The 57671-nt window shown below is 69.8% G+C and carries 52 protein-coding genes and 2 pseudogenes; 37 read left to right on the forward strand and 17 right to left on the reverse strand.

The features are described 5' to 3' along the window. Nucleotides 1-335 precede the first annotated feature (335 nt). The 16 genes from OTB20_RS03500 (at nt 336) to hypE (ending at nt 17010) form a co-directional block, all read left to right on the forward strand. Complete coding sequence (locus OTB20_RS03500; protein WP_267815110.1) at nt 336-1298, forward strand: hypothetical protein; 963 nt, start codon at nt 336-338, stop codon at nt 1296-1298. Nucleotides 1299-1842: 544 nt separating this feature from the next. Then, the gene (locus tag OTB20_RS03505) at nt 1843-3621 is read left to right on the forward strand and encodes an enoyl-CoA hydratase-related protein (protein WP_267815111.1); all 1779 of its coding nucleotides are present in this window, start codon (nt 1843-1845) and stop codon (nt 3619-3621) included. Between the two features lie 171 nt (nt 3622-3792). Beyond that, nucleotides 3793-4848, forward strand: coding sequence for a hydrogenase expression protein HypE (locus OTB20_RS03510; protein WP_215025821.1), 1056 nt, complete (start codon nt 3793-3795; stop codon nt 4846-4848). 122 nt (nt 4849-4970) lie between these two features. After that, the gene (locus OTB20_RS03515; protein WP_267815113.1) at nt 4971-6755 is read left to right on the forward strand and encodes a nickel-dependent hydrogenase large subunit; all 1785 of its coding nucleotides are present in this window, start codon (nt 4971-4973) and stop codon (nt 6753-6755) included. Further along, entirely contained in the window at nt 6752-7285 is a 534-nt protein-coding gene (locus OTB20_RS03520; protein ID WP_267815114.1) for a hypothetical protein, read from the forward strand. The genes OTB20_RS03515 and OTB20_RS03520 overlap by 4 nt, the downstream gene beginning before the upstream one ends. Before the next feature lie 48 nt (nt 7286-7333). After that, nucleotides 7334-7888, forward strand: coding sequence for a DUF5947 family protein (locus OTB20_RS03525; RefSeq protein WP_267815115.1), 555 nt, complete (start codon nt 7334-7336; stop codon nt 7886-7888). Next, the gene (locus OTB20_RS03530) at nt 7885-8595 is read left to right on the forward strand and encodes a DUF6084 family protein (protein ID WP_267815116.1); all 711 of its coding nucleotides are present in this window, start codon (nt 7885-7887) and stop codon (nt 8593-8595) included. Before OTB20_RS03525 ends, OTB20_RS03530 begins: the two co-directional genes overlap by 4 nt. Continuing rightward, nucleotides 8592-10016 carry a hypothetical protein gene (locus OTB20_RS03535; RefSeq protein WP_267815117.1) on the forward strand — a complete coding sequence of 475 codons (1425 nt, stop codon included), beginning with the start codon at nt 8592-8594 and terminating at the stop codon, nt 10014-10016. Before OTB20_RS03530 ends, OTB20_RS03535 begins: the two co-directional genes overlap by 4 nt. Further along, nucleotides 10013-10579 (forward strand): hydrogenase maturation protease, encoded by a 567-nt coding sequence (locus OTB20_RS03540; protein ID WP_267815119.1) that lies wholly within the window; start codon nt 10013-10015, stop codon nt 10577-10579. The genes OTB20_RS03535 and OTB20_RS03540 overlap by 4 nt, the downstream gene beginning before the upstream one ends. Then, a complete protein-coding gene (locus OTB20_RS42695) occupies nt 10576-10680 on the forward strand; it encodes a DUF6893 family small protein (RefSeq protein WP_420716317.1) in 105 nt (34 codons plus the stop codon). Before OTB20_RS03540 ends, OTB20_RS42695 begins: the two co-directional genes overlap by 4 nt. 103 nt (nt 10681-10783) lie before the next feature. Then, complete coding sequence (gene hypA, locus OTB20_RS03545) at nt 10784-11233, forward strand: hydrogenase maturation nickel metallochaperone HypA (RefSeq protein ID WP_267815120.1); 450 nt, start codon at nt 10784-10786, stop codon at nt 11231-11233. Then, entirely contained in the window at nt 11212-12039 is an 828-nt protein-coding gene (hypB, locus tag OTB20_RS03550; protein WP_267815121.1) for a hydrogenase nickel incorporation protein HypB, read from the forward strand. The genes hypA and hypB overlap by 22 nt, the downstream gene beginning before the upstream one ends. Then, nucleotides 12039-14450 carry a carbamoyltransferase HypF gene (gene hypF, locus OTB20_RS03555; RefSeq protein WP_267815122.1) on the forward strand — a complete coding sequence of 804 codons (2412 nt, stop codon included), beginning with the start codon at nt 12039-12041 and terminating at the stop codon, nt 14448-14450. The genes hypB and hypF overlap by 1 nt, the downstream gene beginning before the upstream one ends. Further along, nucleotides 14419-14793: a HypC/HybG/HupF family hydrogenase formation chaperone gene (locus tag OTB20_RS03560; protein WP_267815123.1), complete on the forward strand. Its 375-nt coding sequence runs from the start codon at nt 14419-14421 to the stop codon at nt 14791-14793. The genes hypF and OTB20_RS03560 overlap by 32 nt, the downstream gene beginning before the upstream one ends. Further along, the gene (gene hypD / locus OTB20_RS03565) at nt 14790-15956 is read left to right on the forward strand and encodes a hydrogenase formation protein HypD (protein WP_267815124.1); all 1167 of its coding nucleotides are present in this window, start codon (nt 14790-14792) and stop codon (nt 15954-15956) included. The genes OTB20_RS03560 and hypD overlap by 4 nt, the downstream gene beginning before the upstream one ends. Then, nucleotides 15949-17010, forward strand: coding sequence for a hydrogenase expression/formation protein HypE (gene hypE / locus OTB20_RS03570; RefSeq protein ID WP_324290329.1), 1062 nt, complete (start codon nt 15949-15951; stop codon nt 17008-17010). The genes hypD and hypE overlap by 8 nt, the downstream gene beginning before the upstream one ends. Nucleotides 17011-17209: 199 nt before the next feature. Here hypE and OTB20_RS03575 read toward each other — a convergent pair whose 3' ends face one another. Further along, nucleotides 17210-17602 (reverse strand): hypothetical protein, encoded by a 393-nt coding sequence (locus tag OTB20_RS03575; protein WP_267815126.1) that lies wholly within the window; start codon nt 17600-17602, stop codon nt 17210-17212. 209 nt (nt 17603-17811) lie between these two features. On the opposite strand from OTB20_RS03575, the gene OTB20_RS03580 reads away from it, so the two are divergent. Next, nucleotides 17812-18888: a hypothetical protein gene (locus OTB20_RS03580; RefSeq protein ID WP_267815127.1), complete on the forward strand. Its 1077-nt coding sequence runs from the start codon at nt 17812-17814 to the stop codon at nt 18886-18888. Nucleotides 18889-19059: 171 nt separating this feature from the next. On the opposite strand, the gene OTB20_RS03585 is transcribed toward OTB20_RS03580, so the two are convergent. The 3 genes from OTB20_RS03585 to OTB20_RS42700 all read right to left on the reverse strand — a co-directional run bounded on the left by OTB20_RS03585 (nt 19060) and on the right by OTB20_RS42700 (nt 21618). Further along, nucleotides 19060-20646, reverse strand: coding sequence for an MFS transporter (locus tag OTB20_RS03585; protein WP_267815129.1), 1587 nt, complete (start codon nt 20644-20646; stop codon nt 19060-19062). 78 nt (nt 20647-20724) lie between these two features. Beyond that, complete coding sequence (locus OTB20_RS03590) at nt 20725-21198, reverse strand: MarR family winged helix-turn-helix transcriptional regulator (RefSeq protein WP_267815130.1); 474 nt, start codon at nt 21196-21198, stop codon at nt 20725-20727. 162 nt (nt 21199-21360) lie between these two features. After that, nucleotides 21361-21618 (reverse strand): alpha/beta-hydrolase family protein, encoded by a 258-nt coding sequence (locus OTB20_RS42700; RefSeq protein ID WP_420716318.1) that lies wholly within the window; start codon nt 21616-21618, stop codon nt 21361-21363. Nucleotides 21619-22203: 585 nt separating this feature from the next. On the opposite strand from OTB20_RS42700, the gene OTB20_RS03595 reads away from it, so the two are divergent. The 6 genes from OTB20_RS03595 to OTB20_RS03620 all read left to right on the forward strand — a co-directional run bounded on the left by OTB20_RS03595 (nt 22204) and on the right by OTB20_RS03620 (nt 25919). Next, nucleotides 22204-22623: a phage holin family protein gene (locus OTB20_RS03595; protein WP_267815131.1), complete on the forward strand. Its 420-nt coding sequence runs from the start codon at nt 22204-22206 to the stop codon at nt 22621-22623. Continuing rightward, nucleotides 22620-22994 carry a DUF3618 domain-containing protein gene (locus OTB20_RS03600; RefSeq protein ID WP_267815132.1) on the forward strand — a complete coding sequence of 125 codons (375 nt, stop codon included), beginning with the start codon at nt 22620-22622 and terminating at the stop codon, nt 22992-22994. The genes OTB20_RS03595 and OTB20_RS03600 overlap by 4 nt, the downstream gene beginning before the upstream one ends. Next, complete coding sequence (locus OTB20_RS03605) at nt 22991-23257, forward strand: DUF4235 domain-containing protein (RefSeq protein WP_267815133.1); 267 nt, start codon at nt 22991-22993, stop codon at nt 23255-23257. The genes OTB20_RS03600 and OTB20_RS03605 overlap by 4 nt, the downstream gene beginning before the upstream one ends. Nucleotides 23258-23370: 113 nt before the next feature. Continuing rightward, on the forward strand, nt 23371-23871 hold the full coding sequence (locus tag OTB20_RS03610) for a hypothetical protein (RefSeq protein WP_267815134.1): 501 nt from the start codon (nt 23371-23373) through the stop codon (nt 23869-23871). Nucleotides 23872-24322: 451 nt separating this feature from the next. Further along, nucleotides 24323-25006, forward strand: coding sequence for a hypothetical protein (locus OTB20_RS03615; RefSeq protein ID WP_267815135.1), 684 nt, complete (start codon nt 24323-24325; stop codon nt 25004-25006). 361 nt (nt 25007-25367) lie between these two features. Further along, entirely contained in the window at nt 25368-25919 is a 552-nt protein-coding gene (locus OTB20_RS03620; RefSeq protein WP_267815136.1) for an SMI1/KNR4 family protein, read from the forward strand. Nucleotides 25920-26223: 304 nt separating this feature from the next. On the opposite strand, the gene OTB20_RS03625 is transcribed toward OTB20_RS03620, so the two are convergent. Next, complete coding sequence (locus OTB20_RS03625) at nt 26224-26415, reverse strand: hypothetical protein (protein WP_267815137.1); 192 nt, start codon at nt 26413-26415, stop codon at nt 26224-26226. Between the two features lie 785 nt (nt 26416-27200). On the opposite strand from OTB20_RS03625, the gene OTB20_RS03635 reads away from it, so the two are divergent. After that, the gene (locus OTB20_RS03635) at nt 27201-28388 is read left to right on the forward strand and encodes a glycoside hydrolase family 64 protein (protein WP_267815138.1); all 1188 of its coding nucleotides are present in this window, start codon (nt 27201-27203) and stop codon (nt 28386-28388) included. A 21-nt stretch (nt 28389-28409) separates the two neighbouring features. Here OTB20_RS03635 and OTB20_RS03640 read toward each other — a convergent pair. Then, nucleotides 28410-28670, reverse strand: a pseudogene (locus tag OTB20_RS03640) (IS5/IS1182 family transposase); the annotation flags it as partial. A gap of 2 nt (nt 28671-28672) precedes the next feature. Between OTB20_RS03640 and OTB20_RS03645 the strand changes: the two are divergent. Both OTB20_RS03645 and OTB20_RS03650 read left to right on the forward strand, forming a co-directional pair. Continuing rightward, a pseudogene (locus OTB20_RS03645) lies at nt 28673-29107 on the forward strand (transposase); the annotation flags it as partial. A gap of 67 nt (nt 29108-29174) precedes the next feature. Continuing rightward, entirely contained in the window at nt 29175-29300 is a 126-nt protein-coding gene (locus tag OTB20_RS03650; RefSeq protein WP_267815373.1) for a hypothetical protein, read from the forward strand. Between the two features lie 188 nt (nt 29301-29488). Here OTB20_RS03650 and OTB20_RS03655 read toward each other — a convergent pair whose 3' ends face one another. Together OTB20_RS03655 and OTB20_RS03660 are read right to left on the reverse strand one after the other, a co-directional pair. Next, a complete protein-coding gene (locus tag OTB20_RS03655; RefSeq protein WP_267815354.1) occupies nt 29489-29971 on the reverse strand; it encodes a MarR family transcriptional regulator in 483 nt (160 codons plus the stop codon). Then, nucleotides 29965-30459 (reverse strand): MarR family winged helix-turn-helix transcriptional regulator, encoded by a 495-nt coding sequence (locus OTB20_RS03660; protein ID WP_267815139.1) that lies wholly within the window; start codon nt 30457-30459, stop codon nt 29965-29967. Before OTB20_RS03660 ends, OTB20_RS03655 begins: the two co-directional genes overlap by 7 nt. A gap of 201 nt (nt 30460-30660) precedes the next feature. Between OTB20_RS03660 and OTB20_RS03665 the strand changes: the two genes are divergently transcribed. After that, nucleotides 30661-32226, forward strand: a complete 1566-nt coding sequence (locus OTB20_RS03665; RefSeq protein ID WP_324290330.1) for an NUDIX hydrolase — start codon at nt 30661-30663, stop codon at nt 32224-32226. Between the two features lie 92 nt (nt 32227-32318). Here OTB20_RS03665 and yjfF read toward each other — a convergent pair whose 3' ends face one another. The 4 genes from yjfF to OTB20_RS03685 form a co-directional block, all read right to left on the reverse strand. Next, on the reverse strand, nt 32319-33293 hold the full coding sequence (gene yjfF, locus OTB20_RS03670; RefSeq protein ID WP_267815140.1) for a galactofuranose ABC transporter, permease protein YjfF: 975 nt from the start codon (nt 33291-33293) through the stop codon (nt 32319-32321). After that, on the reverse strand, nt 33290-34297 hold the full coding sequence (locus tag OTB20_RS03675; RefSeq protein ID WP_267815142.1) for an ABC transporter permease: 1008 nt from the start codon (nt 34295-34297) through the stop codon (nt 33290-33292). Before OTB20_RS03675 ends, yjfF begins: the two co-directional genes overlap by 4 nt. Beyond that, nucleotides 34294-35844, reverse strand: a complete 1551-nt coding sequence (locus OTB20_RS03680; RefSeq protein WP_267815144.1) for a sugar ABC transporter ATP-binding protein — start codon at nt 35842-35844, stop codon at nt 34294-34296. The genes OTB20_RS03675 and OTB20_RS03680 overlap by 4 nt, the downstream gene beginning before the upstream one ends. Before the next feature lie 80 nt (nt 35845-35924). Next, nucleotides 35925-36878 (reverse strand): ABC transporter substrate-binding protein, encoded by a 954-nt coding sequence (locus OTB20_RS03685; RefSeq protein ID WP_420716320.1) that lies wholly within the window; start codon nt 36876-36878, stop codon nt 35925-35927. 438 nt (nt 36879-37316) lie between these two features. On the opposite strand from OTB20_RS03685, the gene OTB20_RS03690 reads away from it, so the two are divergent. The 4 genes from OTB20_RS03690 to araA all read left to right on the forward strand — a co-directional run bounded on the left by OTB20_RS03690 (nt 37317) and on the right by araA (nt 42354). Then, nucleotides 37317-38300: a LacI family DNA-binding transcriptional regulator gene (locus tag OTB20_RS03690; protein WP_267815357.1), complete on the forward strand. Its 984-nt coding sequence runs from the start codon at nt 37317-37319 to the stop codon at nt 38298-38300. Between the two features lie 147 nt (nt 38301-38447). Further along, nucleotides 38448-40187, forward strand: coding sequence for a ribulokinase (gene araB, locus OTB20_RS03695; protein ID WP_267815145.1), 1740 nt, complete (start codon nt 38448-38450; stop codon nt 40185-40187). After that, a complete protein-coding gene (locus tag OTB20_RS03700) occupies nt 40184-40846 on the forward strand; it encodes an L-ribulose-5-phosphate 4-epimerase (protein WP_267815146.1) in 663 nt (220 codons plus the stop codon). The genes araB and OTB20_RS03700 overlap by 4 nt, the downstream gene beginning before the upstream one ends. A 17-nt stretch (nt 40847-40863) precedes the next feature. Then, nucleotides 40864-42354 (forward strand): L-arabinose isomerase, encoded by a 1491-nt coding sequence (araA, locus tag OTB20_RS03705; protein ID WP_267815147.1) that lies wholly within the window; start codon nt 40864-40866, stop codon nt 42352-42354. A 212-nt stretch (nt 42355-42566) separates the two neighbouring features. Here the strand turns inward: araA and OTB20_RS03710 are convergent, their stop codons facing one another. Then, on the reverse strand, nt 42567-44036 hold the full coding sequence (locus OTB20_RS03710) for a family 43 glycosylhydrolase (protein ID WP_267815148.1): 1470 nt from the start codon (nt 44034-44036) through the stop codon (nt 42567-42569). A gap of 18 nt (nt 44037-44054) precedes the next feature. On the opposite strand from OTB20_RS03710, the gene OTB20_RS03715 reads away from it, so the two are divergent. Then, a complete protein-coding gene (locus OTB20_RS03715) occupies nt 44055-44177 on the forward strand; it encodes a hypothetical protein (protein ID WP_267815150.1) in 123 nt (40 codons plus the stop codon). Between the two features lie 67 nt (nt 44178-44244). Here OTB20_RS03715 and OTB20_RS03720 read toward each other — a convergent pair whose 3' ends face one another. Beyond that, nucleotides 44245-45669, reverse strand: coding sequence for a glycoside hydrolase family 43 protein (locus OTB20_RS03720; protein WP_267815151.1), 1425 nt, complete (start codon nt 45667-45669; stop codon nt 44245-44247). Between the two features lie 975 nt (nt 45670-46644). Here OTB20_RS03720 and OTB20_RS03725 point away from each other — a divergent pair. The 5 genes from OTB20_RS03725 to tal all read left to right on the forward strand — a co-directional run bounded on the left by OTB20_RS03725 (nt 46645) and on the right by tal (nt 53993). Then, a complete protein-coding gene (locus OTB20_RS03725) occupies nt 46645-48093 on the forward strand; it encodes a family 43 glycosylhydrolase (protein WP_420716321.1) in 1449 nt (482 codons plus the stop codon). Nucleotides 48094-48455: 362 nt separating this feature from the next. Then, entirely contained in the window at nt 48456-49409 is a 954-nt protein-coding gene (locus tag OTB20_RS03730; protein WP_420716320.1) for an ABC transporter substrate-binding protein, read from the forward strand. 107 nt (nt 49410-49516) lie between these two features. Continuing rightward, nucleotides 49517-50599, forward strand: a complete 1083-nt coding sequence (locus tag OTB20_RS03735; RefSeq protein ID WP_267815152.1) for an aldose epimerase family protein — start codon at nt 49517-49519, stop codon at nt 50597-50599. Nucleotides 50600-50755: 156 nt separating this feature from the next. After that, complete coding sequence (gene tkt, locus OTB20_RS03740; protein WP_267815153.1) at nt 50756-52837, forward strand: transketolase; 2082 nt, start codon at nt 50756-50758, stop codon at nt 52835-52837. Nucleotides 52838-52874: 37 nt separating this feature from the next. Beyond that, nucleotides 52875-53993 carry a transaldolase gene (gene tal / locus OTB20_RS03745; RefSeq protein ID WP_267815154.1) on the forward strand — a complete coding sequence of 373 codons (1119 nt, stop codon included), beginning with the start codon at nt 52875-52877 and terminating at the stop codon, nt 53991-53993. Between the two features lie 133 nt (nt 53994-54126). On the opposite strand, the gene OTB20_RS03750 is transcribed toward tal, so the two are convergent. The 3 genes from OTB20_RS03750 to OTB20_RS03760 form a co-directional block, all read right to left on the reverse strand. Further along, a complete protein-coding gene (locus OTB20_RS03750; protein ID WP_267815155.1) occupies nt 54127-55308 on the reverse strand; it encodes a cytochrome P450 in 1182 nt (393 codons plus the stop codon). Between the two features lie 292 nt (nt 55309-55600). Beyond that, nucleotides 55601-56008 (reverse strand): PPOX class F420-dependent oxidoreductase, encoded by a 408-nt coding sequence (locus OTB20_RS03755; protein WP_267815156.1) that lies wholly within the window; start codon nt 56006-56008, stop codon nt 55601-55603. A gap of 103 nt (nt 56009-56111) precedes the next feature. Further along, the gene (locus OTB20_RS03760; protein ID WP_267815157.1) at nt 56112-57476 is read right to left on the reverse strand and encodes an NAD(P)/FAD-dependent oxidoreductase; all 1365 of its coding nucleotides are present in this window, start codon (nt 57474-57476) and stop codon (nt 56112-56114) included. Nucleotides 57477-57671 lie beyond the last annotated feature (195 nt).

Raw genomic sequence — 57671 nt, forward strand, 5'->3', positions numbered from 1 at the left:
GGTCCTCCACGGTCACGGACGCCAAGTGCGGCAGGAACAGGTCGAGTATCTGATCACTTAACACCCGCACCATGATCGACCTGATGCACGGTCACGCTGGGCGATCCCGAAATGTTGATCAGAGCCGATCGGATTCCCCGCGGACGGCCCGTCGAATTGGCGCGCTCCGTAACGTCATACCTGAGTCTGGGAAGCGCTCACCCGGCAGGGGGAGGGGGATCGTTCAAGCGGCCGACGCTGTCGGCCGCCGTCGATGCGACGTTCAGAGCATGACCGGTTACGCACGGATGATGAGGACGTCTTGGCACACGTGGCATCAGCGATGCCCGCGCTGGGTGGGCTGGGCCACGATGCTCTGGGCGGTGGTGTACGCCGTCTTCGGTCTTGCCTGCGTGTGGAGCGGGGCCCCCTTGTTCCACCACGGCGACGTCCCAGGATCTTCCGCGCTGGGGTGGGCGGTCGTGGCGGTGGGGGCGCTGGCGGCGCTGTCCTGTGGGGCGGTGGCGCGGTACGGGCCGCGGCCGGCACTGCGGACGCTGCTCTGGGCGGTGTGCGGCCTGGCCGGGCTCGCCGCATTCAGCCTGCTGATGGACGTCATCACCCTGATGTTCGGCCAGAAAGTGGACAGTTGGGTGTCCGCCGCGAACCACGCCCTGGCGGCGGCCGGGGTTCTCCTGCTCGCGGCCACCGCCCGATCCGGTACCGGCGCGTCCGTCGCGACCCCGGTTGAGGCATCTTCCGCGGCTCCGCGACCGGTCCAGCTCGCCGCGGGCGCCGGCACTGCGGCATTCCTCCCGTACGTGGTGATGAAGTTGGTCTGGGCGTCTGGCGGCACCTTCGCCGGGATGTCCAGCGAGGAGATGAGCGCGCTCTCCGAGCGCAACGGCGCCTCGGGGATCTGGCTCACCCTGGAGTCCTGGGGCCTGGACGGCACCGCACTGCTGGCCGCACTCGGTGTCTTCCTGCTCTGGGGCTTGGTTCGCCCCTGGGGTCTGGTCTTCCCGCGCTGGACGCTCTTCCTTCGCGACCGCCGCGTCCCGCGTTGGCTCCCCCTGACCCCGGCCCTGATGGGTGCCGCCACCCTCGCACCGTACGGGGTGTTCGGTATCGGCTACTCGGCCCTGGCCACGGCGGGCGTGGTGACGATGCGCCGCGGCGACTTCCACTCCCCGGCCGACGCACTGCTGGTCACCTGGATCGGCATGGCCGCATTTGCCGTTTACGGGCTCGCGCTGACCGTGGCTGCCCGCTCGTACTGGATTCGGAGCAGTCGCCCAATGGATGAGCGCCAACACTGAGTGATCATCGGTGGCCGGCTGGATCCCCGCTGACTGGCCGCCCGTGGGGAGTTCCAACTGGCTACCAACAGCAGCCGGGTTCTCCGAGATCGCCGCCGGCACGGAGGGCGTCCACGTGATCGAGCACGCGCGCGGAGCCATGGTCGGCCGGCTGCCCGAGGAACTCGTGCCCGCCCCACACACCACCGGTGGGCTCGCGCCTCGGGACTGGCAGGGCTCAGGCACACCTCGGCCTCGCGATGGCGGCAGTCCTGCGCGCGGCTGGTCCGGCCGTGGAGGCCCACGTGCTGCCCGGCCCCGTACCGGCAGCGGAACCAGCCACCTGAGGGCGGACGGTGCCAGGCGACCGGCGGTGGTGGATGAGCGGGGTCGGGAACAGTTCCGTGTCCCGCCGCCCGTGCCGCCGCCGAGTGGCCCTCCGGGTCCGCGCTTTTGAGTGACACCACCGCTCGGCGCCGTGCGGGCCGTCGTCGTGGTCCCCGACGATCGCCGGTGGTCGTTCGTGTCACGGACATGATCCGTCGCCAGCCGCGGAGGAGATCTCGTGCAGGTCCTGCTCATCGCTAGTGCCTTCAACAGCCTCACGCAGCGCGTACACGCTGAGCTGCGCGACCACGGCCACCAGGTCGCGGTCGAACTTGCCGTACCCGGGAAATCGTTGACGCCGGCGGTGGACCGCCACCAGCCGGACCTGATCATCGCCCCCATGTTGCGCACGGCGATTCCGAAGGAGATCTGGTCCTCCCGAACGTGCCTGATCGTTCATCCCGGACCGGTCGGCGACCGCGGCCCGTCCTCGCTCGACCGGGCCGTCCAGGAACGGCAGCCCCGCTGGGGTGTCACCGTCCTCCAGGCCGTCGAGGAGATGGACGCCGGGGATGTCTGGGCCAGCGTCGAATGCGCCGTCCCGCCGGTCGCGAAGAGCGATCTGTACCGCGGGGAAATCGCAGACGCGGCACTCGAAGCGGTCCTGCAGGCGGTCGAACGCTTCGCCTCCGGCGCGTACACCCCACAGCCCCAGCTCACCGGTCACACACGCCCCTACCTGCGGCAGGAACACCGCCGCATCGACTGGCATTCGGACTCCACCGAGCGGGTGCTGCGCGTCCTTCGGGCGGCCGATTCCCAGCCCGGCGTACGGGATGAGCTGCTCGGCGGAGAGTGGTACCTGCACGGCGGCTACCCCGAAGGCCGGCTGCACGGGCGGCCGGGCGAGCTGTTGGCCACCCGCGCCGGGGCGATCTGCCGTGCGACGACCGACGGGGCCGTCTGGATCCCCGAACTGCGGGCCCTGCGCCTGCCCGGGGAACCGGTGCCCGTGAAGTTGCCGGCCACCGTGGCCCTCGGCGACCTGCTGCGTCCGCCGCATCTGCCGCGCCCGCTGCCCGAGGACGCCGCCCCGCCGCCCGGCGCGGGCGCGGGCGCGGGACGCGACAGGACCTGGTCCGAGATCGACTACCGGGAGGAGGGCGGAGCCGGCTTCCTCACGTTCTCCTTCCCCGGCGGCGCCATGAGCACCGAGCGGTGCCGCCGGCTGCTCGACGCCTACCGGACCGCCTGCTCCCGCCCCACCTCCGTACTCGTCCTCGGCGGCGGCCGTGACTTCTTCTCCAACGGCATCCACCTGGGCGTCATCGAGGCCGCGGCCGACCCGGCCGAGGAGTCCTGGGCGAACATCAACGCCATGGACGACCTCGTCGAGGCCGTCCTGACAACCACCGACCGCCTCGTCGTGGCGGCCCTCGGCGGCAACGCCGCCGCGGGCGGCGCCATGCTCGCCCTCGCCGCCGACGAGGTCTGGTGCCGCTCGGGCGTGGTGCTCAACCCCCACTACCGCCTGATGGGGCTGTACGGCTCGGAGTACTGGACGTACACGCTGCCGCGCCGGGTCGGGGCGGCAGCAGCCACCCGGCTGAGCGGAGAGGCCCTGCCCGTCAGCGCCGCCGCCGCGGTACGGCTCGGGCTGGCTGATCGTACGGTCGCCTGCCCGCCCGGGGCCTTCGCCGACGTCACGGTCCGTCTCGCCACGCGGCTGGCCGGCTCGCCGGCGGCACAGGCCAGGATCGCCGCGAAGAAGGCGAGGCGCGAGCTGGACGAGGCGACCCGGCCGCTGGCCGTGTACCGGGAGACCGAGCTGGCCCGGATGCGGGAGACCTTCTTTGACCCCGAGGCCCCCTACCACGCCCTGCGCAGGGCGTTCGTACGCAAGGAGAGCCCGGCGGCCACCCCGGCGCACCTGGCCCGCGTCCACGGAGGCGGCTCCCGGCACGGTGACGGCTCCCGGCAGGGTGGCGGCCCCGACGCCGGGCCGGTCCCAGGATGACGGCCGCGCGCCGGATCACCGGACCGGCCGGGCGTCACTGGACTGGGCGTACATGACCGCGCACCGGGACCTTCCGCCTGTTAGCAAGAAAGGTGACGCCGGCATGCCGGTCTTCCCCACCGTCCGCACTCTCCCCCCACCGCTCCCACCCCTCCCCTAGGAGGCATCCAGATGAACACGCAAACGCCGACCGAGGCCGAGGACCCCCCGATCCACATCCTCTGGATCAACGCGGGACTGAGCTGCGACGGCGACTCCGTGTCGCTGACCGCGGCCATGCAGCCCAGCATCGAAGAGATCGTGATGGGCGTGCTGCCCGGTCTGCCGAAGATCGCCGTGCACTGGCCCCTGATCGACTTCGAATGCGGTCCCGTGGGCGGCGCGGACACGTTCATCGAGTGGTTCTTCAAGGGGGAACGCGGCGAGATCGACCCCTTCGTGCTCGTCGTGGAGGGGTCCATCCCCAACGAGAGCATCAAGGCCGAGGGCTACTGGTCCGGTTTCGGCGACGATCCGGAGACCGGCCAGCCCATCACCACCAGCGAGTGGATCGACCGGCTGGCGCCCAAGGCCCTTGCCGTCGTCGCCATCGGCACGTGCGCCACGTACGGCGGAATCCACGCGATGGAAGGCAATCCGACCGGTGCCATGGGGCTGCCCGACTACCTCGGCTGGGACTGGAAGTCCAAGGCCGGCATCCCGATCGTGTGCGTGCCCGGCTGCCCGATCCAGCCGGACAACTTCTCCGAGACGCTCACCTACCTGCTCTACCAGGCGGCAGGTTCGGCCCCGATGATCCCGCTCGACGACAAGCTGCGCCCCACCTGGCTGTTCGGCGCGACCGTTCACGAGGGCTGCGACCGGGCCGGCTACTACGAGCAGGGGCAGTTCGCCCACACCTACGACTCCCCGAAATGCCTGGTCAAGCTCGGCTGTTGGGGCCCCGTCGTGAAGTGCAACGTGCCCAAGCGCGGCTGGATGAACGGCATCGGCGGCTGCCCGAACGTGGGTGGCATCTGCATCGCCTGCACCATGCCCGGCTTCCCGGACAAGTTCATGCCCTTCATGGACGAGCCGCCCGGCGGCAAGGTGTCCAGTGTCGCCAGCGGCGCCTACGGGGCGGTGATCCGCAAGCTCCGGGCGATCACGGCGCACACCGTGGACCAGGAGCCGAAGTGGCGCCACCGCGGGGACAAGCTCACCACGGGCTACCGACCGCCCTGGTGACGGGGCCGGGGCGATCCGACCCGTAGCAGCCGCACACCCGTAGCGCTCCACATCCGCGGCACCCCCACAACCGCACTCATGTGACAACCACCGATCCCGCACCGAAGGGTCACGGAGACACGATGGCACCGAAGACGAACGCAGCCGGCGACGGCAGCGGCCTGGTGGAGATGGCCTGGGATCCGATCACACGGATCGTGGGCAGTCTCGGCATCCACACGAAGATCGACTTCAAGCAGAAGCGGGTAGCCGAGTGCTACAGCACCTCGTCGGTCTTCCGCGGCTACAGCGTCTTCATGCGCGGAAAGGACCCGCGCGACGCGCACTTCATCACCAGCCGCATCTGCGGCATCTGCGGTGACAACCACGCGACGTGCTCCGTCTACGCGCAGAACATGGCCTACGGGGTGAAGCCGCCCCACCTCGCCGAGTGGATCATCAACCTGGGCGAGTCCGCGGAGTACATGTTCGACCACAACATCTTCCAGGAGAACCTGGTCGGGGTCGACTACTGCGAGAAGATGGTCCGCGAGACCAACCCCGGCGTCCTGGAACTGGCCGAGCGCACCCCGGCCCCGCACGCGGGCGAACACGGCTTCAAGACCATCGCCGACATCATGCGCTCGCTCAACCCCATCGAGGGGGAGTTCTACCGCGAGGCCCTCCAGGTCAGCCGCTACACCCGGGAAATGTTCTGTCTGATGGAGGGGCGCCACGTGCACCCCTCCACCCTCTACCCGGGCGGTGTGGGCACGATCGCCTCCGTCCAGCTCTTCACGGACTACATGAGCCGCCTCATGCGGTACTGCGAGTTCATGAAGCGCGTCGTCCCGCTCCACGACGACCTCTTCGACTTCTTCTACGAGGCCCTGCCCGGGTACGAGGAAGTCGGCCGCCGGCGCGTGCTGTTGGGCTGCTGGGGGGCGCTCAACGACCCCGAGCACTGCGACTTCACCTACGCCAACATGACCGACTGGGGACGGAAGATGTTCGTCACCCCGGGCATCGTGGTGGACGGCAAACTGGTCACCAACGACCTCACCGAGATCAACCTCGGCATCCGCATCCTGCTCGGCAGCTCGTACTACGACGACTGGCAGGGCCAGGAGAAGTTCGTCACCCACGACCCGCTCGGCAACCCGGTCGACGCCCGCCACCCCTGGAACCAGCACACCATCCCGGCCCCCCAGAAGCGAAACTTCGACGACAAGTACAGCTGGGTGATGTCCCCCCGCTGGTTCGACGGCAAGGACCACCTCGCCCTCGACACCGGAGGCGGCCCGCTCGCCCGCCTGTGGTCCACCGCCCTGTCCGGGCTGGTGCACACCGACTACGTGCAGGCCACCGGCCACAGCGTGGTGATCACCCTGCCGCGCACCATGACCAAGCCCGAGACCCGCTTCGAGTGGAAGATCCCGAAGTGGAGCAACGCGCTGGAGCGCAACCGCGCCCGCACGTACTTCCAGGCGTACGCCGCCGCCATCGCCCTGCACTGCGCCGAGAAGGGGCTGGCCGAAGTCCGCGCCGGCCGCACGCAGACCTGGGAGAAGTTCGAGGTCCCGGACGAGGGCCTCGGCGTCGGCTTCACCGAGGCCGTGCGCGGGGTGCTCTCGCACCACATGGTCATCCGCGACGGCAAGATCGCCAACTATCACCCCTATCCGCCGACCCCCTGGAACGCGAGCACCCGCGACACCTTCGGCACGCCCGGACCCTACGAGGACGCGGTGCAGAACACCCCGATCTTCGAGGAGAACACCCCGGAGAACTTCAAGGGCATCGACATCATGCGGGCCGTGCGCAGCTTCGACCCCTGTCTGCCGTGCGGGGTCCACATGTACGTGGGCAAGGGGCAGACCGTGAAGCAGATGCACGTCCCCACCGGACTGAGCGGACTGGGCGGATGAGCGCGCGCGAGAGGGTGAGGGCCGACGCCCGCCAAGCGGGCGTCCACGTCGAGGAGGTGCTCGACCGGCTCGCCGCCACCGGGGACCGGGAGGTGTGCGCGGCCGCCGAGGAGCTGGTACGCGTCCTCATGGACTTCTACGGCGCCGGGCTCGCCCGCATCGTCGACCGCCTGGGGGAGGACCGGCTCGCCGCCCTCCTCGACGACGAACTGGTGGCGAGCCTGCTCGCCCTGCACGACCTGCACCCCGAGGACGTGGACACCCGGATCGCCCGCGCCCTGGCGAGCGTACGGGAGGACGTGGAGCTCCTCGGCTTCGACGGGTCGACCGGGACACTTCGGCTGAGGTCCGCGCCGAGCACCGGCTGCGGCTGTTCCGGTGCGGCCGAGGGCCCCTCGCAGGCCGTCGAAGACGCGCTCGCCTGCTTCGCCCCCGAGGTGACCGCGGTGGAGATGGCACCCGCCGAGGCACCGCAGCCGGCCCTGCTCCAGATCGGCACCCGCCCGCAGCCTCCGGCGCGGGTGCTGTGAGCGGCGCCCCGGGGTGGTCCCCGCCCGGAGACCTGCGAGCTGTGCGGAGTGGCCGTCGCCGAAGGTGCGCACCGGCACGTCGTGGAGACCGAGAAGCGGTCGCTGGTCTGCGCCTGCACCGCCTGCGCCCTGCTGTTCGACCGGCCCAGCGTGGCCACCGGCCGCTTTCGCGCCGTCCCGACCCGGTACCTCGCCGACCCCTCCCACCCGCTCGACGCCGGTGCTTGGGAGCTGCTCCAGATCCCGGTGGGCGTCGCCTTCTTCTTCCGCAACGCCGCCCTCGACCGCCTCGTCGCGCTCTACCCGAGCCCGGCCGGCGCCACCGAGAGCGAACTCGACCCCGAGACCTGGCAGGCCGTACTCGGCGCCGGGCGCCTCGCCGCGCTCCTGGAGCCCGACGTGGAGGCCCTGCTGCTGCGCCGCGAGCAGGGCCGGACCGACTGCTATCTGGTACCGATCGACATCTGCTACGAACTCGTCGGGCGGATGCGCCTGTTGTGGACGGGCTTCGACGGCGGGGCCGAGGCGCGAGCCGCGCTCGAAGCCTTCTTCGCCGAGGTCGGGCGACGAGCCAGGATCCCGGCGGAGGCACCCGCGCCATGACGGACTTCGAGTTCACCTGCACCGGGGTCCGCGCCGACCCGTACGCCGCCGGGCCCACCCTGGTGTTCCGGCTGCGCGTCACGGCCGGCGGTACCCCCGCGCCCACCCGGGTGCACGCCCTGGCCCTGCGCTGTCAGCTGCGCATCGAACCGGCCCGGCGCGGCTACGGACCGGCCGAGGAGGCCGGCCTGGCCGACCTGTTCGGCGAACGCTCCCGGTGGGGCACCACCCTGCAACCCGTGCAGTTCGCGCAGGTCGCCCTGATGGTGTCCAGCTTCACCGGGGAGACCGAGGTCGACGTGGTCGTGCCGTGCACGTACGACATGGACATCGCGGCGAGCCGCTACTTCAGCGCCCTGGAGGACGGAGAAGCGCCGCTGCTGATGCTGTTCTCCGGCACCGCCTTCACCGGGGCCGGCGGCTTCCACGTCGAGCCCGTGCCCTGGGACCGCGAGGCCTCGTACCGGATGCCGGTGGCGGTCTGGCGCGAGATGGTCGAGCAGCACTTCCCGGGCTGCGGCTGGCTGCGGCTGCCCCGCGACCTCATGGACGAACTGCTCGCCTTCCGTTCGCGGCACGCCCTCGCCTCCTGGGAGGCGACCGTACGGACCCTCCTGGACGCGGCGGCCGAACCCCTGCCGGAGCCCGCGCCGCCCTTCCGGCTGGGCGCCGTCCTGCCGCGTGTCACGGAGAGGACGGCCCAGTGACGACGGCCACCGCACTGGAGTCCCGCTTCGCCCACGCCCGGCAGGTGGCCGACGCGGTGCTCTTCGAGGGGTACGTGCTGTACCCCTACCGGGCCTCGGCGGCCAAGAACCGGCTGCGCTGGCAGTTCGGGGTGCTCGTGCCGCCGGCATGGGGCCGGGTGCAGGGCGAACACGCTTTCCAGCAGACCGAGATCCTGATGGAGCCCAAGGGCGACGCCACCCTCGCCGTGGAGCTGCGCTTCCTGCACGCGCGGCGCCGGACCGTCGAGCGGGCGCTTCCTGACGGCTCCTTCGAAGGGGTCGCCGAACTGCACCTCGACGACCGGGTCCTGGTGCCCTGGGACGAGGGGGCGGAGGAGCGGGTCGAATTGAGTCCGACTCTGGGGGAGCTGACCGCAGAGGGGGCCGTGTTTCCCTTCGAGCGCCCTGCCCGGGAGGACATCGAGACGGTCGCCGGCGCCGACGGGGAAGCCGTCGGCCGCTTGGTGCTGCGTACCGAACCCATTGAGGGGTGCGTACGGCTTCGCGCCGTCGAACTTGACGGACCCTACCGGGTGTTGAAGCTCACGGCCGTGGTGGAGAACACGAACCCGTGGACCCCCGCGGCCGAGAGCGACGACCGGGAGGCGGCGCTGCCCCGCTCACTCGTCGCGGCCCACCTCCTGCTGGGTCTGAGCGGCGGCTCCTTCCTGTCGATGACAGACCCGCCGGAGTGGGCCAAGGGGGCCGTCGCCGCCTGCGCCAACCGGCACACCTGGCCCGTCCTCGCGGGCGAGCCGGGCCGGGCGGACGTGGTGCTGTCCTCGCCGATCATCCTGGAGGACCATCCCGCCATCGCCCCCGAGAGCATCGGCGCGATGTACGACGCCACCGAGATCGACGAGATCCTCGCCCTGCGCACCGCGGCCCTGACCGATCAGGAGAAGCGCGAAGCGCGAGGCACGGACCCGCGGGCCGCCGCGGTGATCGACTTGGCGGAGTCGATGCCCCCCGAAGTGCTGGAGCGGCTGCACGGTGCCGTACGCGCCCTGCGCGAGATCACCGGCCCGGACGGGACGGACGAGCCGGAGAGACCGCTGGAAGTCTTCGACGAGCAATCCGTGTTCAGACCCGAGACCCCGTGGTGGGACCCGGCGCACAGGGATACCGCCGATCCCGCGCGGGACCGGGTCCTCGTCGACGGCGTAGCGGTGGGCGTCGGCAGCCGGGTTCTCCTACGTCCGGGCCTGCGGCGCTCCGATGCCCAGGACCTGTTCCTCCAGGGCCGCGCGGCCCTGGTCGAGGCCGTACTGCACGACGTGGACGGCGGCGTGCACCTCGCCGTCACCGTGGAGGGCGACCCCGGCGCGGACATCCGCCGGGAGCAGGGCCGGTTCCTCTACTTCCAGCCCGACGAACTCAGCCCCCTGGAGGACGCGTGAGCGGCTCCCGCACCCTCGTCGCGGGCATCGGCAACGTCTTCCTCGGCGACGACGGCTTCGGGGTGGAGACCCTGCGGCAGCTGTCCGCGTACGAACTACCCGGACATGTCGAAGCGGTGGACTTCGGAGTCCGCGGGGTGCACCTCGCCTACCAGCTCCTCGACGGCTACGACACCCTCGTCCTGGTGGACGCCACGGCCCGCGGCGGGCCCCCCGGCACGCTCTACCTCATCGAGCCCGACGGACCGGACGAGTCCGGCCGCGTCACGCGGGGAGCTCCCGTGCTCGACGGCCACCAGATGTCCCCCGACGCGGTCCTGGCGCTCCTGGGCTCGCTGTGCGAGGGCACTGGCTCCACCCCGCCCCGGCGGACCGTCGTGGTGGGGTGCGAGCCCGCCTCCGTCGAGGAGGGCATCGGGCTGAGCGAGCCGGTGGCCGCCGCGGTGCCGGAGGCCGTACGGATGATCCTGGAGCTGTTGCGGAACGGGCACGCCGATCACGCTGATGACACCGATCACGACATCGTGGCGGCCCCGGTCGCCGAGTTGAGGAGGACCCCGTGAAGAAGGCCGTCATCGGCGGCGCGGCCGCGGCCGCGCTCATCGCCGTTCTGAAGCAGATCCTCCCCGACGTCAAGCGCTACCTGCGGATGCGCCGCATGTGACGCACGACGGCCGAACGGCGTACGCGGCGCACGGCACGTCGGCGTGCCCGACCGCACCGTCCCCGTCCTGCCGGTGTAATGAGCCCCGGCAGGACGGAGTCCGATGCACGAGATGTCGATCGCCATGGCCGTCGTGGGCCAGGTGGAGGAAGCGGCCGAGGCCGCCGGCGCGAGTGGCGTGAGCGTAGTACGCCTCCAAGTGGGGGAATTGGCCGGCGTCGTCCCCGACGCCTTGGCCTTCTGCTTCGAACTGGCCTGCGCGGGCACGGTCCTCGAAGGCGCCGAACTCGTCGTGGAGCCGGTGGTGGCCCGCGCGCACTGCTCCTCCTGTACGGACGAGTGGGCGGTCGGCATTCCGCCCGAGCTGTGCTGTCCCGGATGCGGGAGCGCGGCACACGTTGAACTGCTCTCAGGCCGGGAGTTGCAGATCCTCAGCGTGACCTGGGAGGACGGTGACGGCACCGGCGCCGCCCAGGACCCGGCCGAGGCCCCGTACCGACCCGCGAACCCAACCCCGAGGAGCGCCGAGCCATGTGCCGAGTGGTCGACCTGAAGCAGGCGGTACTCGCCAAGAACGACGCCGCCGCGCACGCCCTGCGCCGCGAACTCGCCGCTCGCGGCACGGTGACCGTCAACCTGCTCTCCAGCCCGGGCAGCGGGAAGACGGCCTTGCTGGAGCGCGAGTTGCTCCTCGCCCGGGAGCGCGGACTGTCCGTCGCCGCCCTCACGGCCGACCTGGCCACGGAGAACGACGCGGTACGGCTGGCGCGTTCGGGCGTACCCGTCAAGCAGGTGCTCACCGACGGCCTCTGCCATCTGGAGGCCTCGATGCTCGGCCGGCACCTGGACGGCTGGCTGCCGGAGTCCACCCGGCTGCTCTTCGTGGAGAACGTGGGCAACCTCGTCTGCCCGGCCTCCTACGACCTGGGGGAGTCCTTGCGCGTCGTCCTGGCCTCGGTGACCGAGGGCGAGGACAAGCCGCTGAAGTACCCGACCGCCTTCGGGCTCGCCCAGCTCGTGGTGGTGACCAAGACCGACATCGCCGAAGCCGTCGAGTTCGACGAGGACGCCTTCCGCGCGCACGTCCAGCAGGTCAACCCCGGTGTGGAGGTGATCCTGACCTCCGCACGCTCCGGTGAGGGGGTGGGGATCCTGCTCGACCGGGCGAACGCGGTCGCGGACGGCGCGACCACGCACGTGCCGGTCATGGCCGGGCAGGGGGCGGGCGGGAACGCGCACACCCACGGGCCCGCGGACGGCCACCATCACGCAGACGGCGACACCCACCCGCACGCGCACACCCATCCCGACTCCGGTCCCCAGGCGCAGGCCCGCCCCGCCGCGGTGCAGACACACTGATGGAGGCGGTCCAGCGCCGCCGGGTCACCGTCCGCGGCGTGGTGCAGGGCGTGGGCTTCCGGCCCTACGTGTACACCCGCGCGACCGGGCTCGGACTGGCCGGCCACGTCACCAACACTGCCGAGGGAGTCGTCGCCGAGGTGGAGGGCGCACCGGCGGCGGTCGCCGAGTTCTGCGACCGGCTCGCGGTCGACGCGCCCCCGCTCGCCGTCGTCGACACCGTCGACCACCACCAGGTCCCGGCCGCGGGAGGCGCCGGTTTCCGCATCATCGCCTCCCGTGCCGGCGGAGCCGTCCGTACGCTGGTCTCCCCGGACACGGCCACCTGCGCCGACTGCCTCGCCGAGCTCGCGGACCCGGCCGACCGGCGCCACCGCCACCCCTTCATCACCTGCACGCACTGCGGGCCGCGCTTCACCATCGTCACCGCACTGCCCTACGACCGGCCGAACACCACGATGGCCGGCTTCCCGATGTGCCCCGCGTGCGCCCGCGAGTACGCCGACCCGGCCGACCGCCGGTTCCATGCCCAGCCCGTCGCCTGCCCGGACTGCGGGCCCCGGCTGCGGTTGCTCACCGGTACCCCGCCGCGCGAGACGGACGACGCCGACCCGGTGGCCGGGGCCCGGCGGCTGCTAGGTTCCGGGGCGATCCTCGCCGTGAAGGGGATCGGCGGATACCACCTCGCCTGCGACGCCTCCGATGCGCGCGCCGTCCGGGAACTGCGCCGGCGCAAGGCCCGCGGTGACAAACCGTTCGCCCTGATGGCGCGTGACCCGGCCGCCGTCGAGGACCTCGTCCACCTCGGGTCCGAGGAGCGGAGCCTGCTCACAGGGCGGGAGCGGCCCATCGTCCTCCTGCGGCGCCGCGCGGGCGCCGCCGGTCCCGCCGACGAGGTCGCCCCGGGCAGCCCCGACCTTGGGCTGATGCTCCCGTACAGCCCCGTGCACCATCTGCTGCTCGGCCTGCCCGGTGACCCGCCCGGACCCCGGCTCCTGGTCATGACCAGCGGAAACCTCTCCGGTGAACCCATCGTCACCGACGACGCGGAGGCCCTGGAGCGGCTGGCCGGGCTGGCCGACGCCTGGCTGACGCATGACCGCCCGATCCACGTCCCCTGCGACGACTCGGTGGTGCGCGTCTGCGACGGAGCCCCGCTGACCGTGCGCCGCTCCCGGGGCTACGCCCCACTGCCGCTCGCGCTCCCGCTGCCCGTCCCCGCGACCCTCGCGGTCGGAGGGGACCTGAAGAACGCCTTCTGCCTCGGCCAGGAGCGCCGGGCCTGGCTCTCCGCCCACATCGGCGACATGGACGATCTGGCCACGCAGGACGCCTTCGAACGCGCAGAGCGGCAGCTGGAATCCGTCACCGGGGTCCGGCCCCGGCTGATCGCCGCCGACCGCCACCCCGGCTACCGCTCCGTGCGGTGGGCTGGGCGCCACGCGCGCGACCGGCCGGTGGTGCACGTACAGCACCATCACGCGCACATCGCGTCCGCGATGACGGAACACGGCCTGGACGGCAGTCGGCGCGTCATCGGCATCGCATTCGACGGAACCGGCTACGGGGACGACGGAGCCGTGTGGGGAGGCGAGTTCCTCCTCACCGACTACCGCGGATACACCCGCTTCGCGCACCTCGCGTACGTCCCGCTTCCGGGCGGCGACGCCGCGGTGCGGCGACCGTACCGGATGGCCCTGTCGCACCTGTGGGCAGCGAACCTCGACTGGTCGCCGGAGCTGCCCTGCACGGCGGTGTGCCCGCCCGATGAACTGCGCGTGCTGAGAACCCAGTTGGACCGGAACCTCAACTGTGCTCCCACGTCCAGCATGGGGCGGCTCTTCGACGCGGTCTCCTCGCTGACCGGAATCCGTCACCACGCGGGGTACGAGGCCCAGGCCGCGATCGAGCTGGAGTACGCCGCCCGTGCCGCGGGGGCGGATCACGAGGACGGTGACGGTGACGGGCGGGGATACCGGTTCGCCCTGCGGTTCCCCGCCCCCGGCAGCGGGGATCCCGTCGTCGCCGATCCCGCGCCCCTCCTGGCCGCTGTCGTGGCCGACGTGCGTGCGGGCGCCGCACCCCCGCTGATCGCGGCCCGCTTCCACTCCGGCGTCGCGGGGCTCGTCGCCGACCTGTGCGTCTTGGCGCGCGAACGGTACGGCCTGGAGTCCGCGGCGCTGACCGGCGGGGTCTTCGCCAACACCCTGCTGTCCTCGGCCTGCGCCCGGCGCCTGCGCGCACACGGTTTCACCGTGCTGCGGCACCACCTGGTGCCCCCGAACGACGGCGGCCTGGCACTCGGCCAGCTCATGGTCGCGGCAGCCACCACGGCCGCGGCCCGTACGACGGTAGAACACCCACAGCGAGGAGAAGCCCATGTGCCTGGCAGTGCCCGGAAAGGTGATTGACATCGGAGAGCGGGACGGCACGCGCATGGCCACCGTCGACTTCGGCGGGGTGGTCAAGGAGGTGTGTCTGGAGTACCTGCCCGACCTTCAAGTCGGCGAGTACGCGATCGTCCACGTCGGCTTCGCGCTGCAGCGGCTGGACGAGGAGTCGGCGAAGCAGACCCTCGCGCTCTTTGCGGAACTCGGGATGCTCCAGGAGGAGTTCGGCGATCCGTGGGAGCAGGCCGCGGAAGCCGGCGGGGCGCCCTGGCCGTTCACCGACGACCCGGAGGAGAGCCCCGATCCGGCCCCCGCAGCGGAGGCCACCCTCGAGATCGCGGCGCAGGAGGCGGCTCAGCAGTGAAGTACATCGACGAATTCCAGGACCCGGACCTCGCACGCCGGCTCCTCGACGACATCCACTCCACGGTGACCCGGCCCTGGGCGCTCATGGAGGTCTGCGGCGGCCAGACCCACACCATCATCCGGCACGGAATCGATCAACTCCTTCCGGACATGGTCGAATTGATTCATGGGCCCGGTTGTCCGGTCTGTGTCACCCCGCTGGAGGTCATCGACAAGGCCCTGGAGATCGCCTCCCGCCCCGATGTCATCTTCTGCTCCTTCGGTGACATGCTGCGCGTCCCCGGTACCGGCCGCGACCTATTCCAGGTGCGCAGCGAGGGCGGCGACGTACGAGTGGTCTACTCCCCGCTCGACGCCCTCAAGGTCGCGCAGCAGAATCCGCAGCGCGAGGTGGTGTTCTTCGGCATCGGCTTCGAAACCACCGCCCCGCCCAATGCCATGACGGTGTACCAGGCCAAGAAGCTCGGCATCCGCAACTTCAGCCTGCTGGTCTCCCACGTCCGTGTCCCCCCGGCCATCGAGGCGATCATGCAGTCGCCGAGCTGCCGGGTCCAGGCGTTCCTGGCCGCCGGGCACGTGTGCAGCGTGATGGGGACGGGGGAGTACCCGGACCTGGCCGCGCGCCACCGGGTCCCGATCGTGGTCACCGGCTTCGAGCCCCTGGACATCCTGGAGGGTGTACGCCGGGCGGTGCGCCAGCTCGAGCGCGGCGAGCACACCGTGGACAACGCCTACGCCCGCGCGGTGCGGCCGGAGGGGAACCCGGCCGCGCTCGCCATGCTGAGGGACGTCTTCGAGGTCACCGACCGCGCCTGGCGCGGTATCGGAGTGATCCCCGACAGCGGCTGGCGCCTGTCGCCCCGCTACCGGGACTACGACGCCGAGCACCGCTTCTCGGTAACCGGAATCAACACCTGCGAACCAGCCGAGTGCCGCAGCGGCGAGGTGCTCCAGGGGCTGCTGAAGCCACACGAGTGCGAGGCCTTCGGGACCACCTGCACCCCGCGCAACCCGCTCGGCGCCACCATGGTCTCCAGCGAGGGCGCCTGCGCCGCCTACTACCTCTACCGGCGCCTGGAGATCACCCCGGCCCGTACTGCCGCCCCCGCGAAGCGGGCCTGCACCACCGACGCGCCCCTGGAGGCGAGCCCCGTTGTCTGACACGACCCTGGACGTCACCGGCTGGACCTGCCCCGCGCCCCTGCGCGACCGACCCCGCGTGGTGATGGGCCACGGCGGAGGCGGGGCGCTCTCCGCCGAACTGGTCGAGCACCTCTTCGCGCCCGCCTTCGGCGGTGAAGTGCTCTCCCAGCTCGGAGACTCCGCGGCCGTCACCCTGGGCGGGGTCCGACTCGCCTTCTCCACCGACTCCTACGTGGTCCGCCCGCTGTTCTTTCCCGGCGGCAGCATCGGCGGCCTCGCCGTCAACGGCACCGTCAACGACCTCGCCATGAGCGGAGCCCAAGCCGCCTACCTGTCCTGCGGGTTCATCCTCGAAGAGGGTGTGGAAATGTCCGTGGTGGCCCGGGTCGCACAGGACCTGGGCGACGCGGCCCGCAAGGCCGGGGTCGAAGTGGCCACCGGCGACACCAAAGTCGTCGAGGCGGGCCACGGCGACGGGATCTACATCAACACCGCGGGCATCGGGATCATCCCGCAGGGCGTGGATCTGCGGCCCCAGCGGGTCGTCCCCGGCGACGTGGTGATCGTCAGCGGGGAGATCGGGCTCCACGGGGTGGCGATCATGAGCGTCCGCGAAGGCCTCGAATTCGGCGTGGACATCGAGAGCGACTGCGCACCGCTCGGCGGCCTCGTACGGGCCATGCTCGCTGTCACCCCCGACCTGCACGTCCTGCGCGACCCCACCCGGGGCGGACTGGCGGCCTCGCTCAACGAGATCGCGGCCGCGTCCGGCGCGGGCGTCGTCATCCAGGAGGGCCGGGTCCCGGTTCCCGTGCCAGTCGCCAACGCCTGCGCGATCCTCGGCCTCGACCCGCTCTACGTGGCCAACGAGGGCAAGCTCGTCGCGTTCGTACCCCGCGAGCACGCCGAGGCCGTACTCGCCGCGATGCGCGCCCACCCCCTGGGCCGGCGCGCGGCGGTTATCGGCGAGGCGGTCGAGTCCCACCCGGGTCTGGTAGTGGCCCGCACCGGGCTCGGCGGCACCCGGGTGGTCGACCTGCCGATCGGGGAGCAACTACCGCGCATCTGCTGAGTGGCGTTTTTCGGAATGCGTGAGGAAGAGGCACCTCTGACCCCCAGCCCGTCCGGTGGCGGCTCCGCAGCACGGTCGAAGCCGACATGCAGGTGGAGAATGGGTGGCGGCGCCACAGGCTGAGATCGCGTCCGCAGCGATCCAGTCGGCGCGGGCCGTGGCCATTCCCGGACGCTGCTCCCGCATGGTGGGCGGGGGCCTACCTGCCCTTGCGGTGCTTACTGTGAGGTTCCTGCGGGTCCACTCCCGTCACGGCGGAGGCATCCCGGGTGCCGCTGGGTCGCCGGGAGCGGCCTTTGGGGCCGAGATCGTGCATGCCCTCGGCCTCGCCCTTCTTCGCGAGATCCTCGCCGCTGCGGCTGATGCTCTCGCCGGTACGCGCGCCGGTTCCCTTCGTCTCCTCCTTCGAGACCGTCCGGCCCGGCCCGGCGTCCGGGGCATGCTCGTCCGGATGGAAGGAACGGCGTGCGCTGGGGTTGTCCTGCGTATGCGTGCTGTCGACGTCCGGCGACCAGCCGTGCTGCTCGGTGCCTGGGTGTCGGCTCGGCCCCTCGCCGTGTGAGGGCTGGGACGGCTTCGGTTTCCTGGACATGCGGTGTCCTTCGGTCAACATTCCCCGAGCATCCTCATACTGCCCCCTCCCGCGCGACCAGCCAACATTTCAGCCGTCTTCCGGCGCAACCCCGACCCGCTCCGCACGGCCGACGACGAGCTCCCGCGCGCCGCGGCCCCGGCACCAGGTGTCGGTCCGGTTAGCCTCCGTGGTGGTCGGTAGTGGGCCGGTTGGTGGAGGGGTGGATCGTGACTGACGGGCAGGGGTGGGAGCGGCGCAATGAGGCCGCGTACGGGATGGTGGCGTGGCGGCGGGCGGTGATGACCTGCGGTTCGCTGGTGGCGTGGCACACCGGATACGACACCCGGGCTGTTCCGGGCCCGTCCGGTCCGCGTCCGGGCCGGCCGGATGTGCCCGACGGCGCGCGGTACACGTCGGTGTGGATGCCGGTGGTGGGGCTGCTGGCGCTGGCGGCGTGCCGCGCGGCACGGGAGGCGGACGTCCTGGTCGACGACGTCGAGCTGTCCGCGCTGTTCGGCTGGGTCGACGGTGCCCACACCGGGACCCTTCAGGAAGGGCTGCTGGAGACCGGTGAGCTTCGGGGGCGGACCGTAGAGGGCTGGCTCAAGCTGATCGGGGACGGGAAGCGCCAGCGCCTGGCCCGCCAGGTCCTCGACGGCCACGTCATGGCGCACATCGCAGACGAGCGGGAACTGGAAGAAACCCGCGACGGAACGCCGGCGCCAGTGCTGCTGCTCGGTGACCGGGCCCGCGCCGTGCGCGCTGCCGGGATCCCGGACCTGGAACCCGAATGGGCAGTCGATGTCGCGTACGCCCGCGCCCAGGTCGACCGGCTCGACGTTGCCCTGCGCGGGGGACTTTGGACTCCCACTTCCCGGCACCGCGAGTACGCCGGACTCCTGCATCGCACCCTGATCGCCGCCCCGGATTTCCCGAGTCTGCCCGAAGGGGTGGCGGGCCCGGCCTGGGTGCAGCGGGTCCTGAGGATGCCTCACCTCGACTCGACCGTCCTGACCCTCACCGAGCTGCCGGCCTTCGTGGCGTTCGGTCCGAGAGGGGCAGCCGGAGACCCGCTGGGCGCCGCGGTCGGCTCCGTCGTACACAACGCGGCGGGCACGCTGGTGAAAACGGCAGCCGACCTCGAGCGGCTGTGGGCGGCCCGGCCCGCAGACCAGACGGTGGCGCTGTGGGAGAGGACACACCTGCCGACACCGGTGCGTACCCAGGTCCTCGCCGTCGAGAAGGTGACAGCCGAACTGGGCACGGTGCTCTTCGACATTGCTGGACCTGATAGCGAGCAGTAATCGGCCCGGCCGGGTGCGGGGCGGTGACGCCTTCGGCCGGGCCGGGCCCTCATCACGTCCTTCTGCTTGTCCTTGTGGATGAGGCGGCGCGCTTGGTTGGAACGGTGAGTCGGCGGCCCCGGGTTCCCAGGTGGTCCCCTGCCCGCCGACCGGGCCGTGGCCCGCTGGTTGTCAGTGGCGGGCCGCTTCGGGGTTGCGCCGTACGCCGACCACGGCGACGGCTGCGCCGAGGAGGCACAGCACGCCGGTGACCAGGGCGGCCGTGTGTACGCCGTTCATGAAGGCCTGTCCACTGCCTTCGACCACGGCGGACTTCAGCTGCGACGGCATGGTGCTGGAGACCGGGGAGATGCCCATGGTCACCGCGTCCTTGGCCGCGTCCAGGCCGTGTGCCATGGGTGCGGGTACGCCTGCGGAGGTGAGTTCACCGGTCAGAGTGGAGCTCACCCGGCTGCTGATCAGGGAGATCAGTACCGAGGTGCCGAGTGCGCCGCCGATCTGCAGCGCGGTGGCCTGCAGGCCACCGGCCACCCCGGCGTCCTGGACCGGGGCGTTGCCCACGATCGCTTCGGAGGAAGCGGCCATCACCATGCCCACGCCCAGGCCGAGCGCGATGAATGGCGGCCACATTGCTGTGTAGGAGGAGTGCACGCCCCAGCCGAGCATCCCGAAGGCCGCGCCGGCCTGCAGCAGCATGCCGAGGGGCATGGTCAGGCGGGCGCCGAACCGCTCGGTGAGCTTGGCACCCAGTGGTGAGGCGACCACGGAGGCCAGGCTCAGCGGCAGGGTGCGCACCCCGGCCTGAACCGGTGTCATGCCGCGAACGTTCTGCAGGTAGAGCATGACGAAGAAGATCACGCCGAGCAGCGCGAAGAAGTTGATCGCGGTGATGACGGCGCCGATGGTCAGGGCCGGGCTGCGGAACAGCCGCATCGGCAGCAGGGGGTGCTCGATGCGGGTCTCGCACCAGCAGAACAGTGCCAGGACGACCAGGCCGGCGGCGAGGGTGCCCAGGGTCGTGCCGGAGGCCCAGCCCCAGCCCTCGCCCTTGACCACGCCGAAGACGAGGATCAGCATGCCGACCGCCAGCAGGAGGACACCGGGGATGTCGAAGCGGTGGTGGCCGGTGGAGTTCTTGCTCTGCGGCAGCACGAAGGCGCTGAAGGCCAGAGCGATGATGCCTATGGGGGCGTTGATGTAGAACACCGACTCCCAGTTGACGTGCTCGACCAGCAGGCCGCCGACGATGGGGCCCAGTGCGGTGGACACCGAGGAGACCATGGCCCAGATGCCGACCGCCATGCCGAACTTCCTGGGCGGGAAGACCGCGCGCAGCAGTCCCAGGGTGTTGGGCATCAGCAGGGCGCCGAAGAAGCCCTGCAGGGCGCGGAAGGCGATGACGCCTTCGATGGATCCGCTCAGGCCGATGGCTACCGAGGCGGCGGTGAAGCCGGCCACGCCGATCATGTAGAAAGTGCGCCGTCCGAAGCGGTCGCCGAGCTTGCCGCCGAGGATCAGCGCGGCGGCCAGTGCCAGCAGGTAGGCGTTGGTGACCCACTGCAGGTCGGCGGTGGATGCGTGCAGGTCCCGGCCGATCTCGGGGTTGGCGATGGCGACCACGCTGCCGTCCAGACCGACCATGAACAGGCCGAAGGCCACGGCTATCAGCGTCAGCCAAGGTTTGGCGCGACGGTCCCGTGGGGCGTCCGTCGGGGAGTGTGCGGGCAGGGCGGAGCGGTCCACACGGGTGGAGGACATGAAAGTGCCTTGTTTCTCAAAGGGGACGGCGAAAGCGGCGGCCACGCGCATACGGGTGGCCCGGCCGCAGGATCCGGCTCAGTGGGTGACGGGGGTGATCCGGCCCGGGATTGACGCGAGCGCGGACAGGACCGAGCCGATGGCCGCCACGTCCCCGTCCGACAGGGTGCGCAGGGCCTCGGTGACATAGCCCTGGACCAGTTGCTCGATCGCCGCGACCCGGCGCAGCGCCTCGGTCGTCAGGTACAGGTGCGCGATGCGCTTGTCAGCCGTGTCCTGCCGTCGTTCCAGCAGGCCCTCGGCGACCAGCTGTGAGACCAGGGCGCTGACGTTGTTCGGCTTGATGAGCAGTACCTCGGCAGCCTCGCGCACGGTGATGCCGGCGCGCTCGCCGACCAGCCGGAGCAGGGCCAGCTGGTTCTTGGGGGGCTCCGCGTGCGGAAAGTCCTGGGCGAGGCGCCGGTCCAGTGCCCGGTTCAGCGCGGGCAGGACAGCAGCGAGCCCGGAGGCTACGGAGCTGATGTCCTGCGCGGACGCACTGGTGGGAGGCATGCACCCATTATGAATATGACTCTATACCTATGTCAACATACCCAATATGTGCCCGGGCCCCGGTCGGGCGCGCCGCCCGGGAACCGGGCTTTCCCGCCCGCCAGGCGGTCATCCGGTCCGGGGGTGTGAGCGCGGGCGGCGCGCCGTGCCGGCGGCGTACGGTCAGGGGGTGGCGTAGGTGGGGCCGACGAAGAGTGCACCGTCGGTTTTGTCGTGAGGCCGGTCAGGGTCCCGCCGAGGGCGGTCTCCATGGAGTAGGAACCCAGACTCTCCCCGTAGGCGAGCAGGCGAGCAGGCGAGCAGGCGAGGACGCGTACCGGCCGGCAGTGTCCGCCACTTGTCGTACACCGCGCCGAACAGGGCCCGGCTCGCCGCCGCTGCTTCATCCTCCGTCAGGACGGACACCCCTAGCGACCCCATGCCCCCGGCGTGGCCGCAGCGAGGGGGTACGCGTCCTGCGAGGCCCGCACGGCCAGCTGTTCAGTCTCTTCCTCCCAGGCGCCTGACCGGCCAAGCAGGCGGGGCGAGGCCGATCACTGTCGTGAGAAGCGCCGGTGGACACGACATGACTACGAGGTCTCGACAGGATGCGTGCTCGCCGGGTGCGACGGGCGTCGGACATCAGTTCATCTCGGTGGGCGGTGCAATCTGGCACGGGCGCAGGTACACCATCCGGGTATGTCTGCTACTGAATCTGCTGGCCTGCCATCCACGCCCCGAGCCTTCAATGAGTTCCGGTTCTTCGTCTAGGTCACGACCGGGGCCACCGTAGCTGTGCAGGAATCGGGTGGGGTCGCCCGTCCCATGAGCGGTAGGGCGCTGGTACCGCTGGTAGGGAGCCTGCTGTAGCCATGCGCCTCGCCCCCCATGCTCCGTTTACGGGGCCGCGCGAATGAGCCGCAGGGCGCGGGGCAGGTGGAGTTCAGGCGGAACGAGCAGTCCGCTGGCTCTCGCCCGGCGTGCCATCCGACCTGAACAGTACGAAGCAGGAGGGAAGGAAAGATCATGAGTACGGCTGAGGCTGAGAGGAGTTCGCGCACCGAGGACGAATCGGTGGGCGTGCTGGTATCGCGCGCATCGGAGCAGGTCTCCGAACTGGTTCGCGACGAGATGCGGCTCGCCCGGACGGAGCTGGGCCAGAAGGGCAAGCGGTTCGGAGCGGGTGGAGGTCTGCTCGGCGGGGCCGCGCTGGTCGGCGTCCTGGTGGCACAAGCCGCGGTGGCGGCGGGCATAGCCGCTCTGTCGCTGGTACTTCCGGTATGGGCCGCGGCCCTGATCGTCGCCGTAGTGCTCGCGGTGATCGCCGCGGTGCTGGCCGCGGCGGGGAAGAAGCAGATCGCGCGGGCCGTCCCACCCGTTCCCGAGCAGGCGGTCGACAGTGTCAAGGCTGATGTGGCCGAGATCAAGGAGAGGGCACACCGATGACGAACCAGCCCCACAGCAACGATTCCAGTCCCTCTGCCGAGGAGCTGCGCGATCGGATCGAGCACACCCGCGACGACCTCGGCCGGACCGTCGAGGCGCTCGCGTCCAAAGTCGACGTCAAGGCGCAGGCCAAGGAGAAGGCGGCCGAGGTGAAGGCGCAGGCCGAGGACGTCACGGCTCGAGCCCTGGAGAAGGCCGCCGCCTTGAAGGAGCAGGCCGCGGAGCTGTTGAAGGAGAAGACTCCCGAACCGGTTCTCGAGGAAGCGAGCCGGATGGCGACCGCGGTGCGGGCCAACCGGAAGCCGCTGATCGCCGTCGGAGCTGCCCTGGCCGTCGTCCTGCTGGTGAAGCGCGGTCGGAGGCGCAAGTGAAAGCCTCGACGATCGCGTACAAACCGGTGGGGCTGGCTCTGGGCGCCGCCAGCGGCATGATCGCCGCGATGGCCTTCAAACAGGCCTGGAAACTGGTCGAAGGCGAGGGTGACGCGCCCGGCGCCACCGATGAGGACCGCTCATGGAAGGAGATCCTCATCGCCGCAGGCCTCCAAGGCGCCATCTTCGCCGTCGTCAAAGCCACCGTCGACCGGGCTGGAGCCGTCGCGATGCGCCGGGTCACCGGCACATGGCCGGGGTGAAACCACCACGGCGCCGGCACATCCCGACGGGACCGGCGCCGTGCGGCCCCGCATCCGCCTCGCATCGGCCCGCGCGCGGGCATGAGCGCACGACCCGCGGGTACACGCGCAGAATGCACGGACATCATGCGCGTCCCACGAGCACCTTGTTCCGTACGACCCCGCACCCCGAGGCGCCTCCGGCCACCACGGGCCGCCACGCGGGCGGGGGAGGAGCACTCCGCCGGCTACGCCGCAGGATCCTCGCCTACCAGCACATCGACCTGCTCTCCTCGCGTGTCCCCGGCGACACCGCTGCCGGCGAGGAGGTCCTGCTCCTCGTCCACGTCCGCAAGGTCGTCGGCGAGGTTCACTACCGGATGTGCCTCACGTGTGCCGAGGCGGTGATCACCGCGGTCGACATCGAGGCACACTTCCTCGGAACGGGCCTGGACACCAGGGCGCTGTTCCACCTCCGGGCACGCCATCCGGGCCTCGTCTGGCACAGCACCCTGAATCTCCGCGCCACACGCGACCTGCTGCGCCGGTCGCGCATTCTCGACGGCGACGGAGTGTGTACGCACCTGGGGCAACCGCGTGCAGGGCAAACGGGGCCGGCCTCCACCCGGGCCTGAGGACCGAGGTGGCGGGTGAGGACCTGGTCGGCGATGACGGCGGCGTCCTGGCGTCGGTCCTTCCTTCGCCGCGGTAGCCCTCGCAGGCGCGGCGAAGGCCGACTGCGCAACAAGCGGGTGCTGTTGCCGGGGGGAGCGTGCTGGCCCCGGGAGGTCGCAGAGGTCCGCAGGATCGAGGAGGAACGGCTGCATGCCACGGTCGCCAAGGAAGTCCGGCGGGCGGATGCGGCGCTGCGCGGGCCACGTGGACGGCGCCCGCACCGGCGCCTCCCCCTGCCCCCCCAAGCGGGAACATGTCGCCGAATCCTCGCCATTGTGCGCGATCGGTAACGGTCGGGCAGGGCGGCAGCTGACCGTCCGACTCCGTGGGCACACTCACATCAAGTGCCGATCAATTGATCGTGCGCATGGCGACGTGCGCACGACTACGGGGGATCCGACCATGCGTGCGATGCGTAGAAGCATGAAGCTGTACGTCGTGGGGGCAGCCGTCGCGGCGGCTGCTCTGACCACCACGGCCTGCGGGCCGACCGGGGACAAGGCCGACAGCAAGACAAGTCCGTCGGCGAGTGCGCCGAGCGCCTCGGCGGGTGCACCGAGCCCGTCGACAAGTGCGCCGAGCACGTCGGGCGGCGCCACCGTCTCCCCCAGCGCGAGCGCGGGAGGCTCGGGCGGCTGGGCCTACGCGAACCGGCAGACCCCGCCCAAGGGCTCGATCTGCGACCACGGCGGTCAGGGTCCGTACGGGAAGGTCCAGTCCGTCAACTTCGGCGGTGAGAGCCCCCACACGGTGGTGAGCATCGTCCTCGGCTCCTACGAGTGCGCCCAGCCGGGCGAAGCGAGCCCCGTATTCACGCCGAACAGCGCGACCGGGGCGGCGACGGACGTACTCCTGGACGACAGCCATCTCAAGGTGGTCGTGGGTGGCAAGATCGCGAGCCAGCTGGGCACCAGGACGCCGAGTGCCAACACCTTCGTCAAGCATCTTGCGGACATGCAGGACCGCGGCGAGCTCAACGGCCGCAAGGCCCCCGAGTTCTACTTCCGGTTGGACAGCTCCTCCGACGACGTGAACGTGACGCCGGACGACAAGACCAAGATCATCTACCTGTACCAGATCGTCGACGGCAGCTGACGCCTGGGCTCGGGCTCTGCATCCCACGCAGGCAGGGCCCATCGAGGATCACATCGCGGTCAGGGGCCCGGCGCGGACAGCCCCAGAAGCTCCACCAGTGCACTCACCTGCACGCCTAGGTTCGCTGAGACAGAAGCGCGAACGACTCGGTTCGTTGAGAATCGCGTGCTGTGCCATCGAAGTTCGAGTGACGGAAAGTGTCCGCTGTCATCCAATCGAGTCGTTTGACAGTGAACCCAGTCGTTTCGGCTTCCTTGCCGGCGAACTCAGTCGAGTGAGGCGAACATGCCGGGCCCCCTGGCAGTCGCGTAGCGCGCAGGTGCGGCGGGCCGGACGCCGACGTCCTTGTTACGGTCGCTGGATGGAGAGCTGGGACGAGGACGGCGTACGCGCTCGGATATCGCAGAGGGCGGCACAGGACCCGGGACGGGAACGCTTTGGGGCGGACGCGCACCGGTACGAGTTGGCGCCCGCGCTGCCGGAGGCAGAGATCAGGGCGTTCGAGGAAGCCCAAGGCATCAATCTGCCGACGGAGTACCGGTCCTTCATCGCGCAGGTGGGCGACGGCCCCGCCGGCCCCGGTCACGGGTTGATGCCATTGGCGGTCCCACGGCACGGAGTCGGCGAGGATTGGGCCGTGGACGACGAGTGGGAACGAGACCGGCTGACGGGCCGACTCGCCGAGTCGTTCCCTCTCGACGAAGGGCTGCCTGGCCGGATCGGCGCACCAGCCGATGCGGTGACACAGGGCACACTCATGCTGGCCGAAGAGGGCTGCGGCATCTACGTCCGGCTGATCCTGAACGGCCCGCGAGCGGGCGAAGTCTGGCGGATGGACCCGGATTGGGGTGGCTTCGTCCCAGCGAGCGCCAGCTTTCGCGCCTGGTACACCGAGTGGCTGCAGAGCCCGTGAACACGCTTCACGCCGTCCCGACCAACCATCCGGCCTGCCAGCGAACCCCGTCGTTGTGACTTCGGCGCCTCCCGCTTTGACAATGAATCCAGTCGTTCCAGGTCAGAGCATCGCCGTCGACCAACCTCGCTGTCCAAGGACAGAAAGTCTGGCTCGGCACCGACGAACAGCATGAGTTCGAAGGAATCGTCGGAGGCCGGGGTGCGTGTACGGCTCCTCTTCGTGGTGGGGCGGCGGCCGAGATGGCTTCCAGGGGTCGGCCGCCTACCCCGTGTCCGCCTACGGAGCCGGGTTCCCTTTGGAGTCAGCGCGTGTGGTGCTGGATACCGTGCTGACGGGGGACCTTGGCCGACCGGTGTGCGGTGGGGCGGCGGTGGGTGGCCGGGCGCCGTCGGCCCGGGAAGGGGTTGCGTCGCGCGGGGGCACTGGGGGCCAGGATCAGGAGGACGACGGTTGCAAGGGACGCGACGAGGATGAGGACGGTACCGAGAATCATGTTCCTGCCTTTCGCCGGAATTCTGACTGCTGCCTGTAGCTACCTGGTGTGACCGATATTCGGGCCTCTAAACACGGCGAGTGATGTCTTTGCCGGGAGTAGGGGGCATACGAATTGCTGAAAGGCTCTTCTGCTGCTTGGAGTGATGACCGTGTCAAGTGACGAGATGGCTCAGGCAAAGGGCGAGCAGACCAAGGGCAAGGGCAAGGTCCAGGAGGCGGCCGGCCGTCTCGTGGGGAACGAGAGCCTGACCGTTGAAGGACGGGCCGAGCAGGCGAGGGCGATGCTCGCGAGGCCAAGAAGAAGGCCGAGGACGCCGTCAGGGACTGACCGCCTACGGGCGGAGCGGCGGGCCTGATCTCGGTAGTTCCGGGCCTGCCGATCGACCATGTCAGCGAAGGTGATCAGGCCGGAGTCCTCGGGTTCCTCGATGGCGTCCACGTCGAGGTGGCCCTCGTCGAGCGCACGCGGCGCCCGAGCAGCGGCGCCGAGGGCACGTGTGCGCCCGATTGCCGTTGGGCTGTAGTCGACTTGCCGCCGGCGCGGGGACGCCGAGACGCTGTGCGTGGGGCCTGCGGACGCCGCGCTGTCGGCCGCCGCCGAGGCGATCCGGTTCTCAAAGCCGTGCCGGATTCATTGACAGAAGGTGAACGCAACCTGATTCTGAGAGCGCTCTCAGAATTCAAGGCATCTCTCCACACCCTGCCGCTCAGCCCCGCGTCGCCCCCAAGGTGCGAGGGGCGACACACCCCAACCGGCAGGCTCCCCCCACCTGGAGGAAGAGCATGTTCCGCTTATCGAAAGTGCTTGGCTCCGGCGTCTCGGCGCTGGTCGTCGCCGCCGGCCTGATGGTCTTCGGCCCGTCGACAGCCGCGGAGGCCGTACCGGCGACCATCCCGCTCACGATCAAGAACAACTCGGGACGCAGCGAGCCGGTCTACGTCTACAACCTGGGCACCCTGCTCACCACGGGGCAACAGGGCTGGGCCGACGCCAACGGCACGTTCCATCCCTGGCCTGCGGGCGGCAATCCCCCCACCCCCGCGCCCGACGCCTCGATCGCGGGTCCGGCCAACGGGCAGACGCGGACGATCCGAGTGCCCAAGTTCTCCGGACGCGTCTACTTCTCCATCGGACAGAAGATCGTCTTCAAGCTCACCACCGGCGGTCTGGTGCAGCCCGCCGTGCAGAACCCCTCCGACCCCAACCGCAACACCCTGTTCAACTGGTCCGAGTACACGCTCAACGACGCCGGGCTATGGATGAACAGCACCCAGGTCGACATGTTCTCGGCTCCGTACGCGGTGGGCGTCAAGGCGGCCAACGGCACGGTCAGCAACGTCGGTCGACTCAAGCCGGGCGGCTACAACGCCGTCTTCGACCAACTGCGTTCGACCGGCTGGGGCGGACTGATCCAGAGCCGCTCCGACGGCACGCCGCTGCGAGCGCTCTCGCCCGGGCACGGCATCGAGGCGGGCGGAATCCCGGCCGGCACCATGAATGACTACGTCAACCGGGTCTGGAACAAGTACAGCTCTTCGACGCTCACCGTGACACCGTTCGCGAACGAACCGAACACCAAGTACTACGGCCGGGTCTCGGGCAACGTCATGAACTTCACCAACGGCACCGGAGCGGTGGTCACCAGCTTCCAGAAGCCGGACTCCGACAGCATCTTCGGCTGCTACAAGCTCCTGGACGCACCCAACGACCTCGTCCGCGGCCCGATCTCCCGCACCCTCTGCGCGGGCTTCAACCGGTCGACGCTCCTGACGAACCCGAACCAACCCGACCCGAACGGCAGCAACTTCTACCGTGACGCCGTCACCAATCACTACTCCCGCATCATCCACGGCCAGATGGCCGACGGTAAGGCGTACGGCTTCGCCTTCGACGACGTGGGTGCCCACGAGTCGTTGGTGCACGACGGCAATCCGCAGGAGGCCTTCATGACCTTGGAGCCGTACAACTAGGGCCTGTTGCGAAAGTGCTGGTCAGAGCCATTCGTTGATGGCTGCGATCAGCACGGTGGCTTCGTAGCGGACGGCGAGTTTGTCGTACCTCGTGGCTACTGCGCGGTGTCGTTTGAGGCGGTTGATGCCGCACTCGACAGCGTGGCGTTGTTTGTAGTCGTCTTTGTCGAATGCCGGGGGCCGGCCGCCACGGGAGCCGAGCTTCTTGCGGTTGCGAATCTGGTCGGCCTTCTCGGGGATGGTGCACCCGATCCGGCGTTTACGCAGGTAGGAGCGGTTGGCCCCGCGAGAAGGGCGGCCTGTCTCTGCGGGGCTTGCTGTTGGACGGCTGGCGCAAGTCGATGCAGCCGATGGCCGAATGCCTCGGGATTGACCACCAGCAGTTGCAGCAGTTCATGACGTCCTCGACCTGGTCCGTCGAGGACGTCCGGGCCCGACTCACGTGGCGGGCGGTACGGGCGGTCCGGCCGCAGGTGTGGGTGGTGGACGACACCGGTTTCCCCAAGGACGGCAAAGCGTCCGCAGGGGTGGCCCGGCAGTACTCCGGGACTCTGGGCAAGGTCGGCAACGATCGTCCCGTGGGTCGTCCACCGCGATCCCCAGTGGTGGCCGCAGCCGGAGCTCTTCGCCCCGCAGCGCTGGCTCGAGACCCCGCGTTCCGCCGGCGCGGCGGACGAGCTCACCGGTCACGCGGTACGGCCCGGACGCCCGCGCCTCGCCCATCTGCCCTTCGGCGGCGGTCCGCGGCAGTGCATAGGCAATACCTTCTCGCGGATGGAGGGCGTCATGGCCCTGGCCACCCTGGGCCGGCACTGGGAGTTCGAGCCCGTTCCCGGGTTCGCGGTCGACCCCCTGGCAAGGATCACCATCCGGCCGCGGCAGGGTCTGCCGGTGTCCGCCAGGCGCCGCTGAGTGCGATGCGCCCGCTAGTGCTGGATGGATCACCATCTGGATGAGAGAGGGGGGTACGGGATGCTGCCGCAGCCGGTGCGGCCAGCCGGCTCGTCTGCGCCGACGGCGTGCGCGAGCGCATGGAGACGGCCCGGACCGGGCAACGACGCCGAGCGGCCAGAGCCGCGCCAATCGACTTGGGCGGCCGGTCAGGCGGTCAGCGTCGCGAGTTCCGCGTTGGCGCGCTCGGCGACCAGGGCGAGGACGCGGCCGGCGGCGGCCAGGTCCTCGGCCGGTATTCCGCCCCAGATGCGGGCGCTGATGGGGGCGGTCTCCGCGCCGAGGGTGGCGGTCAGCTCGCGCGCCGCGTCCGTGGGGCGAAGGTGCGCGCCGTCCACGACGAGCAGCTGCTTGGCCAGCAGCTCGTCGAGGGTGGCGCGGATGTCGGCCGGATCGGCCTTGAGGGAGCCCCGGACCTGGGTGACGAGATCCTCCGGTGTCTGCGGGGTGTCGGCGGTGAGGGCGGCGCGCAGGGTGACCTGCTGCTGGAACGTGATGCCGTGCCGGGCCAGGGCGTGCTCGAGGACGCCGCGGGCGGCGTAGTGGGCCAGGGCGAGGACGCGGGCGTCGGCGGCGGGTGCGGTCGTGGATGCGGTGGTGGTGGATGCGGTGGTGGGTGCAGTGCTCACGATGTTGTCCCCTGAGTGCTCTCGTAGTTCGGTACGGATGGAGCGAGAGGTACGTCGAGCAGAGCCGTCAGCTCCTCGGTGAACGCGCGCGTCCGCGGGGCATCGAGGCCGCCGAGCGGCTCCAGCAACTGCTGAAGCAGTTCCTGGACCACCGTGATGGCCTGACCTGTGACGGCCTGGCCCTGCTCGGTGAGGGCGAGCTCCACGGCGCGCGGGTCGCGCGGATCGCGGGTGCGCTCGATCAGGCCGGCCGACTCCAGGGCGCGCGCCAGCTTCGAGACGTACAGCGCCTCCAGGCCGGCGTGGTCGGCGAGTTGGCGCTGGCTGGGCCGCTCGCCGGCGCACTGCATGCCGTACAGCGACGCGACCAGTACGTACTGTGCGTGGGTGAGGCCGAGCGGCGCAACCGCGCGATCGACCGCGACGCGCCACTTGTTGGCGAGCCGCCATACCAGGAAGCCGGGCGTGGGGCCCGGTGAAGCCTTGATCATGTCGAATAGAGTACATGGCGACTATGTCCATGGCTACTATATTCGGGCGGATGCGGCGGCGCACCTCGAACAGCCGATGGTCTAGGAAGGCTTCTGCCAGGGGATGTTCACGGCTCAGGCCGCGCAGTGCGGGATCGCCCCGGCGGCCGAGACGGTGCCGGGTCCACACAGCACCCAGCCGTCCGACCACGAGGAGGCGCAGTGACACACGGGCACCGCAATGACGACCCCTGCCCCGAGCTGAGCACCCCTGCCGAAAGCGAGAAGCCCTCCGTGTCGCCCACCCACGCCGGCATCCTTGAGACCGTGGAGGCGTACCTGGGCCGCCACCCGGACGAGCGGGGCGCCCTGTCCGGGCTCCTGTCCGCTCTGGACGGCCCCCATGACCTGAGCAGCCGGACCACGATGTCCGGTCGCGTCACCTGCAGCGCGGTCGTCATCGATCGGGAGGGGCGGGCCCTGCACGTCCCTCACAAGACCGCCGGCAAATTCCTCGCGCCCGGCGGGCACGTCGAGCAGGACGACCACACTCTGCTCGGAGCAGCGCTTCGCGCGGTCTGTGAGGAAGCCGGGATCCCGCCAGGCGCCCTGTGCGCCACCCTCGAGTACGGGCACGAGCCCTGCGACATCGCCGTCGACATCGACATCCATGAGATCGACGCCGATCCGGCCGAGGGAGAGCCGGCCCGTCATCACTACGACTTCCGGTTCGCCTTCTGCCTCGCCGACAGCGCCGCCGACGTCGCACTGCAGGCCGAGCAAGTCCCGGGCGCGCGATGGCTTCCCTTCGAGAGGGTGGCGTCGCCGAGCCTGCGGGCCAAGCTCGTAGCCTGCGGTCCCTACGGCCGGATCGAGCCGATGAACGCCTCCACTTTGATTCACGACGGTCGAGGCCGCTACCTCCTGCATCTGCGCGACAACATCCCCGGGATCTGGGAGCCGGGCTCCTGGGCCCTGCTCGGTGGCGGGCGTGAGCCCGGGGACGTCTCGCTGGAGGCCACGGCCCGCCGCGAGCTCTGGGAGGAAGCCGGACTCGCCCTGTCGGTGCTGGAGCCCATCGCCGTGGAGTTGGCCACCGGAACCAACGGCATGACCGTGCCGGTCCAGATCTTCTGCGGACAGTGGACCGGCGATCCGGCCGGGCTCGACCTCCGTGAGGGGGTCATGGTCGCCTGGTTCCGCCCCGAGACGATGCCCCGCCTCAGGCTGAACCCGTCCACCCTCGACCTCGTACGCCGCCATGCGGCCGGCCCCACCTCCACTACCCACCCCGGCCCGGAGCCGGTGGCCGTTGCGGGACAACGCGCCCGGTCGCGTGCGGGCAGTAGCAGCGTCCCGCACATCGTCGGTGTCCACCTCTACCTCCAGCGGGAGGACGGCAAAGTCCTCCTCGGGCTACGCCACCCCGACTCCGCGTTCGCCGCTTCCACGCACCATCTGCTCGCGGGCCACTGCGAGCAGGAGTCGGCGGTGAGCTGTGTGGTGCGGGAGGCAGAGGAGGAAGCGGGGTTGCTGATCGACCCGGGTGACGTGGAGCTGATCCACGTGGTGCACATGGTCGACGCACCCGGAGCACAGCCGCGGATGGGGCTGGTCCTTCGTGCCCGGAGGTGGTCGGGCACACCCGAGGTCCGCGAGCCGGACCGCTGTGTGTCCTGGGACTGGTTCGACCCGCAGCGGCTCCCCTCGCCCATCGTCCCGTACACGGCGGCCGCCATCGCAGGCATCCAGGCAGGCCGCGTCTACACGGAACTCGGCTGGACCTGACAAAAGGGAAGTGGCGCCGCGGCCGGTGGGTGTGTCGGCGGCGGCGCCACTGCGGGGGCGTTCGGTCCGTGCAGGCCTGTCGCCGGCGCGGGTCAGCGCCTGCGGACGATCAAGCGCTGGAGCGCGATGAATGCGAGCAGCAGCACGCCGATGACGATCCTGGTCCACCAGGAGCTGAGGGTGCCCTCGAAGGAGATCAGCGACTGGACCGTGCCGAGGACGAGGACGCCTACGACCGAGCCGACCACGTGGCCCGATCCGCCGGCCAGCAGGGTGCCGCCGATCACGACGGCGGCGATCACGTCGAGTTCCATGCCGACGCCGTGGAGGCCGTAGCCGGAGAGCATGTAGAGGCTGAAGAGCAGACCGCCCAGGGCCGCGCAGAAGCCGCTCACCACGTAGACGCCGACCTTGGCCCGGCTGGTGGACAGGCCCATGAGGCGGGCCGAGGACTCGCTGCCGCCCACCGCGTAGACCGTGCGGCCGAAGCGCGTCAGGTGCAGCACGTACAGGGCGGCCAGGACGACGGCCAGTGCGATGACGACGCTGTAGGTCAGCGTGACGTCGCCCGGCAGCACGATGGCTCCCGCGGCGAAGTCGCGGAAGGCCGGCTCGGTGATGGAGACCGATTCGACGCTGATCACGAAGCACAGGCCGCGGGCCAGGAACATTCCCGCGAGCGTGACGATGAACGGCTGGACCTCGAAGTGATGGATGACCAGGCCCATGAGCAGGCCCAGGGTGGAGCCCGCGCCGAGCACGGCGAGGATGCAGAGCACCGGGGGCCAGCCCGCGTTGAGCGTGGAGGCGGCGATCATGGTGGAGAGTGCGGCGACCGCGCCGACCGAGAGGTCGATGCCGCCGGTGAGGATGACGAAGGTCATTCCCACCGCGAGCACGATGAGGAAGGCATTGTCGACGAAGAGGTTCGCGACGACCTGTCCCGAGGCGAAGTTCTCGTAGCGGACCGAGCCGGCGCCGAAGGTGAGGACGAAGACGACGAAGGTGGCGACGACGGGCAGGAAACGCTTGGGGATTGCTGCGGGGGAGAGGGTCAGGGTGCTCATCCGGCCGCCACCTCCTGAGAACGGGATGTAGGAACGGAGGCCTTGCGGCGGGCGCTGAGCATTCTCGTGGTCCGGGGCGACTGCAGGAGACAGACGGAGATGACGACGACGGCCTTGAAGACCAGGGTGACGTTGGTCGGGACGCCGATGGTGTAGACCGTGGTGGTCAGGGTCTGGATGACCAGGGCGCCCAGCACGGTGCCGGCGAGGGAGTACCGTCCTCCGGCGAGCGAGGTGCCGCCGATGACGACGGCGAGGATGGCGTCCATCTCGATCCACAGTCCGGCGCTGTTGGCGTCGGCGGCGTTCACGTTGGAGCTGATCATCAGGCCGGCGACGCCGGCGCACAGGGCGGCGAAGACGTAGACGGTCCAGATGATGGTGCGTGAGCGGACCCCGGCGAGTTCGCCGGCCTTGGGGTTGATCCCGACGGCCTCGATGAGCATGCCCAGGGCGGTACGGCGGGTGATGAGGGCGACGGTCACCAGGACGGCGAGGCTGATCAGGATCGCGATCGGCAGGACGAGGAAGCCCGAACCGATCTGCCGGTAGAGCGAGTTCTTGATGGTGATGATCTGACCCTCGGTGATCAGCATCGCGCCGCCGCGGCCGGCGGTCATCAGGACCAGGGTGGCGATGATCGGCTGGATGCCGAGGACGGACACCAGGAAGCCGTTCCAGAGGCCGAGCAGGATACAGACGCTCAGGGCCAGCAGGACGGCGGTGACCGCGTCGCCGCCGCCGGATATCCAGGTGCACGCGATCGCGCCGGCGATGGCCGCGACGGCGCCCACGGACAGGTCGATGCCGCGGGTGGCGATGACCAGGGTCATGCCGACGGCGATCAGCAGAGTCGGGGCCCCGTTGCGGAGGATGTCGACCAGGCTGCCGAACAGGTGGCCGTCCTGGATCCGCAGCTCGATGAACGAGGGCTCCACCACGATGTTGAGCAGGAAGAGGGCCGCGAGGGCGACGAGCGGCCACAGCAGCCGTCCGCGTGTCATGAGGCCACCGCCGCGAGGTGGTTGTCGCTCGGAGCGGCGATGACGGACATGATCCGGTCCACGGCCACATCCTGTCCGGTCAGCTCGGCCACCTTGTGCCGGTCGCGCAGGACGACGACGCGGTCGGACACGCGCACCACTTCTTCCAGTTCGGCGGAGATGAACAGCACCGCCATTCCCTCGGCGGCCAGGTCGGCCACCACCTTCTGTATCTGGGCCTTGGCGCCCACGTCGATGCCCCGGGTGGGCTCGTCCAGGATGAGCAGCTTGGGGCGGGTGACGAGCCAGCGGGCGAGCAGCACCTTCTGCTGGTTGCCGCCGGAGAGGGTGCTCATGACGGCGTGGGGGTCGGCGGGCCGGATGTCGAGCTTCTCGATGTACTCGGCGACCAGCGCGTCGGAGGTGCGGCGGGGGATGGGGCGTGCCCAGCCGCGGGCGGCCTGCATGGCGAGTACGAGGTTGTCGCGCACGCTGAGGTCGGCGACGACGCCCTCGGCCTTGCGGTCCTCGGAGCAGAAGGCGACGCCCTGGGCGATCATCGCCCGGGGGCCGCGGGGCCGCAGCTCGACGCCGTCGATCGTGACGGTCCCGGTGTCGGCGCGGTCCGCGCCGAACAGCAGCCGGGCCAGTTCGGTGCGGCCCGAACCGAGCAGACCGGCCAGTCCGACGACCTCCCCGGCATGGATCTCCAGGTCGATCGGGTGGATCGCGCCGGTACGCCCCAGGCCTCGGGTGCTGAGCAGGGGCTCGGTGCCGGGGTGCCGCTCCTCCGAGCGGCGCTGGACCTCCTCCAGGGTGCCGAACTCGCGCCCCAGCATCGCCGATACGAGGGCGATGCGGTTCATCTCGGAGGGCAGGTACTCGCCGACGAGAGCTCCGTTGCGCAGGACCGTCATGCGGTCGGCTATCTCGTAGACCTGATCGAGGAAGTGGGAGACGAACAGGATGGCCACGTTCTCGTCGCGCAGCACGCGCACGATGCGGAAGAGTTCGGCGACCTCGTCGGCGTCCAGGCTGGACGTCGGCTCGTCCAGGACCAGGACGCGGGCCTTCACGGCCAGCGCCCGGGCGATGGCCACGAGCTGCTGCACGGCGATGGGGTGGCTGCTCAGAACGGAAGCGGGATCTATGGACAGACCGATGCGGGAGAGCAATTCAGTGGCCTGCGCGCGCATGGCCCGTCCGTCGATGTGGCCCAGCCGGCGCGGCTCGCGGCCCAACAGGATGTTCTCGGCGACCGAGAGGTTGGGCAGGAGGTTCACCTCCTGGTAGACGGTGCTGATGCCGGCCTCCTGCGCTTGGCCGGGAGCGCCGAAGGCGACCGGCTCGCCGTGCAGGTGGATGACGCCCGACGTCGGACGGTGGACTCCGGTGAGGGCCTTGATGAGAGTGGACTTGCCCGCGCCGTTCTCACCCATCAGAGCGTGCACTTCCCCGGGGAGCAGCCGGAAGTCGACGTCCGACAGAGCCTTGACACCGGGGAACTCGACGCTGATGCCGCGCATGTCGACCACTGGTTCGCTGGTATGCGCTGGGGAATCGGTCATGACCAATGCTTTCGTCGTGGGTGCGGTCTCTGCCTCTGTGGGGGTGGGGGGTTGGGAGGCAGGTGCTGGTTGTGTGGGGGTTAGTACTGGCGTTGGGGGAGGGCCTTTTTGGCTTGTTCGGTGGTGAAGGTGGTTTCTTCGGTGATGACGCGCTGGGGGACTTGTTCGCCGTTTACGACCTTTTTGGCGAGGTCCATGAGCTGGTCGCCGAGGAGGGGGTTGCATTCGACGATGTAGTTGATGTCGCCGTCGGCGAGTGCTTGCATTCCGGCTTTGATGGCGTCGACGGTGATGATTTTGATGTCGGTGCCGGGTGTCTTGCCGGCTGCTTTGATGGCTTCGATGGCGCCGAGTCCCATGTCGTCGTTGTGGGCGTAGACGACGTCGATGTCGGGGTCGGCGCGCAGGAGTGCTTCCATGACCTGCTTGCCGCCGGCGCGGGTGAAGTCGCCGCTCTGGGAGGCGGTGACCTTGATGTCGGGGCGGGAGGCGATCTTGGTTTGGAAGCCCTTTCTGCGGTCGATGGCGGGTGCGGCGCCGGTGGTGCCCTGGAGTTCGACGACGTTGACGGGGCCGGTGGTGTTGGCCACGAGCCATTCGCCGGCCTTCTCGCCTTCCTTGACGAAGTCTGATCCGAGGAAGGTCTTGTAGAGGGAGGTGTCCTTGGAGTCGACCGCGCGGTCGGTGAGGATGACGGGGATGCCCGCTCGCTTGGCTTCCATGAGGACCGCGTCCCATCCGGTCTCCACCACGGGGCTGAAGGCGATGACGTCGACCTTCTGCTGGATGTAGGAGCGGATGGCCTTGATCTGGTTTTCCTGCTTCTGCTGGGCGTCGGAGAACTTCAGCTCGACGCCCGCGGTCTTGGCCGAGGCCTGGACGGAGTTGGTGTTGGCGGTGCGCCAGCCGCTCTCGGCGCCGACCTGGGCGAAGCCCATGGTGATCTTGTCGTCCTTGTCGCCACTGCCCGAACCGCACGCCGTCAGTGTGGCAAGCAGCAGGATGCCTGCCCCCGTGGTGATCTTCTTCAACACTGCGTTCCTCCGTGCTCAACTTCGCCCACCAGGGGTGGCGGGCTTCGAGTGACCAGCGCCACTGGTGCATCAGAGTGAACGCTCACATCCAAGACCGTCAACCCCCTGACACAAGCGATTTAGCAGCAGAGTGGCGCCGCAGCGGCGTCGGCAGAGGGTGCGCTATGTTAGCGCTCATCTACCGGTGACCGCTGCCGGCGAGTGGCGTGCAAGGAGTGGCGCGGCCCGTGAAGCGGCATGGGGGGGCCTCAACCATTGATCACCTGGCCTCGGTAAGCTGGAAGGGCTGACGCAGCGCACCTGCCTGGGATCATGGGATAGCCCAGGGGCGCCGTTACTGCGAGGTCACTCAAAGGTCATGGCGGACAGGAACAGCCGAGTCAGGAGAAAACGGTGCAGGACATCTCAGCGGTTGCCCGCGCGGTGCGCGAACCGGCGATGACGGATGTCGCCCGGCTCGCCGGGGTATCCCATCAGACGGTCTCCCGCGTTCTCAACGACCATCCCAACGTCCGGGAGCAGACGCGGCTGCGTGTGCGGGCCGCGATCGCCGAGCTGGGATACCGGCCCAACCGCGCCGCCCGCACGCTGGTGACCGGCCGGTCCCAGCAGATCGGGGTCGTGGCCCAGAACTCGACCCTCTTCGGACCCAACTCGACGCTGGCCGCCTTCGAGCTGGCCGCCGCGGCCCAGGGCTTCGCGGTGAGCGTGCGCCGGGTCCGAGTCCTCGACCGCTCCTCCATCGCCGCCGCGGTGGAGCACCACCGTGACCAGCGGGTCGCCGGCATCGTGGTCATCGCTCCCACTGCCTCCGCCGCCGAGGCCCTGGCGGAGATTCCGGCCGACGTCCCCCTGGTCGCCGTCGACGGAGACCCCGACCGGGGCGGAGCGCTGGTCACCGTCGATCAGGAGGCGGGCGCCTTCGCGGCCACGCGGCATCTGCTGGAGGCGGGTCACCAGACGGTGTGGCACGTCTCGGGGCCGCTGGACTGGTTCGACGCCGCGGGCCGGGCCCGCGGGTGGCAGCGCGCGCTGGAAGAGGCCGGCGCGGAGATCCCGCCGGTCAGTTCCGCCGACTGGAGCGCGGCCTCAGGCTACCGCGCGGGCCGGATGCTGGCCCGGATGCCGGACGTGACCGCGGTGTTCGCGGCCAACGACCACCTGGCGCTCGGCATCATCCGCGCCATGGCCGAGCGGGGCCGTTCCGTCCCTCATGACGTGAGCATCGTCGGGTTCGACGACGTGCCCGAGGCGGAGTACTTCTCGCCCCCGCTGACCACCGTGCGGCCGGACTTCGACGCCGTGGCCACCGAGACCCTCGCTCTCCTGCTGGCCCGGATCGAGGGCGAGGCGGGTCCCTCGCTGCGCATCCTCAGCCCCACCCTCATCTCGCGGGAGAGCGTCACGGCCCCGCGCGTCTGAGCTGGACCGCCTCGCCATTTTTCATGCCAGGGCTGGCTTGAGCACGCTCACATGTGGAAGCGTTCATGTCGGTCCATCTCTTGACGCCACAGTTGTTAGCGATAACACTTCGATTGTTCCTCCCCGCGAACGATCAGAGGTGGCTCCATGGCCGACGAACCCGATGCCCTCGTAGTCGGTATCGACTACGGCACCCTGTCCGGACGAGCCGTGGTGGTGCGCGTCCGCGACGGTGCCGAGCTGGGCACCGGCGTCCATGCCTACAAGCACGGCGTCATCGACCGGACGCTGCCCGCCACGGGCCGGGCCCTGCCGCCGGACTGGGCGCTGCAGGTGCCCGAGGACTACCTCGACGTGCTGCGGATAGCGGTCCCGGCCGCCCTCGCGGACGCAGGGGTCGATCCGGCCCGTGTGATCGGCATCGGGACCGACTTCACCGCCTGCACCATGGTCCCGACCACCGCGGACGGCACACCCCTGTGCGACCTGCCCGGGTTCGCCGGGCAGCCCCACGCCTACGTCAAGCTGTGGCGCCACCACGCCGCCCAGCCGCAGGCCGACCGCATCAACACCCTGGCCCGCGACCGGGGCGAGAAGTGGCTGCCGCGCTACGGCGGCCTGATCTCCTCGGAGTGGGAGTTCGCCAAGGCGCTGCAGATGCTGGAGGAAGCGCCCGAGGTCTACGCCGCCACCGAACGCTGGGTGGAGGCCGCCGACTGGATCGTCTGGCGGCTCACCGGCACCTACGTGCGCAACGCGTGCAGCGCCGGCTACAAGGGGATGTACCAGGACGACGAGTACCCCACCGCGGACTTCCTCGCCGAACTGAACCCGGCTTTCGCCGACTTCGTCACGGACAAGCTCGACCAGCCGATCGGACGGCTCGGCGACCGGGCCGGCGGCCTGAGCGCCGAGGCCGCGGCCTGGACCGGGCTGCCCGAGGGCATCGCGGTCGCCGTCGGCAACGTCGACGCCCACGTCACGGCCCCCGCGGCCGGCGCCGTGGAGCCCGGCCAGATGGTCGCCATCATGGGCACCTCCACCTGCCACGTCCTCAGCAGCGACGTCCTGCGCGAGGTCCCTGGAATGTGCGGGGCCGTCGACGGCGGCATCGTCGAGGGACTCTGGGGTTACGAGGCCGGACAGAGCGGAGTGGGCGACATATTCGCCTGGTACGTCGAGCACCAGGTGCCCGGCGCTTACCACGAGCAGGCCGGCGAACGCGGCCTGTCCGTGCACGAACTCCTCACCGAACTGGCAGCCGGGCAGGAGGTCGGCGAGCACGGACTCATCGCCCTGGACTGGCACAGCGGCAACAGGTCCGTCCTCGTCGACCACGAACTGTCCGGACTGGTGCTCGGCCAGACCCTGTCCACCCGCCCGGAGGACGTCTACCGGGCCCTGCTCGAAGCCACCGCCTTCGGCACCCGGACCATCATCGAGACCTTCACCACCGCGGGCGTGCCCGTCACCGAACTGATCATCGCGGGTGGACTGGTCCGCAACCCGTTCCTGATGCAGGTCTACGCGGACGTCCTCGACCTGCCGCTGTCGGTCATCGGATCGACTCAAGGACCGGCCCTCGGCTCCGCCCTTCACGCGGCGGTCGCCGCCGGAGCGCACCGCGACATCCGCGCCGCCGCCCAAGCGATGGGCGCGGTCGAGCGGGCCGTGTACCGGCCCAGGCCTCGTCAAGTCGCCGCCTACGAACGGCTCTTCGACGAGTACTCCGAACTGCACGACTACTTCGGCCGTGGCGGCAACGACGTCATGCGCAGGCTTCGCGCCGTGCGCCGCGCCGCCATCGAGTCGGCCGCGCTCGAATCCGCCGCGCTCGAATCACCCGCGCTCGAATCCGCCGCGCTCGAAACCGAGGAGAGTCGATGACCGCCACGGAAACCGTCAACACCCTGCGCCGGACCGTCGCGGACCTGCACCGCGAGCTGACGCGGTACGAGCTGGTGATCTGGACCGCGGGCAACGTCTCGGCACGCGTCCCGGGGGAGGACCTCATGGTCATCAAGCCCTCCGGTGTCTCCTACGACGACCTCGGCCCGGACTCCATGGTCGTGACCGACCTGCACGGAAACCTGGTCGAGGGCGACCTGGCGCCGTCCTCGGACACCGCCGCCCACGCCTACGTCTACCGGCACATGCCCGAGGTCGGCGGTGTCGTCCACACCCATTCGCCCTACGCCACCGCCTGGGCGGCCCGCGGCGAACCCATCCCGTGCGTCCTCACCATGATCGCCGACGAGTTCGGCGGCGAGGTGCCGGTGGGCCCCTTCGCCCTGATCGGTGACGACTCCATCGGCCGCGGCATCGTGGAGACCCTCCGCGACAGCCGCTCACCCGCGGTCCTCATGCGCAACCACGGCCCCTTCACCGTCGGCCGCGACGCGCGCGCCGCCGTGAAGGCCGCCGTCATGGTCGAGGACGTCGCCCGCACCGTCCACTTCGCGCACCAGCTCGGCACCCCGCACGTGATCGACGAATCCGCCGTGGACCGGCTCTACGAGCGCTACCAGAACGTATACGGGCAGTGAGCCCACGAGGGGAAACCATGACCGCCACCACCCGCCCGCAGATCTGGTTCCTCACCGGCAGCCAGCACCTCTACGGCGCCGACACCCTGAAGCAGGTCGCCGATCAGTCCGCCAGGATCCAGGAGATGCTGGCCGGCTCCGGACGGATCGGCGCCGACATCGTGGGCAAGCCGGTCCTGACCGAGACCTCCGCCATCAGGCGGACCCTGGAGGCCGCCAACACCGATCCGGACTGTGTCGGGGTGATCGCGTGGATGCACACCTTCTCTCCCGCGAAGATGTGGATCTCCGGACTCGACGCGCTGCGCAAGCCGCTGCTCCACCTGCACACCCAGCTCAACCGGGAACTGCCCTGGTCGTCCATCGACATGGACTTCATGAACCTCAACCAGGCAGCCCACGGGGACCGCGAGTTCGGCTACATACAGACCCGCATCGGCGTGGCCCGCAAGACCGTGGTCGGCCACGTGTCCGACCCGCAGGTCGTGCAGCGGGTCGACGACTGGGTCCGGGCGGCCCTCGGCTCGCACCACATGCGCCACCTCCGCCTGGCACGCTTCGGGGACAACATGCGCAACGTCGCCGTGACCGAGGGCGACAAGGTCGAGGCGGAGCTCCGCTTCGGCGTCAGCGTCAACACCTACGGCGTCAACGACCTCGTCGAGCTGGTCGACGCGGTCTCCGACGAAGAGATCGACAAGCTCGTCGCGGAATACGCCGAACTGTACCGACTCGCACCGGAGTTGCGGGCCGACGGTGACCGGCACTCCTCGCTGCGCTACGCCGCCTCCATCGAGGCCGGCCTGCGCCGGTTCCTCGTCGAGGGCGGCTTCGGGGCCTTCACCACCAACTTCGAGGACCTCGGCGGTCTGCGGCAGCTCCCCGGTCTCGCGGTGCAGCGCCTGATGGCCGACGGATACGGCTTCGGCGGCGAGGGCGACTGGAAGACGTCCGCCCTCCTCGCCGCGGCCAAGGCCATGGGACCGCAGGCTTCCTTCATGGAGGACTACACCTACCACTTCGGGCCCGGGGAGGCGAAGGTGCTCGGGGCTCACATGCTCGAGGTGTGTCCGTCCATCGCCGACGCCCAGCCGTCCTGCGAGATCCACCCGTTGTCGATCGGAGGCCGCGAGGACCCCGTGCGTTTGGTGTTCGACACCGTCCCGGGCCCCGCCACGGTCATCGGCCTGGCCGACATGGGGGACCGCTTCCGCCTCATCGCCAACGAAATCGACGTGGTGACCCCCGACGAGCCGCTGCCCTGCCTCCCGGTGGCCCGGGCGGTCTGGAAGCCGCGCCCGTCGCTGTCCACGTCGGCCGAGTGCTGGCTGATGGCCGGCGGCCCGCACCACACGGTCCTCACCACGGCGGGCCCGGGCGTCCTGCGCGACTTCGCGCAGATGGCCGGCACCGAACTGGTGATGATCGACGACAGCACGACCGCCCACGACTTCGAGGACCGCCTCCGCTGGAACCAGGCCTACCACCGCCTCGCCCAGCGCATGTGATCCGACCGGAGCCCTGAGCGGCCCGTACCGCAGGAAGGAGCCCCGCCCGAATGGGCGGGGCTCCTTCGGCGTCGGAGGGGGCGGTCGCTCGCGTACGGGCGGCGGGCCTTCGTGGAACAGATGGCCGGCCGGCGCCCGCCTGACGCGTCCGGACTGGAAGGTCATCGCCTCTCAGCCGGGCGCGAGGCGCTCCTCGTCAGCGGGTATGGAGATCAGGCGATGCTCCACTGCTGGGCGTTGTTGCCGTTGCAGGTCCACTGTCGGACTTCGGATCCCGGTGTGGTGGCGAAGTTGTAGTTGTCCAGGCACAGCCCGCTGTGCCGGTTGGCGAGAGTGGAGAAGCCCTCGCCCGCGGCACTGATACGCCACTGCTGGGCGTTGTTTCCGTTGCAGGTCCACTGCCGGACTTCGGATCCCGGCGTGGTGGCGAAGTTGTAGTTGTCCAGACACAGGCCGCTGTGCCGGTTCCGGACTTGGTAGTACCCGTTGCTCGCCGGCGTCAGATGCCAGTCCTGTACGGTCGCGCCGCCGCAGGTCCACTGCTGGACGGCGGAGCCGGGGGCCGTGGCCCAGTCGCGGTCGTCCAGGCACAGCTTGCTGTGCCTGTTCCGCAGGGTCACCGGCGCCGCGGCGGCCCCGGCCTCGCCCGACGGGCCCGGGAGGGCGGTCGTGGTGGACACCGGCACGCCGAGGTTCGGCGTGCCGTCCGCGTTCCAGGAGATCTTCTGCACCCGGGTCGTGCGTGTGGTGCCGCAACCCTGACTCGCGGAGGAGTTCGCGTGGTAGGCGATCCAGGTCTCGCTGCCGTCGGGCGAGGTGAAGAACGAGTGGTGTCCGGGGCCGAAGACGCCGGCGGCGTCGTTGCGCTGGAAGATCGGGTTGGCCTGCTTGGTCCACGAGGACGCGAGGAGCGGGTCACCGCCGCGGTACTCCAGCATGCCCAGCTTGTAGTTGGGGCCGTTGCAGTGGCTGGCCGAGTAGGTCAGGAAGGTCCGGCCGCCCCGTTGCAGGGCGAAGGATCCCTCGTTGACCGCTCCGTCCTGCCTCTCCCAGGCGAGCGTGGGGGCCGAGATCCGGGTTCCGCGCGCGCTCGCCGTCCACGGGTTCGAGAGGGGTGCGATGTAGAGCGACTGCAGGTTGTCCTGCGGGGAGAACGCCGAGAACGTCATGTAGAGGTTCCCGCCCAGCCTGAGCAGGCTCGCGTCGATCGCCCACCCGTTGTCGGGCATGAGGTCCATGATGCCGCGGTCGGTGTAGGGGCCGAGCGGATCGCGTCCGGAGCTCTCCAGGACGTGTGTCCTGCGGGGCCCGCCGGTCTGCTCCACCGAGTAGTAGAGGTACCAGCGGTCGCCGATCATCTCCAGATGGGGCGCCCACATGCCCGTCCCGCCGGAGCGGAAGACCAATTGCTCCGCCGCGTCGTGCAGGCCGGCGACGGTCGCCGACCGGCGCATGACGATGTCGGACGTCCAGGTGGTCGCGACGTAGTAGTAGAAGCCCTCGTGGAAGACCAGTGTCGGGTCGGCGCTGTTCGGCGCGCCCACCACGGGATTGGTGAAGGAGGGGCCGGGCGCGGCCTCGGCCCGGCCGGTACTGATCAGGTGCGTGCTCATCGCGGTGACGAGGGCGAGGGCGAACAGGAGGATTCGCCTTACCGCCGTCTGTCGTCGAGTGGATGACATCGTGCCTCCTCGGGGCAGATGGACCGTGCGGGGTGGGGGATCTGTGCATGGGCGGACAGCCGGGCCGCCGTCATGAAGGGCGGCCCCGGTTCGCTGATGCTCACGGAGCAGGAGCAGGAGCAGGACTGGAGCGAGTACTGAAGCGACCTGGGGCGGGCCGCACCCGGGGTGGCCGGCGGGCAGGCGTGCTGTCGCGTGCCGGCCGAGGTCAGTGCCCGACGTGCAAGGTGGCGTCGGCGCGGTCCCCGGCGCTCGCCATGTCGTCGATGCGCAGGGCGAGGTGTGCGTGGCGGAGGTAGCGCGTGGGGTAGTTGAGGGACCGGAAGGACGACCAGCTCGCGTCGGCCAGGCCGGGCTCGCGGCGAAACGTGGCGTCCTGCGCGAACTGGGCCGTCCGGTCGTTGAGGGCGAGCTTGACCTGGAAGCCCTGGTGCCGCAGGTAGTGGCCGGGGAAGCTCACCGATTCGAACGAGACGCTGCCGGCGTCGGCCAGTCCGGGCCGAAGCCGCCATTCGGTGTCCTGGTAGGGCTCCGACGGCTGTTCGGCGATACCGGCGTCGAAGTTGGCGTGGCGGACGAAGTGGCCGGGGAAGTTGTACGATTTCAGCCGGATCCGGTCCGTCGTGCCGTACCTCTGTGCCAGACGGTCGTACTCGGCCGCGGTCACGGTCGTGATCGTGTTGTGCTTCGCGTTCACCGGAGCGGTGTACCGCTTGCGGTCGAGCTTCGTCCAGGACGCTGAAACCAGATCGCCCTCCCAGACGTCGAACCTCGCGTTCGGGCAGAAGGTGTCGCCCCAGATCTGCCACGTGCTCGACGTAAGGGACTTGACCAGGGTGGGGGCCTCGGTGCACGGGTTCGCCGCGAGGGTGCTTCCGTACCGGGTGAAACTTCCCGGCTGTAGCGAGGTCGATCGCGCGCCGGAGAGGCCGCCGGTGGCGTTGTCCTTGAAGTACAGGTAGTTCGTGCCGTTGACGCCGGTCACGACGTGGGAGTCGATGACGCCCGCCGGGCCGCCGTCGAAGAACGTCTCCGGTGCGGTCGTGGTGACGAAGCCGGTGGTGTAGACGACCGCGATGACCGAGTGGCCGCCGCCCTGCGGGACGGTTGAGAAGGTGATGCCGTACGCCTGCCGGCCCTGGTCCCAGTGCACCGCCGGCGCCCAGCTGTAGGAGTTCGGGTTGGTCCAGTTGACGTTGAGCAGCCGGTCGGCGGACCAGTTCACGAGGTCCGGTGAGGTCCAGACGTGGATGTTCGGGTTGGGCTTGGCGAAGTCACCCCCCTTGGGGATGTCCGTCGCGAGCGCCACCCAGGTGCCGTCGTTCAGACGGTGCAGATAGGGATCCCGGATGCCCTTGGTACCGGCCGTGGGGGTGAGCACCGCCTCGTTGTTGTTGAGGGGCGTCCACTCCAACCCGTCTGTGCTCAGGGCGAGATGGAGGGCGTTGACGTTGCCGGAGCCGTTGAGGGACTCCTTGAAGTAGCCCATCACGTAAGCGGAGTCCGCGGCGGCCGCGGCCGCCTTCACCGCCGCGTGGGCGGGCTGGACCGCCTGTACGGGCATCACCACGACGGTGGCCAGTGAGGCGGCTGCCAACCAGCGGGCGAACCGTGTCCACCGAGGTCTGCTCATTGAGAATTCCCTTCGGGTGAGTGCAGGCGCGCGGCGAGTCGGCCGGCCACCTTCTCCAAGGGGGCGCACAGACGGCTGCGGCCTACTTCGCTGGGGGAGCGTGCCTGTGCGTTGAAGCACCCTGCGACTGCGGAGCGCGATCCAGGCCCATGGTGTGGGCGAGCTCGTTTTCCGCGTCCCGTGAGGATTTGTCCGCTTCCATTGCTCGCAGGAGGTTGCGCCCAAGGGGCTGGCGAACGTAAGCATTCGCGAATTCTGCCCTGGTCGACTGCCGTGATTGCGTGTGAGCGCCAAGCGGTTGGCGATGGCGGCGCACGTAACGTAGCTCACACCTCCGACACCGACAACCCTTCGTGTTATCGATAACACCGGGATCTTCTTGTGTGCAGATCGCCTCCCCTCTCGCCAAAGCGCCCTGAACGGACGGCAGTACGCGGGGGAGTGAACTGGTGGGAGGTGCTGCCGAACGATCCACTGCCGGGGCTCCCGGCGTGACGGGAGCCCTGCTCGGGAGCTGTGGACCTCAGGCGCGCCGGCCCCTAGTGGGCTGGTGGGCCTCCGCCCGCGTCGTCGACTCGAGCAACGGGCAACGGAAACAGGCATGTTGTCCGTGCGGAGAAGCCCCGGGCGCCGGCGGTTGGTGTCGCCCAGTCACAGGATCGGGCCGACGCAAGCAATTGTTTCCGGGGGATTGAGCTGCGGAACAGCCCCTGTTAACGTTCACAGCCACCGAGTGGCCCCGCTCGTCAGGGACTTCTGCACTGCATCTGCCCGCTCGACGTACCCGCCTGGCTTCGCGCGCTGGAAAGCCGCGTTTCGTGGATCTCGGACTCGGCAGCCAAGATGCGCCTCTCGCGGCGCTCCCCGCATCGGCCGCGAGCAGTCGTTGCGCCTGCGTCCGGGATTCGCCTGCGACGGCCGGCCCGTGGGGAACCGGCCCGCCCCTCTTCCGCATCCTCGACGAAGGAGAATTCCGTGCGACACCTCAGGCGTCGTGGCCTGCTCACCGCAGTGGCCGCCCTGGTCGTACTGTCGGTCGGCATGCCCGTTCCCGCCACGGCGGGACCTGTCTCACCCGCCGCGACGTTCACGAACCCGATCGCCCAGCAGCGCGCCGACCCACACATCTACAAGCACACCGACGGTTTCTACTACTACACCGCGACCGTTCCCGCCTACGACCGCATCGTCCTTCGCCGGGCCACCACCCTCCAGGGGCTGGCGACCGCACCGGAGAGCACGATCTGGACCAAGCACCCCGGCGGTGAGATGGGCGCGCACATCTGGGCCCCGGAGATCCACTTCATCGACGGCAAGTGGTACGTCTACTTCGCCGCGGCCTCCAGCAGTGATCCATGGGCGATACGTCCGTACGTCCTGGAATCCGGGGCCGCCGATCCGCGCACCGGCGCCTGGAGCGAGAAGGGGCGGATCGATCTGCCGCTGGACACCTTCTCGCTGGATGCGACGACGTTCGTGCACAACGGCACGCGCTATCTGAGCTGGGCGCAGAACGATCCGGCCGTCGGCGCCGGCACCAGCATCTACCTCGCTCGGATGTCCAACCCGTGGACCATCAGCGGCAATCCCGTGCGGATCGCCACGCCCACCTACGCGTGGGAGACGGTGGGCCACCGGGTCAACGAGGGGCCCGCCTTCATCAGCAAGGGCGGCAAGGTCTTCATGAGCTTCTCGGCCAGTGCGACCGACAGCAACTACTGCCTCGGTCTCCTGACGGCCGACGGGGCGGCCGACCTGATGAATCCCGCCTCCTGGTCCAAGAAGTCCACCCCCGTCTTCACCAGCAACGTGGCGACCGGCCAGTACGGTCCGGGCCACAACTCCTTCACCGTTTCCGAGGACGGCCGCTCTGACATCCTCGTCTACCACGCCCGCACCTACCGGGACATCAGCGGCGACCCCCTGAACGACCCCAACCGGCAGACCCGCGTCCAGAAGCTCTACTGGAACAGCGACGGCACGCCCAACTTCGGAGTCCCCGTACGCGAGGGCCCCACCCCTGTCCGCCTGTCATCCCTCAACTTCCCCGACCGGTACATCCGCCACGCCGGTTTCCGGGCCAAGGTGGAGGCGAACGTCGCCGACCTCGCCGACTCGCAGTTCCGTATCGTCGGCGGACTCGCCGGCAGCGGCAGCGTCTCCCTGGAATCGGTGAACTTCCCCGGCTACTACCTGCGCCACAAGGGCTTCGAGCTCTGGTTGGAGAAGAACGACGGCTCCGCCCTCTTCGCCGGTGACGCCTCGTTCCACCGCAGAGCGGGTCTGGCCGACGCCGCGACCGGCCTTTCCTTTGAGTCGTACAACTACCCCGGCCGCTACATCCGCCACTACGACAGCCTGCTCCAGGTGCAGCAGGTGGCCACGACGCTCGACCGGGCCGACGCCACCTACTTCGCCGAATAGACCGCCGATTCCGCAGGCCTGCCGAGGGCTCCGTCCGATCGGGCGGAGCCCTCGGCTGCGGCGTGAGCCGATCATCCGGGCCTCGGTGCATCTTCCACGGCCGTATCCGGGCCGGCCCGTCGACGTTCGCGCATCGCCCATGCCCGGAGGCCATGGCCTCTGCGGTGTCGTCGATAGCAGGATCGATCCTCTAAGGGTGAGCGCTAACATAGCCTACCTCCTCTCACCTCGCAGCGATGCTAAATCGCTTGTGTCAGGGGGTTGACGGTCTTGGATGTGAGCGTTCACTCTGATGCACCAGTGGCGCTGGTCACTCGAAGCCCGCCACCCCTGGTGGGCGAAGTTGAGCACGGAGGAACGCAGTGTTGAAGAAGATCACCACGGGGGCAGGCATCCTGCTGCTTGCCACACTGACGGCGTGCGGTTCGGGCAGTGGCGACAAGGACGACAAGATCACCATGGGCTTCGCCCAGGTCGGCGCCGAGAGCGGCTGGCGCACCGCCAACACCAACTCCGTCCAGGCCTCGGCCAAGACCGCGGGCGTCGAGCTGAAGTTCTCCGACGCCCAGCAGAAGCAGGAAAACCAGATCAAGGCCATCCGCTCCTACATCCAGCAGAAGGTCGACGTCATCGCCTTCAGCCCCGTGGTGGAGACCGGATGGGACGCGGTCCTCATGGAAGCCAAGCGAGCGGGCATCCCCGTCATCCTCACCGACCGCGCGGTCGACTCCAAGGACACCTCCCTCTACAAGACCTTCCTGGGATCAGACTTCGTCAAGGAAGGCGAGAAGGCCGGCGAATGGCTCGTGGCCAACACCACCGGCCCCGTCAACGTCGTCGAACTCCAGGGCACCACCGGCGCCGCACCCGCCATCGACCGCAGAAAGGGCTTCCAAACCAAGATCGCCTCCCGCCCCGACATCAAGGTCACCGCCTCCCAGAGCGGCGACTTCACCCGCGCCGGCGGCAAGCAGGTCATGGAAGCACTCCTGCGCGCCGACCCCGACATCGACGTCGTCTACGCCCACAACGACGACATGGGACTCGGCGCCATCGAAGCCATCAAAGCAGCCGGCAAGACACCCGGCACCGACATCAAAATCATCACCGTCGACGCCATCAAAGCCGGAATGCAAGCACTCGCCGACGGCGACATCAACTACATCGTCGAATGCAACCCCCTCCTCGGCGACCAGCTCATGGACCTCGCCAAAAAGGTCGTAAACGGCGAACAAGTCCCCCAGCGCGTCATCACCGAAGAAACCACCTTCACCACCGAACAAGCCAAAAAGGCCCTCCCCCAACGCCAGTACTAACCCCCACACAACCAGCACCTGCCTCCCAACCCCCCACCCCCACAGAGGCAGAGACCGCACCCACGACGAAAGCATCGAGCCCTTTTCCGTCTTGCCTGAGGAGCCAAATGAACCCGTCCCCTCCCCACTTCACCGGAGGGCCGCCGGTCTGCCGTCCCGCTACGGATTCCGGCCGGCGATGGACCTTTGGATTCCCCGGTGGGCTCCTGGCAGAGGTGCACACTCGAGGTGCCCGCCTCCACGAGCTGTGGGCGCCGGACCGGTACGGCAATATGGCCGACGTCGTCCTGGCTCCCCGCGACCCGGTCCAGTCGATGACCGCCGCCCGGTACTTCGGTGCCACTGTCGGTCGCTACGCCAACCGCATCGCGAATGGCCGGTTCACCCTGGACGGGAAACTCCACCAGCTGACCACGCAGGACGGCGGACACTGTCTGCACGGCGGAGCCGAAGGGTTCGATACCCGCATCTGGGAGGCCGAGAGCGTCCACACCCCGGAGCGAACCGGTGTGCTCCTCCACCTCCGCAGCCTTGACGGCGACCAGGGGTTCCCCGGGAACCTGGACGTGACGGTCAGTTATCTCATCGACCGGAACAACGAGCTGTCGATCTCCTACGCGGCGGTCACCGACGCGGCCACCGTGGTCAACCTGACGAATCACGCCTACTTCAACCTCGAGGGAGAGGGCGCCGGCGACATCTTCGATCACGAACTCGCCGTCGACGCCGCCCACTACACCCCGGTCGGCGAGGACCTCATCCCCATCGGAAACCCCCGCCCCGTCTCCGGTACGGCGTTCGACCTTCGCCGACCCCTCAGGATCGCCGAGGCGGTGGCCCGCCCGGACGGCCGGCCGACGCAGGCGCTCGGCGGGTACGACCACAATTTCGTGCTGAGTCCGCACGGCAATGACGTGCTGCGCAGGGCTGCCGTTCTCCATGCGCCGGCCTCGGGCCGACGCATGGAGGTGCTGACCACCGAGCCTGGCCTGCAGGTCTACACGGCCGGTCATTTCGACGGAACCGTCGTCGGCAAGGGCGGCGCACCTTACCGAGCGGGTGCCGGCCTCGCGCTGGAGACCCAGCACTTCCCCAACTCGCCCAACCGCCCGGGTGACCCGTCCCCTGTACTCAGGCCCGATGACGAGTACCGATCGAGGACAGTCCTGCGATTCACCGCGCAGGGCTGACCATCCGGAAGCGCGCCGACATCATTGCGCCCGAGATTTCGCCGTCTGCCCGCCTACCGAACTCGGCGGCCCGTGCCCCGATCGGCTCCGATATTTCGCGTTCATGTAAACGTAAATGACCAGATTTTGATGTGTGGAGAGGAGCCCTGACCCAGGGTGAGTACGCAGCCGATCACCAGAGAGTTCGAGTGGACCGAACTGGACCAGCGAGCCGTCGACACCGCCCGCCTCCTGGCCGCGGACGCCGTGCAGAAGGCCGGAAACGGCCACCCCGGCACGGCCATGAGTCTCGCTCCCGCCGCCTACACCCTTTTCCAGAAGGTGCTGCGGCACGACCCGGCTGACACGGAGTGGACCGGCCGCGACCGGTTCATCCTGTCCGCGGGCCACGCGTCCCTGACCCTCTACATCCAGCTCTACCTGGGTGGATTCGGTCTGGAGCTGGACGACCTGAAGGCGTTCCGCACCTGGGGCAGCAAGACCCCCGGCCACCCGGAGCACGGGCACACCAGGGGCGTCGAAACGACCACGGGCCCGCTGGGCCAGGGGGTCGCCAACGCGGTGGGCATGGCCATGGCCGCACGCTACGAGCGCGGTCTCTTCGACCCCGAGGCCGGAGCGGGCGACAGCCCCTTCGACCACCGCGTCTACGTCATCGCCGGCGACGGCTGCCTCCAGGAGGGCATCTCCGCCGAGGCTTCCTCGATGGCCGGCCACCAGAAGCTCGGCAACCTGATCCTGCTGTGGGACGACAACCACATCTCGATCGAGGGCGACACCGAGACGGCCGTCTCCGAGGACACCTGCATGCGGTACGAGGCGTACAACTGGCACGTCCAGCGCGTCGAACCGAAGGCGGACGGTGACCTCGACCCGGCCGCGCTGTACGCGGCGGTCAAGGCGGCCGAGGCCGACCCGCGGCCGTCGTTCATCGCGATGCGCTCGATCATCGCCTGGCCCGCCCCGAACGCACGGAACACCGAGGCCGCCCACGGCTCGGCGCTCGGCGACGAAGAGGTGGCCGCGACCAAGCGGGTACTCGGCTTCGACCCGGAGCAGACCTTCGCGGTCTCCGGCGAGGTCCTCGCCCACACCCGTTCGCTCGGCGACCGCGGCCGCGAGGCCAGGGGCGAGTGGGACGAGCGCCTGGCTGCCTGGCGTGCCGCCGATCCGAAGCGCTCGGCGGAGTTCGACCGCATCGCCGCGGGCACTCTGCCCTCGGGCTGGGAAGAGGAGCTCCCGGTCTTCGAGACCGGCAAGGTCGTCGCCACCCGTGCGGCGTCCGGCAAGGTCCTGCAGTCGCTCGGCGCGGTGATTCCCGAGCTGTGGGGCGGTTCCGCCGACCTCGCAGGCTCGAACAACACCACGATCGACAAGACGTCGTCGTTCCTCCCGGAGGGCAACCCGCTTCCCGAGGCGGACCCGTACGGCCGGACCGTGCACTTCGGCATCCGCGAGCACTCGATGGCCGCGGAGATGAACGGCATCGCGCTGCACGGCAACACCCGCGTCTACGGCGGCACCTTCCTGGTGTTCTCCGACTACATGCGCAACGCCGTCCGGCTGTCCGCGCTGATGCACCTGCCGGTGACGTACGTCTGGACGCACGACTCCGTCGGCCTGGGCGAGGACGGTCCGACCCACCAGCCGGTCGAGCACGTCGCCGCGTTGCGGGCCATCCCCGGCCTGAACGTGGTCCGCCCTGCCGACGGCAACGAGACGGCCATCGCCTGGCGCGAGATCCTCAAGCGGTGGACCAAGGAGTTCGGCAAGGGCGCTCCGCACGGTCTGGCGCTGACCCGCCAGGGAGTGCCGACGTATGACGCGAACGAGGACGCGGCCAAGGGCGGGTACGTGCTCTTCGAGGCGGACGGCGAGGCCCGGGTCGTCCTGATCGGCACCGGTTCCGAGGTGCAGCTCGCCGTCGCGGCCCGCGAGCAGCTCCAGGCGGCCGGCGTGCCGACGCGTGTCGTGTCGATGCCGTGCGTGGAGTGGTTCGAGGAGCAGGACCAGGGGTACCGGGAGTCGGTGCTGCCGCCTTCGCTCAAGGCGCGTGTCGCGGTCGAGGCCGGCATCGGGCTGACGTGGCACAAGTACGTGGGCGAGGCGGGCCGCATCGTGTCGCTGGAGCACTTCGGTGCTTCTGCGGATGCCGAGGTGCTGTTCCGGGAGTTCGGTTTCACGGGGGACGCGGTCGCCGCGGCCGCCCGGGAATCCATCGCCGCCGCCCAGGACTGACGCACGTACACGACGAGAAGCAGGAGAAAGAACTCTCATGACAGACGCACTCAAGCGCCTCTCCGACGAAGGCGTCGCGATCTGGCTCGACGACCTGTCGCGCAAGCGGATCACCTCCGGCAACCTGGCCGAGCTGATCGACCGGAGCCAGGTGGTGGGCGTCACGACCAACCCCTCCATCTTCCAGAAGGCGATCTCGTCGGGTGACGGGTACGAGCAGCAGCTCGGCGACCTCGCCGCCCGACGCGTCACGGTCGAGGAGGCCGTCCGCATGATCACGACGGCGGACGTCCGCGACGCCGCCGACATCCTGCGCGCGGTCTTCGACGCGACGGGCGGGCAGGACGGCCGGGTGTCGATCGAGGTCGACCCCCGGCTGGCCCACAACACGGACGCGACGGCTGCCGAGGCCAAGCAGCTCGCGTGGCTGGTGGACCGGCCGAACACGCTCATCAAGATCCCCGCCACCAGGGCGGGCCTTCCGGCGATCACCGAGACGATCGCGCTGGGCATCAGCGTCAACGTCACGCTGATCTTCTCCCTGGAGCGTTACCGCGCGGTCATGGACGCCTACCTGGCGGGCCTGGAGAAGGCGAAGGGTGCCGGCCTGGACATCTCCACGATCCATTCGGTGGCGTCGTTCTTCGTGTCCCGTGTGGACACGGAGATCGACAAGCGCCTCGACGGCATCGGCACCGACGAGGCCAAGGCCCTCAAGGGCAAGGCTGCCCTCGCCAACGCGCGGCTGGCCTACCAGGCGTACGAAGAGACGTTCGCCGGCGAGCGCTGGGCGGCCCTGGAGAAGTCGAAGGCCAACAAGCAGCGTCCGCTGTGGGCCTCGACCGGCGTGAAGGACCCGTCGCTCAAGGACACGCTGTACGTCGACGAACTGGTGGCGCCTGGCACGGTCAACACCATGCCGGAGGCCACCTTGGAGGCGACCGCCGACCACGGTGACATCCACGGCAACGCGGTCGCCGGCACCTATGAGCAGGCGCGCGCCGATCTCGACGCCGTAGAGAAGTTCGGCATCTCCTACGAGGAGGTCGTGGAGCTGCTGGAGAAGGAGGGCGTCGAGAAGTTCGAGGCGTCCTGGAACGAACTCCTCGCATCCACGGAGGCGGAGCTCGGGCGACTCGCCCCTCCCGAGGTGTGAGGAGTTGAAAATGACGTTCTCGTGGGCCTGCGCATGCTCGTGTCCGAAGTCTGGTCGTGGCTCAGCTGCAAGCCGATGACGACGCGGTGAAGTGGCTCCGTGCGGCGGGGCGGGGGAGGGCCGGGCGAGGGGCTCACCAGGCCACGGGGAGCGTGTGGAGTCCCAGGATGACGGCGGTGTGGCGGACGCGGATGTCCTCCAGCGGGCAGGCGGCGCGAAGGCCGGGGAAGGCGCGGAGCAGTTCGGTGAGGGCCACCTGGAGTTCGAGGCGGGCCAGCGTCTGGCCGATGCACTGGTGCATTCCGTAGCCGAACGAGAGGTGACCGCGTACCTCGCGGTGGATGTCCACGCCGTCGCCGCCGGGGCCGGTGAGGAACCTGTCGTCCTGGTTGGCGCGCTTGATTCCGAGGACGACGCCCTCGCCCGCCCTCACCGTCCGTCCGCCCGGCAGGAGCACGTCGGCGAGGGCGACCCGGCCCAGGGCGGTGCGCACGATGGAGTGGTGGCGCAGGAGTTCCTCGACCGCGGGCTTCACGAGCGCGGGGTCCCGGCGCAGGGCGCTCAACTGGTCGGGGTGCTCGAAGAGCGTCAGCACGGACAGCCCGAGCATGTTCGCCGTCGTCTCGTGCCCGGCGATCAGCAGGAGCCGCGCCATCGCGACGACGTCCTCGTCCGTCATCCCGGCCGCCTCCTGCTGTTGGACGGCCGTACTGAGCAGGTCGTCCGCGGGCTCGGTGCGCCGCCTGAGGGCCAGCGTGCGGATGTAGTCACCGAGCGCGGTGAGCGCCGCGGTGGCCTCCTCGGCGGTGCCGTCGGTGCTGAGGAAGGCGCGGCTGTGCTCCTGGAACGCGCCGTGGTCCTCGTAGGGGACTCCGAGCAGTTGGCAGATCACCAGGGAGGGGAGGGGAAGGGCGAACCGGTCGACGAGGTCGACCGGTGGCCCCTCCTCCCGCATGTCCTCGATGAGCCGACGGGTCGCGTCCTCGATGCCCGGACGCATCTTCTCGATGCGCCGCATGGTGAACGAGGGGGTCAGTACGCGCCGCACCCGGCCGTGCTGCGGTGCGTCCATCCGCAGGAACGACAACGCTCCGGGCCGCGGCGGGGCGGGGAGCAGGCAGGGGTATCCGGGGATCTGGTCGTCGGCGGAGAATCGCGGGTCGGTCAGCACCGTCCGCGCGTCGTCGTAGTCGCCTACCAGCCACACACGGGATCCGTCGGGCAGGTCGACCCGTCGGGACGTCGCATCGTCGGCGTCCAGGGAGATGCGCTCCAGGAGCGGTATCAAGGCGGTGGAGGTGCCGGAGTCTTCCACATTTCCTCCTGCTTGGAGGTACGCGGGCGCACGCGATTCGGGCGGCCCCGCGGACAGCAAAGCAGGGGAGACCTGCGGCGTGAAGCCTGCCGGAGGGGCGCATTACGGGACGTTTCCGCAGGAGCCCGTGCGCCCCTCGCCCCTCGCCCCTCGCCCCTCGCTCCGGACCAGGAGGGGCGGCCGTTGATCACGTACCGGCGGGCGCCGGCGCTGGGGCCCCTCGCCGGGGCCGGCGCCCGCCGCCCCGGAGGGCCGGGGCGGCGGAGCGGAGCGAACCGGATCGCGGCGGTTCTCAGAGGGAGCCGACGACCTTGCGCGGGGTGATGCGGACGACGACGCGTTCGCTGTCTCCCGCGGACGAGGGGTTGAAGTCGGCGTAGTCCTTGCCGGTGTACTTGCGGGAGAGGTCGTTGATCAGCTCCTGCCCGCCCTCCGTGGTGAGCTCCGCAGTGCCGCGCACCTCGGCGTAGGTGTAGGGGGCGTTGTGCGGGTTGATGAGCACCGTGACGCGCGGATCGCGGCGCAGGTTCTTCTCCTTGCGGCGCCCGACGGTGGTGGAGAACAGCAGGTCGTCGCCGTCGCGACCGAGCCACGTGACGGACACCTGGGGGCTGCCGTCGGGCTGGATCGTCGCGACGGAGGCGAAGACCGGGGTGTCGTCGATGAGCTTTCTGAGGTCGTCGGAGAGCGCAGTCGGCACGTCGGGTTCCTTTCCTGGGGGTGCCGCTCCCCTCGGGCGAGCGGCGCGGACAACTCTGGTGGGTCGTTGCACTCGGGGCGAACGGGGCGCCGCCCCGCTCCGGTCAGCCGGCGGTACGCAGACTCCGCGTGTGCTCCCGGACCTGCGCCGGCGTCAGGTACATGTCGATGTCCTCGAACTCCCGCAGCGCGGGCGGCTTCGCGGACTGGAAACCGGTACGGACGAAGTCGTCCCCGGCCACCGCGTTCAGCAGCCAGTTGGTCATCACCCGGGTCTTGGCCACGTTCGTGCGCAGCGCCGACCAGTGGTATCCCCGGGCCACCGCCTGGGCCGGGAGCCCGCGCAGCGGGATGCCCAGCGGCTTGGACACGGCGTCGGTGCCACCGAGGTCGACGACCAGGCCGAGGTCCTTGTGCACGTACGACCGCAGCGACTGCCCGCGCAGCGAGGCGATCACGTTGTCGGCCAGGACGCGCCCCTGACGCAACGCGTGCTGCGCGGTCGGCGGGCAGATGGCCCCGGTCCCGCCCTTGGCCAGGTCCGGGACGGCGGCGGCGTCGCCCAGGGCGAACACGCCCTGCGCCTGCGCCACCGTCATCTGCGGAGTCACCACCAGCCGCCCCCGCTCGGTCTCCGCGTCCATCGTCCCGATCAGCGGACTCGCCGCGACACCGGCCGTCCAGATCAGGGTCCGGGTCGCCAGGGTCCGCCCGTCGGTCAGCGTCACCTCCTGCGGCCCCGCCTTGGCGACGCTGACCCCCAGCGACACCTGGATACCGCGGCGCTGCAAAATCTCCAGCGCCGCGCGGCCCAGGGAGTCGCCCAGCTCGGGCATCAGCTTGGGCGCCATGTCCAGGAGATGCCAGCTGATCTGCCGGGCGTCCAGCCTCGGGTACCGCTTCACCGCATGGTGCGTCAGCCGCTGGAGGCACGCGGCGGTCTCGGTGCCCGCGTATCCGCCGCCGACCACGACGAAGCACAGCCGGGCCGCCCGCTCGGCATCGTCCTGGCTGGCGTCCGCGAGGTCGAGCTGGGCGATGACGTGGTCCCGCAGGTACGCGGCCTCGGCGAGAGTCTTCATGCCCCGCGCGTGCTCCAGGAGCCCCGGGATGTCGAAGGTGCGGGTGACGCTGCCGGGCGCCAGCACGAGGTGGTCGTAGGCCTGGTCGATCACCTCGCCGGTGATCTTGCGGACGATGACGACCTTGGCCTTGGTGTCGACGCCGATCGCCGTTCCTGGAACGATGCGCGTACGGTGCCGGCTGCTGCGGCGCAGGGACACGGCGATGGACTGCGGGGTCAGGACGCCGGAGGCCACCTGGGGGAGGAGGGGCAGGTACAACTGGTAGGAGTTCGGAGTGACCACGCAGATGTCGGCCTCGCCGGGGGACAGGCTGCGTTCCAGGCGGCGTACGCATTCCACGCCTGCGAAGCCCGCGCCCACCACGAGGATCCTCGGTCGCGTCACGGTTTCGTCCTTTCTGAGGTCCACCAGGTCCTGTGCACGCCTGCCCAGTCCGCGGCGGTGTGCACCTGCGGGGCCCTGGAGGAGTCGCCGGGGAACCACCCGCGCACCATATGTGGGAAATCGGGCGCAACGGGGAAGGCGAAACGGGAACGACAGCCAAGCCAGCCGCACGGCGGCAGACGGGTAGGTAATCTC

It is taken from the genome of Streptomyces sp. H27-H1 (genome assembly GCF_026627445.1).
Classification (GTDB): domain Bacteria; phylum Actinomycetota; class Actinomycetes; order Streptomycetales; family Streptomycetaceae; genus Streptomyces.

Coding starts and splice junctions, on each gene's coding strand:
- OTB20_RS03595 (WP_267815131.1), top strand. CDS start 22,204: ATGAGTACGGCTGAGGCTGAGAGGAGTTCGCGCACCGAGGACGAATCG.
- OTB20_RS03510 (WP_215025821.1), top strand. CDS start 3,793: ATGAACACGCAAACGCCGACCGAGGCCGAGGACCCCCCGATCCACATC.
- OTB20_RS03560 (WP_267815123.1), top strand. CDS start 14,419: ATGTGCCTGGCAGTGCCCGGAAAGGTGATTGACATCGGAGAGCGGGAC.
- OTB20_RS03715 (WP_267815150.1), top strand. CDS start 44,055: ATGGACCGTGCGGGGTGGGGGATCTGTGCATGGGCGGACAGCCGGGCC.
- OTB20_RS03590 (WP_267815130.1), bottom strand. CDS start 21,198: ATGCCTCCCACCAGTGCGTCCGCGCAGGACATCAGCTCCGTAGCCTCC.
- OTB20_RS03610 (WP_267815134.1), top strand. CDS start 23,371: ATGCACGGACATCATGCGCGTCCCACGAGCACCTTGTTCCGTACGACC.
- hypA (WP_267815120.1), top strand. CDS start 10,784: ATGCACGAGATGTCGATCGCCATGGCCGTCGTGGGCCAGGTGGAGGAA.
- OTB20_RS03625 (WP_267815137.1), bottom strand. CDS start 26,415: ATGATTCTCGGTACCGTCCTCATCCTCGTCGCGTCCCTTGCAACCGTC.
- OTB20_RS03720 (WP_267815151.1), bottom strand. CDS start 45,669: ATGAGCAGACCTCGGTGGACACGGTTCGCCCGCTGGTTGGCAGCCGCC.
- OTB20_RS42700 (WP_420716318.1), bottom strand. CDS start 21,618: ATGGGGTCGCTAGGGGTGTCCGTCCTGACGGAGGATGAAGCAGCGGCG.
- OTB20_RS03635 (WP_267815138.1), top strand. CDS start 27,201: ATGTTCCGCTTATCGAAAGTGCTTGGCTCCGGCGTCTCGGCGCTGGTC.
- OTB20_RS03530 (WP_267815116.1), top strand. CDS start 7,885: ATGACGGACTTCGAGTTCACCTGCACCGGGGTCCGCGCCGACCCGTAC.
- OTB20_RS03575 (WP_267815126.1), bottom strand. CDS start 17,602: ATGTCCAGGAAACCGAAGCCGTCCCAGCCCTCACACGGCGAGGGGCCG.
- OTB20_RS03515 (WP_267815113.1), top strand. CDS start 4,971: ATGGCACCGAAGACGAACGCAGCCGGCGACGGCAGCGGCCTGGTGGAG.
- OTB20_RS03520 (WP_267815114.1), top strand. CDS start 6,752: ATGAGCGCGCGCGAGAGGGTGAGGGCCGACGCCCGCCAAGCGGGCGTC.
- OTB20_RS03675 (WP_267815142.1), bottom strand. CDS start 34,297: ATGACACGCGGACGGCTGCTGTGGCCGCTCGTCGCCCTCGCGGCCCTC.
- OTB20_RS03620 (WP_267815136.1), top strand. CDS start 25,368: ATGGAGAGCTGGGACGAGGACGGCGTACGCGCTCGGATATCGCAGAGG.
- OTB20_RS03710 (WP_267815148.1), bottom strand. CDS start 44,036: ATGTCATCCACTCGACGACAGACGGCGGTAAGGCGAATCCTCCTGTTC.
- OTB20_RS03615 (WP_267815135.1), top strand. CDS start 24,323: ATGCGTAGAAGCATGAAGCTGTACGTCGTGGGGGCAGCCGTCGCGGCG.
- OTB20_RS03735 (WP_267815152.1), top strand. CDS start 49,517: ATGAACCCGTCCCCTCCCCACTTCACCGGAGGGCCGCCGGTCTGCCGT.
- OTB20_RS03650 (WP_267815373.1), top strand. CDS start 29,175: ATGGCCCTGGCCACCCTGGGCCGGCACTGGGAGTTCGAGCCCGTTCCC.
- hypB (WP_267815121.1), top strand. CDS start 11,212: ATGTGCCGAGTGGTCGACCTGAAGCAGGCGGTACTCGCCAAGAACGAC.
- OTB20_RS03680 (WP_267815144.1), bottom strand. CDS start 35,844: ATGACCGATTCCCCAGCGCATACCAGCGAACCAGTGGTCGACATGCGC.
- OTB20_RS03585 (WP_267815129.1), bottom strand. CDS start 20,646: ATGTCCTCCACCCGTGTGGACCGCTCCGCCCTGCCCGCACACTCCCCG.
- OTB20_RS03700 (WP_267815146.1), top strand. CDS start 40,184: ATGACCGCCACGGAAACCGTCAACACCCTGCGCCGGACCGTCGCGGAC.
- OTB20_RS03600 (WP_267815132.1), top strand. CDS start 22,620: ATGACGAACCAGCCCCACAGCAACGATTCCAGTCCCTCTGCCGAGGAG.
- OTB20_RS03690 (WP_267815357.1), top strand. CDS start 37,317: ATGACGGATGTCGCCCGGCTCGCCGGGGTATCCCATCAGACGGTCTCC.
- OTB20_RS03660 (WP_267815139.1), bottom strand. CDS start 30,459: ATGATCAAGGCTTCACCGGGCCCCACGCCCGGCTTCCTGGTATGGCGG.
- tal (WP_267815154.1), top strand. CDS start 52,875: ATGACAGACGCACTCAAGCGCCTCTCCGACGAAGGCGTCGCGATCTGG.
- hypF (WP_267815122.1), top strand. CDS start 12,039: ATGGAGGCGGTCCAGCGCCGCCGGGTCACCGTCCGCGGCGTGGTGCAG.
- yjfF (WP_267815140.1), bottom strand. CDS start 33,293: ATGAGCACCCTGACCCTCTCCCCCGCAGCAATCCCCAAGCGTTTCCTG.
- araB (WP_267815145.1), top strand. CDS start 38,448: ATGGCCGACGAACCCGATGCCCTCGTAGTCGGTATCGACTACGGCACC.
- araA (WP_267815147.1), top strand. CDS start 40,864: ATGACCGCCACCACCCGCCCGCAGATCTGGTTCCTCACCGGCAGCCAG.